Genomic DNA, 53,510 nt, shown 5'->3' on the forward strand with positions numbered 1-53,510 from the left:
GCAGCCCAGTCGACAGTTCCCTGCCATTTGCTCACATCAATCGCATCAAACATCCGCACGCTCCCCCTTTCCGCGCTCAAAACGGCACATCGGTGACGCGGTAATAGATCTCGTTCACATCGGTCACATTGATCTGCAATACCACCGTCTGCCCTTGCCGGCTATACATCGAAAAGGGGCTGAAGTTGCCATAAAACACTTCCTTGGTCAGCGCCAGCACCGCGTAGTTGAGAAAACCGCCCCAAAACTGGGAAATCTCGATGGCGGTCCGTCCCTCGGGCACCTCCACAGAGAGATACCCGTAGTTGGCTGCCGGCGGCGCATAGACAGCCGCGCCCTCCACGGTGGGCGGGGTCTTGGGCAGTGAAACGGCTTGTACCACCTGCCACGGGTCTCCGCCGGCGGTGATCTGCGCCACCAGTGCGCCGTAGCCATCCAGCGTGGTGGCGTCCGGCACCGCCACCCCCTTGTCCTGAAGGGCGGTTTTCAGATCGGCCTTAGCGGTTTGCAGCCGGTCCAGTTCCGTCTGAATACTCATCGTTCCGCCTCCTCTCAGATGGCGGCCAGCGCCGCTTCAATGTCACCGCTCAGGCTGACGGTGCCGCCGCTGGTATAGCCCGCCGGAATGACTTTGCTGGTGACGGTCAGGCCGTCCAGCGAAGCATCCATAGCGCCGTTGTTGGCCATGGTGCCGGTGAGCTTGCTTCCCGCCACATAGGCGGTCTTGCCGGCCAGCAGGTCGGCGGCGGTGGCGTCGGCATCAGTGGTGGGGATGTACTCCGCCGGGATGGCGTCCACCGTGACGGTGGTAAGTACCTTCCCTGCGGTGGGCTGCACGGTCTGGGGGGCGGTGGTGGGGGTGACGGATTTGCTTTCCGGCACGATGGACACCGTACCGCTGCCGCTGTGGCAGCCTTGGGGGATGGTGTAGCTGGGGGCGGAAGCATCCAGCACCTTGGTGACGGCGCCGTTGTTGGGCATGGTACCGGTCTTGACGGCGCCGGTGCTGTCCACAAAGACCTTACCGGCCAACAGGTCGGGTTCGGTGGCGGTGACCGAAGTCACGTCCTGATAGGCGTCGGGGATGGCCTGCACCGTCACGTCGGACAAGCCGTAGTACCCCTCGTCGGGGGTGGTCTGCTGGGGCTTTTTGGTGGGGGTGACGGTCTTGCTTTGCAAGGTGTAGCTGCCGCCGCCCGCCACGCCGGACACCGTGCCGGTGCCGTCGTGGTAGCCCTTGGGGATGGTGTAGGTCTCGCCCTCCTTGACCTGCGCGGTCACCGAACCTTGGTTCACAATGCCGTCAAAGTCGGCGGCCAGTTCGTCCAGCTTCTCGGTGCCGGCGGACAGGTTCAATTCCACTGCCTTGGCCCGCAGGGTGTTGCGGGCGGACTGGATGCGGGTGATTTCGGTTTGAATGCTCATCAAAAAACCTCCTTAGATCGTGGCCAGCAGGGCATCGATATTGCCCACCGTGGTAAACACCGCCGCCGAAGTCACCGGGCGGGTATTGTCCTGTTCCACGGCGTCGGCGGTATCCACCGAGAGGATGTTGCTCTCGGGGTCCAGTTTGAGCCCGGCGCCGATGGTGTAGCTTCCGCCGCCACCGCCGCCGGAAGGATAGGTCCAGACGTTGCCGTCCTCGGTCTTGGTCAAGACCTGCCCGGGGCTGCCCGCAGGGGGCACGGCGGCATCCACCACCGCCGTAAGCTGGGTGACATACTGTTCCCAGACGCTGGGGGTGGGGGCGGGGTCCTGCCCCTCCACCGCCCCGTGGCCCGACACCAGATAGGGCAGGTCGGTGGTGATGCGCTGCACCCCTTGGGCCGTCCCGGCAAAGACGATCTTGCCGGGAGCCGCGGGGGTCAGGGCAGCGGCGGTGGCTTGGGGCGGTACGTCCAGCAGGCCGGTGGCGGGCACCGCCATGCGGGTGGCGCCTTGGGGCGTCACAAAGGTGGCGGTGATCTGCAAGTCCTGCCAGCCTTCGCCGGGCAAGATTTGCAGTTGCTCGGTACCGTAGCTGCCTTGGGTGCCCAGCCGCAGATACCCGTCCCGGGCTACGGCTTGATAGCCATTGAGTTCTACTGTTTTCATGCCAGCTCCTTTACTCTTGAGGATGCGCATCGGCGTCCTGCCGGGGCGGCTGCATCGCCGCTGCGATCTTGAGCCAGGCGTTTTCCAGCACCAGTGCCTTGACGCCCAAGGGCAGGTTGGATGCGTTCACCGCCTGCACCACAGAGGTTTGCAGCGCCTGAATGCGTTCATCATCGGTCATGGGTGTTCCTCCTTTGTTTATTTGGCGCAGAGCACATAGCGGCCCAGACTGCTTATATACACCCACTGGGCGGTGTAGGTGGTGCCGTCCGCTTTGAGCTTTTCCAGCTCCACGATGGGGGTGGTCAGGTGGCCGCGACCGTCGGTGTCCATCCGCCAACTGCCCACCGCGGCGCCGCTCTTGTTGTTCAGCGACAGGTAGGGGGCGCCGGTGTCCACATCGGGGGTGACCTGAAACATAAACCCGCCGTTGCTGTTGTACAGGTAGAATTCCCCGCCGCCGAAGCTGCTGCTCAGGTTGGCCATAGGCACCTGATTGCCCGCAGCCGCCGGGCCGTAGATGTACAGGTGGCCGATGGCCGCGTTGGAGCCGTCGCTGAACCCGTAGAGGGTGGGCCGCCAGATGCCGTCGTTGGTCTGCCGTTCAAGATGCAACTGTCCCGAACCGATGTAGGCCCGGTCGGTGCCGGTGTCCGAGGTAAAGGTCCCGGTGATCTGCACGGTGCCGTCCTGCCGGAGCTGGAAGTTTTCGCTGTCCACCACCAGCGTGTTGGCCGCAAAGGTGATGGTGCCGCTCTCGATCGTCACGCTGGTATCGTCGGCGGCAAACCGGCTGCGGACCTCCCCCTCTTTCACAACGGTCAGGGAGAGTTCGTTTTGTTCCAGCCGCAGGGCGGTGTAGTCGGCGGCGGTGGCGTAATCCCCCAGCCGGGCGGTGCTGATCTGCACGCCGTCCTTGCTCAGGGACACCGAACTTTGCACCCCGTCGGCCACCTCGAAGGTCAGATTGCGGAACCGCACCACGCCGTGGCCGCCTGCGCCCAGCGTGGCGGTCATCTGCAGTTTGGTGACGATGTCCTCCTTGAGGGTGGTCTGCCAACTGACCTTCTTCCACTCGTCGGAGGCTTCCACCTCGGCGCCGGTGGTGATGGTGTTCACATAGTACCCGCCGCCCGACGCGGTCTTGTAGACATACCACAGCACATTGCGGCAGACTGCGCCGCCCACCGCCTGCTGGACTTGGTATTCCAGCGTGACGCGCACCTGTTTGCCCGCCAATCCTTGCAGGTTTTCCTCCGGCACATACAGCGAGGCCCATGCCTCGTCGGTGCCGCCGGTCAGGGTCAGTTCGGTGCCGTCGGGCACCGCGTCCCCGTGGGGTTCGGTCCAAGGGGTGTTCCCGATCAGGTCCCGGTACTGTTCCACCGCCGTGACGCCCAGCGTCAGGCTGTCCACCGACTGCTGCAATTCGCTGTAATTGCCCGCCAGATCGCTGGCCTTGACGGTCAGCCCGTCGATGGTGGCTTTCATCTCCAGCAGTTTACCGGTCAGGTTCAGCCGTCCGCTGTTCACCGCAGCCACACTGTCCCGCCGGGCATTGCCGGTGGATTCCAGCCGGGTCTCCCCCGCCGTGCAGACGGCGTTCATCAGGTAGGTTTGCAGCCGCCGCCCGCCGGGGGTCATGACATAGAGCAGCTCCCCCGCCGTCGCCCCGCTGCCCGCAAAGGCGCTTACCGTACAGGGGGTGTAGACCGGCCAGGCAGCCGCCGCTTCGTAGAGGGCTTGGGCCACCGGGCGCAGGGCTTCGTCGGTCAGGGCGGTGAGCAGCAGGTTGCCCTGCACCACCAGCGTGTTGGTGCCGGTCTCGTCGGCGGGGTAGATCACCCCCACGTCGGCGTCGCTCTGGCGGATCTGCACCTTGTCGATGGGGGCGGTCTCGTAGTCCTCGTAGGCCAGCCCATCCTGCCGGTAGGCTTCCACGGCGCCCAGCGCTTCGTCCTGCCCGGCGCCGGGTCCCAGACTATACTGCCCCCGCCGGTCGGTGTACCAACCAAAGGCCAGCGCGCCGTCGGCGTTGCAGTGTACAAAACACCCCGCCGCCTGCGCCGCCCATTGCAGTAGCTGCCGCCCGGTCAGGCTGTCGGCGTAGAAGGCCTGCACCGGATAGTCTCCGTTGCGGGGCAGCGACCCCGCCAGCGGCACGCCGCAGGCCGCCGCCACCCGCTGGACCAGCGTTGCCAGCGTCATGGGGAAATCCCCCTGCCAGTCCCGCAGTTGGGGCGACAGGTCCTGCTCGGTACAGATCATCCGGTCGTAGGCCGTCAGTTGGTAGAGGTTGCGTTTGCCCCGCACCGGGGTTTCAGCCACAAAGACACCCAGTTGTTCCGGTTCTCCGCCGTCCACCACCCGGAACAGGGTCACCTCCTGCCCTGCGGTGATGCCGGGGCTGTTCCCCGGTTCCACCCAGAGTTCCGCTTCCAAGGAATCGGCGCAGGCCGAACCGGGGGTCAGGTCGGTCCCGGCGTTGACGGTGTGGGTCCATTGCAGGCTGCGCAGGGCGTTTTGTCCCGGCGTGCCCGCCGAAAGTTCGGTGCCGTCGGGCAGCACAAGCTGATATTGGGTCATAGCTGCCTCCTTTTCAGCACTCAATGATGTTAAATTTCAGGTTGCGCCAGATGCCGTCCCGGGCGCTGCGCCACGCGATGCTGTAATTGCTGCAATAGCAGGTGGTAGTCACCGTCTCCCGGGAGGAACCGGCCTTGGGGTGAGTAAAGGCGAAGGTCGCCTTGCCCGCGAAGAGCCCCACCAGATAGGCGTACTCGGCATCGGTCAAGGCGGTGTAGGCAAAGGGCCAGGTGGCCACCTTTTCCCGAACCACCTCCCGGTGCATGACGCCGCAGGCATCCCGGCCGGAATCGCTGGAGTCCAGATCGGCGTAGCTGGGTTCCACCCCGGCGTCCGGCGCGTAGAGGGGCTGTCCGTCGATCTGAAACAAGGAGGTCAAGGTCATACCAGTTCACCTCCCAACCGCAGGTTGCTGCGCCGTGTCCACCGCTGGGCGGCCCGGCCCACCATCTCGTCGGTAAGTTCGATGCCGTAGACGGCCTGCACCAGTTCCCGCAGCAGGGCGGCCAGTGTTTCAAAGCCCGCCATCTGCCCGGCCTGCAGGTCGGCCATGACCCCGGCCACCGCCTGCTCGATGGTGGCCAGCGGGGCCTCGATGTTGGTGCCGCTGTGCTGGTCGCCCAACAGGGCCAAAAAGGCACGGTTGGGCGGGATGACCGCCCCCGAAGCCAGCGCCGGGACCGGCAGGTTCTGGGCGTAGATCATCTGGGGTGCGGCGCTGCGCCCCGTCAGCCACTGGCCGGCGGCGGAGAAAACCCCCGATGCCACACTGCCCACCCCCGAGAGAGCGGACAGGATGCCGGACAAGGCCGAGCCCACCGCCCCGGCCAGATTGGTGACGGTTTGCAGCAGGGCGTCGGCGGCGTTTTTGATGGTGCGGGTGATGGTATCCCAGACGGTCTGGACGGTCTGGGACATGGCGTTCCACGCGGCGTCCCAGTCTCCCCGCAGGGTCGCATTGACAAAGTCGGCCAGGCCCCGCAGCACGGCCAGCGCGGTGGTGATGGCGCCGCCGATGACGGTGACGGCCAGCGTGACCGCCGAGGAGATGCCCGCAAAGGCCTGCGTAAACACCGGGGCGAAGGTGGCGGCCAGCCAAGCGGCCAGCGGAGCCAGCACGGTGTTCCAGAGGGTGAGCACCAGATTCATCACCGCCCCCAGCGCCAGCGTGAGCTGCTGCCACAGGGGGTTGAGGGTGCCCGACCAGAGGGCACCCAACTGGTCAATGAGCTGGGTGAGCACCGGCTGCACCGTGCCGCCCCAGAGGGTTTGCAGCAGGTCGGTAAAGTTCTGGAAGGCCAGCACCACTCCATCCAAGAAGGGTTGGCCGTAGCTGGCCCAAGCGGTCTGGATGCCGGTCATCAGGTCCTGCCAAAGGGTGAGCAGCAGCGCCAGCGCGGGCTGCACCACGGTGGTCACCGCTTCGCTGACCAGCCCGCAGAGCCACGTAAAGGTATTGCCCAGCACCGTGATGGCGGTGGCCACCGCCCCGCCCACGATGGGGGCAAAGGCTTGGGAAAAGCTGTTGACCACGCCGGGCAGAAACTCGGTGGCCAGATACAGCCCCAACGGCACCAGCGTTCCCTGCCACAGTTGCAGCAGGGCAGTGCGCAGCGGTTCCCAGACGGCGGCAGCCGCCCCCTGCATGGCGGCCCAAGCAGCCTGCCACGCGGCGATGGCCGGGGCGTAGTAGCTTTGCAGGTAGGCCCAGAACTGGGCCCACAGCCCTTGCAGGGTTTGCAGCAGCTGCTGCCAAGGGGTCAGTGCCTCGGTGTCCGGCGTTTCGGCAGCGGTTTTCTTGCTGCCGCTGCCCGACGATTTGGCGGTGGTTTTCTCGGTCTCCGGCGCGGCCAGCCGGTTGATCTCGTCAAATTTGGCAAGGCTGCGGGCGCTCTTGACGCTTTGGGCGGCGGTGGATTGCAGGCTTTTGCGCAGGCTGTCCAGCACGCTGCGGGCTTCGGCGCCCGCGTCGCCCAGATTTTGCAGGGCGGCGGCCATGGACTGCAAGGCCCGTTCCACGCTGCCCCCCGACGACGCCAGCTCGGAAACCTCGTCAAAGGTAATGGTTTGTGCCAATGGTGTTCCTCCTTTCGGGGTTTAAGCGCCCAGCCGCGCCAGCAGCCGCTGTTTTTCGGCGTCGGCCTCCGGGTCGGGGGCGGGACGCAGATCCACCACGGCGCGGTGGGTGCGGTAGAAATCCAGTTCCCACGGCTCCAGCTTTTTGCCCCGGCGCAGCTTGTCCCGCAAAGCCACCACCGTAGCAAAGGTGCCTTCCCCGATGGCGTCGAACCAGCTTATAAAGCTCCACCAGTGCAGGTAGGGCAGCGCCCGCACATCCTGCCCGGCGGCCTTGCTGATGCCCGCGGCAATCAGCGGCGCATCCTGCTGCCAGTCCATCAGGCGGGGGCCGGGCGCCGGGGGTTCGGTGCGGCCCGCGGCCAGAAACTCGGTCAAGAACCGGGTGGCGGCGGACCAGTCCGACCGGGGCATGGCGGCAAAATCGGGGTAGAAGAGCCGCATGGCCACATACCACCGCTCGCCCCGGTCCAGTTCCGGCGCGGCGGTGCCGTCCAGCCAGCGCAGCAGTTCCAGAATGTCCCGGTAGTCGGTGTGGATCTCATAGACCCGGTCCTCGATGACCGCCTGCATGGGCAGGCCCCATGCCCCCGTCATACCCGGCCCCGGGCAGCCCGGGCCGCGTCGGCGGCGGCTACGGCAGCGTCGGCCTTGGCGTCCAGATGCCGCTGGGCGCCCTCCTGCAAGATGGGGGTCAGGGCTTCCAGCAGGTTTTGCACCACCCGCTGACCGTTGGTGGCCACCCCGGCCAGATTCACCCCGCCCAGCACCGCGTCGAAGTCATTTTCCGGCCCGAAAATATCGGTCAGCAGCGCCTTGATGCGGGCGTCGTAGTCAGCCAGCAGCGCAAAGCCCGCTTGGGCGGCGTCGGGGCCGTCGGCGGGCAGGGCGGCGGATTTTTCTTCCAGTTCCTTGTCCAGCGCCGCCAAGGCGGGACCGGCGGCGAAAAACCGGTGGTAGAGGTTGGGGTCGGCGGGGTTGAAGCGCAGCACGCCGTGCCCATTGACGGAAAATTCCTCCACACCGGTGTCAATGGTCAGTTGTTTCATGGGCCATCCTTTCTATAACAAGAAGCGGGGACGGCCGCAGCCGTCCCCGCACAGAGATGAATTGAAGTCCGGGCCGGCGGACATGCGCCGACGGCCCGGACACCTTCAGGGAAATGTCAGCCCGCCGGGGTGAAGGTGTTGCTGGACGGGTCGAAGGTCCCGGTGGTCTTGACGCCGGTGTAGTGTACATTGAAGGGGATCTGGTAGCCGGTGGTGTCGCCGCCGTAGCTGACGATCTCGATGTAGCACTCCTCCTTGACGGCGGGGTAGGCGCCGTCCTCGTCGCCCCAGAGCTTGACCTCCACCATGTCGGTCTTCAGGTCGTCCAGCACCAGATCGCCGTCCAAGATGGCCTGCAGTTTTTCAAACAGCGGGTCGCCGTCCTCGGCGTAGTAGGGGGTCACTTCGCCCTGCTTCTGGTAGCTGTCGATGACTACGGTGGTCTGGCCCAGAATGTTGGCCTTCTTCTCCACGTTGGCGCTCAGTTCGGGGGCGTATTCTTCCAAATCGCGGCCCAGCCGGACGTAGTGGGCCTCGGGTTCGCTGAACGCCGCGTTCAGGTAGTGGGCCATGTATTTGCGTTGGATCTTCATGGGGTCTCCTCCTTATAGATTTCGGTGTACTCCGCCAGCAGGCGGAGGGTATAGCGGGCGGTGCCGCCGCTGTCGGTCTTTTCCAGACGGCCATCCACCGCCCGCAAGGTCTCGCCCTCGGGCAGGCCGGTGCCGAAGTAGGGCAGGCTGTGGGCAGCGCTTTGGGCCGCCACCCAGCTTTGCAAAGCCAGCAGCCGCCCGGCGTTGCGCAGGGCTTGGGCATCGTCGCCGGGGGGCAGCGGCAGGCAGAGCCGCAGCAAAAATTCCCCCTGACAGCGCAGCGTCACCCCGCCCAGCAGGTCCTCCTTGCGGGCGGTGACCGTCACGCCCCGGGGCCACAGCCCGCCGGTGCCGGGGGCGGGACCGGCGTCCTCCACCCGCAGGGGGAGGTCCGCCAGCGCCGGGGCCTTGGCCAAAAAGGCCAGCAGGTCGGGCAAAAGGGTTTCCTTCATGGGGGTATCCTCCTTAATTGGTCAGGCTGTGGGCGCCGGTGCCGCTGCCGGTCCACCAAGCGCCCGCTTCCAGATGGTGCAGCGCGCCGCCCCGGTACATGGGCAGCACATACTGGATCACCGCCACCTCCGCCCGGGCACCCGGCACAAAGGCAGGCCAGTCGGCCCACGGGATGTCCGGGCCTTCCCCGGGGCAGAGGCGGTCGCCGGGTTCCAGCGTATAGTCGGCACCGTAGTGGGCGGTAGTTTCGGGCACCACCAACAGCAGGACCTCCCCCGCCGTGGTGCCGTCGGCGCCGGGGGTGCGGCGGCGGCCATGCTGCCAGAACACCCCGCGCAGCACGGTGCGCACCACCTGCCCGGCAGCGGCATCACCGTGGTAGACCGTGACGGTCTGGGCATACAGAGAGCGGTTACGCATGGGGCAGCCACCGCCCGATCTGGAGATAGTAACCGGCCTCGTGCCGGTAGTGGGCCGCCCGCAGGCTGAGAGTAGTGGCGCAAAGTTCCGGCGGGGCGGTGTAGGTCTCGCTGACGCTGCCCACCGTCATGCCAGACAGGCCCCGGGCCTCGTCCTCTTGGGCGAACTCATACATGGCATCCGCCACGGCGCACAGGGCCATTGCCTCGGCGTTGTCGGGGTCCAGCCCCGGCCGGGGCGCCACGGCGTAGACCTCCCGCATTCGGGCCAGCTCTGCCTGCGCCCGCCGGACAAACCGGGGAAAGTCCGTTTCCGGGATGTCCTCTCCCAGATAGATTTCCCGGTAAAAGGTGTAATCGGGCATGGGCAGGCCCCCTTACGCTTCCTTGAACTTGGCCAGCACCACCTTGGCTTCGTTGGAAAGCACCGCCACATAGAACTCGTCGGCGGTGATCTCGGTGGTGCGGGTCTTGGGTTTGCGCTCCGTCTCGATGTTGACGTCCCGCTTGCGGTAGATGGTCAAAGCCGGGATCTCGTCGTCCACCTCGGGGTCGGCTTCCAGCTTGACGATGGGGCAGGTGTAGACGCCGTCGCTGAGAGGCACCTTTTTGCTGGGCACCAGACGGCAGCCGGCGATCATGCCGATCTCACCGGTGAGGGTGACCCCGGGCTGGTATTTGTCGGCGCTGATGAAGTCGGCGTTCTTGCGCAGCTGGGTGACCTGCTTAGGGTGGATGAACATGACCTTGTCGGAGCAGCCCATCTCCTCCTCGAAGAGGTCCACCGCATCCACGATGCCGTTGTAGTTGATGGTGCCGGAGGAACCGTCGTAGGTCAGGCTGGCGGTGAGCAGGGCATCCATGCAGTCATTGTCGATCTTGGCGGCGATGGCCAAGGCCAACTGGGTGTTGGCTTCGCCCACGGGGTTGCCGTAGCCGGAGAGCACCGCTTCATCGGTGAGGCCGATGCCCTTCATGGCCTTTTTGATGGTGGCCTTGCGGGTGGAGGTGGTCATCTTTTCGATGGCGACCTCGCCGCCTTCGGCCACGTCGTCGGCGTCGCCGATGTAGGTGTAGGCGGGCACCGTGATGGTATCGCCGGGGACGCCGGCGAGGGTATCGTCGATCTTGGCGAAGGGGGCGACCCGCAGCTTTTTGGGGATGCGGGCCGAGACCATGTCGCCCATAACTTCGGGATCGATGAGGTCGGACAGTTTGGTATTCAGATCAGCCATAGCGTTTCCTTTCTGTGATCAGTGGGTGTCAGTGCTCGGCGGACGGTTCGGCCCGCAGGGCGGCGTACTGGGCGGGGTCCTCCCGCTTGAGGGCCAGCCGTTCCCGGTAGCCCATACGGTCAAAAGCGGCCCGGTCAGGGGTCACCGGCACGCTGCCGGTACCCGCGGCGTAGGGCGCGGGGGTGGTTGCAGGTTCCTGCATCAGGTGTTGCCTCCTTTCGGCATCATTCGTTCTCGGATGCGGCGCAGATCGGCCTCGGTCTCGTGGGGCAGGCCGTAGTACCACGCCAGCGCCAGTTCGGGGCGCAGCAGCCCGTCGGCCACCAGTTCCCGCTGTTCGGCCCAGACCCGGGACCGGTCATACAATACCCCGTCCCCCCAGTCGATGCTCAAAGCGGCGGGGGCGGTGTCGGCGGCCCGCAGGCCGTAGAGGCTCCCCAGCGCCTCGCAGAGGGTCAGAGCCTCGGCGGCGCCGGTCTGCCACATGGCTTGCAGGTCCCGGATGGTCAGGTCGTAGTCCACGGCGGTGGCGTTGACCTCGGTGGCGGTGCGGGGCTGGGCTTCCGCCTCGGTCTCGCTCAGAATCCCCCGGCGCAGCCCCAGCAGGCTTTCGCAGCCCCGCAGCAGGTCCTGTTTGCGGGCCAGATAGCTCTGTTCCCGCAGCGCCGGGCTGTACACCGTGACCCCCACGTTGGCGGGGTCGTCGGGCAACCCCACAAAGAGGTCGTCCCGCAGGGTGCGGCGGCCTTGGGCGTCGGGGCGCAGCAGGTCCTCCGACGCGAAGACCCGGGACGCCCCGTTGGTGAACTCGGTGTTGAGCTGTTCCTCGCACCGGGCCAAGGCATGGAGCAGCCCCACGGCGGGGGCGTAGATGCTCACCGCGTCGGTGCTGCCGTCCACGCAGTTGGCCAGCGGGGTGCGCAGCACCGCCAGCCCCACCCCCGGCACCCCGGGCAGGAAGAGCTGGGGCACCAAGTCGGCGCAGGCGTCCAGCGTGGACAGCGGCACGCAGCGGCCCAGCGCCTGCCCGTTGAGCTCAAAGAGCCGGGTCTCGATGGTCAGGCCCTCCGGCCCGGCCACCCGGCGTTCCAGCAGGGCGTACCGGGTCGCGCCCCGGCTGTGACATTCCATGGTGCCCACCGCCAGCAACCGGCCGTGGGCGTCCCGGGCCAAGGGCACATAGCAGTCCCGCCGGATGGGCACAAAATCCAGCGCGTCGCCGGTCAGCACCGGCTTGAGCAGGCACTCGCCGCCGATGAGGGCATACTGCACCGCCGTTTTGCTCACGGCGTTGAGGGCTGCCAGACTGCGCTGCAAGAGTTCGTCGGCCCCATCGTCCAGCCGGGCGTCGTACTCGGCAAAGACGGTGCGGCAGAGCTTGGCCACGATGAGGGCGGCCAGCCGCGGGGCGGGGTCCTCGCCGAGGCGTGGCGCGCCGTAGTACAGGTCCAGCCATTCCCGCAGGGCCCCCCGCATCTTGGCCGATGTGACATCGTGTTTGCCAAAGGCTTGTTCCAGATAGCTTTGCAAAAGAATCTCCTTTCCCGCAATGTGGTGGCTTGCTCCCCCGGCGCCGCGCCGCGGTCCGCAGCGCCCGGGGGTGTTACCCGTGCATGATCCATCCCCCCTTTGTGGTGTGGGCAAACAAAAAACCCGCGGCGGGGCGGATGCCCTGTCGCGAGTTTCGACGGTATCATGTTACTACATTAGGTTGTGAAATGCAAGGAAATTTCGAGAAAACCTTGGGAAAGATCAGGAAGCATTTTCTTGGGTTTTTTCCATCAGTTCTTCCATCGGCATTTCCAGCACGCCGGCGCGGTGGATCTGGTAGACCCGGCGCAGCACCACCCCCATGGCGTCGGCAATGTCGGCGTAACTTTGGCCCAAAATGTAGCGGCGGCGCAGCACCTCCTGCACGTCGGGGGCCTTTACCCCCGCAATGACGTGGGTCACCGCAAAGCGGCACTCCACACAATCCTCAATTTGTTCTTCCAGCTTTTTCTGCGTTTCTTCGATTCTTTCCACCGCCCGGGGCAAGCGGTCCGGGTCAGGTCCCGCCCCCGGCATACCGGTCAGGCAGGCGGTCACCCGCTCGGCAGCGCTGCGCAGCATTTCCAGCTCGCCCTCCAGCAGCCGCTCCCGGCTGACCGCCGCCCGGTATTGCCGCAGCCATTCCACTTTTTCTTTGTAGGTCATCGGTATCCTCCCTTATTGCTATGGTTCGTTTGCATTCTATCACGACTTTGTTGGTTGTTTTCATCTTAGTTCAACAACCGTTAGTTGTCAATAGATTTTGGATACAAATTCCCCCGCTCCCCTTTGGAAGCACAAAAAAAGGGACTGCAAACACTGCAAAAGGGGGAACAGGTCTGCACGGCGGTGCCTGACAGACCTATATACCGGGTTGCGGTGCCCGCATCTTGCGGCGCGGCTTTGCAGCCCTCTTGAAATCCCCCTCGACAAAATAGGACGGCAAATCGCGCACTAGCGTACACAATTTGCCGTCCTATTTCCCTGTATGTGTCTGCGCCGGTCGGCACATGTCCGCCGGCGCAGACGGTTTTCAACTTTTTTCCCGGTATAATTTTTTCAGCACAGCGGCGCCAGCAACCGCAGGAAGGCGCTGCGCATCGTGCCCAAAAAGCCGGCGCGGCACTCTTCCAACGCAATGGCATCGCTTTCCGCCTCGATGGCCGCCATATCGGCCCGAATATCCGCCAGCACCTTGCCGCCGTAGAGCAGGGCGCTGCATTCAAAGTGCAGGTAGAGGCTGCGGTAGTCCAGATTGACGGTGCCCACCGCCGCCACCCGGTCGTCGCACAGCCACGTTTTGGCGTGGAGGAACCCCGGCACGTACCGGTAGATCTTGACCCCCGCCCGCAGCAGCGACGGGAAGTAGCTCTTGGTCAGCAGATAGATGGTGGGCTTGTCGGGGATGCCGGGGGTGTAGATCCGCACATCCACGCCCCGCTTGGCAGCCAGCCGCAGGGCGGTCAGCAGGTCGTTGTCCAAAATCAGGTAAGGCGTGCAGATGTAGAGGTTTTTCTGGGCTTGGGTGATCAGTTCCAGATAGACGTTTTTGGCCACCGATTCCCGGTCCACCGGGCTGTCGGCAAAGGGCTGCACCAAGCAGTCGGTGGGCTGGGGCGGCACTCCGGGCAGGGCGGCAGCCAGATCGATGGTTTCGTTGGGATAGTGGGCCTGCCAGAAAGTCAGGAAGATATTGGCAAAGCTGCGGGCGGCGGGGCCTTCCAGCCGAACGCCGCTGTCCTTCCAGTAGCCGAACCGCACCAGTTTGTTGATGTACTCGTCGGCCAGATTGACACCGCCGGTAAACGCGATCCGCCCGTCAATGACCATGATCTTGCGGTGGTCCCGGTTGTTCATGACCAAGTTGAGCAGCGGCACAAAGCGATTGAAAGAGAATGCCCGGATGCCCTCGGCCCGCAGGGTGTCGTCGTAGCTGCGGGGCAGCAGGCTCAGACAGCCGGCGTCGTCGTAGATGACCCGCACATCCAGCCCATCGGCGGCTTTTTGGCGCAAAATTTCGTGGATCTGCCCCCACATTTCTCCCATGCCGACGATAAAGCTCTCGATGTAGATGCTATGCTGGGCGCTTTGCAGTGCAGGCAGCATATCGGCGAACATGGCCTCGCCGCTGGGGTAGTACCGCACGGCGGTGCCGTCAAAGACCGGCGCCGGGGCATAGTCCCGCACATAGCGGGCGGTTTCGGCGGCGCGGGGGTCCTGCCGGGCCAGTTTTTCCTGGGCGGTGGGGTCAGCGGTGCGCAGCGGGGCAAACCGGGCCTCGGCCCGTTCCAGACGGCGGCGCAGCCGGATGGCGGGGCGCTTGTCGCCCCACAGCAGATAGAGCAGCCCGCCCTGCACCGGCATAACGGTGAAAAGGATCATCCAACTGATCTTAAATTCCGGCACGGTGGAATCCTGCCGGATGAGGGCCAGACACATCACCACGCTGAGGCCCAGCCCCACCGCGTTGATCCAGGTGGCGTAGTCGCTCAACCGGTAGAACAGCACAAACAGCCAGATGATCTGCACCAGCAGCAGCACGCCGGTCACCACCAGCCGGCTGAACACCAGTGAAAGCACTCTGCGCAGGATATGGCGCCAAGTCAATTTTTGTTTAGGCATAGAAACCTCGATCCCGTTGAATAAAAACGAACACACCCCGTCCGCATGCTGCGGGCGGGGTGCTTGTTGTAGCTTGGGTTTTAGGCACGACGGTCGATCGCCGCCATGCAGTCATCCATCGTCATAAAGGTCACCGCGCAATCCGAGCCGATAAACCAGCGCTCCTCACCGTTGCACACGATCTTGCGGATCAATTTGCCGTGATACTCTGTCTGGATGTAGATGCCGTTGGGCATTGTATTTCCTCCCCAAAATATAGTGCAACCGCCGGTTGGCTGCCCTATATAAGGGTTGGCCGCGACATGCTTTACCCAAATTATGCCACAGATCGCGCCGGTGTGCAAGTGCCAATTCGCTGTTCTTTGGCCCGGATTGTCCCCATTTTTTGGCACAACGCACAAAATCCCCGGCAGCGGTGCACCTTTTCCCCATCGCAGCGCACGAAACCGGGCGAAAACCGCGGGAATTTGTAAAAAAATCTTGCCAGCCGCGTCGGTTTGTGTATAATATAAGGTAGTGAATTGCGTGACGGTGTGATCCCGTCTGATTTTTGTATACGGACCGGAGGAACTTGACTATGACAAAACTGGAAACGCTGCAGTTAAAGCTGACTGCGACCCGCGTACGGATGGGCGTGATCGAAGCGACCCATGGGGCGGGATGCGGCCATCCGGGCGGCAGCCTGTCTTCTGCGGATGTCCTGACATATCTGTACTTCCGTGAAATGCGCATCGACCCCGAGCAGCCGCAGGACCCCAACCGGGACCGCTTTGTGCTGAGCAAAGGTCATTGCGCCCCCGCCCTGTACGCCACGCTGGCGGAGCGTGGCTTCTTCCCGGTGGCGGACCTGCCCACCCTGCGGCATTCCAACAGCTACCTGCAGGGGCACCCCAACATGAACACCGTGCCCGGCGTGGATATGTCCACCGGCAGTCTGGGTCAGGGTGTTTCCACGGCCTGCGGCATGGCCTTGGCAGCCAAACAGTTGGAGAGCGATATCAACGTCTACACCCTGCTGGGTGACGGTGAGATCGACGAAGGCCAGTGCTGGGAAGCCTTTATGTTTGCCAACCACTACAAGCTGGACAACCTGTGCATCATGATCGACGTCAACGGCCTGCAGATCGACGGCCCCACCCGCCAGATCATGAACTCCGAGCCGCTGGACCGCAAGATGGACGCCTTCGGGTTCAACACCATCGTCTGCAACGGCAACTCCTTTGCCGAGCTGGAGCAGGCGTTCAAGATGTTCGATCTGTCCCATGGCAGCGGCAAGCCCACCTGCTTCCTGCTGCGCACCACCAAGGGCTTGGGCGTAAGTTACATGCAGAACGCCGTGGAATGGCACGGCAAGGCTCCCAACGATGAGGAGTACGAGACCGCGATGGAAGAACTGCGCGCCGCCCACGAATCACTGGAAAAGGAGATCGAGCTCAACAATGGCTGAGATGAAGAAAATTGCTACCCGCGTGAGCTACGGCAACACGCTGGTGGAACTGGCCCGTCAGGGCGCCGATAATCTGGTCGTGTTTGACGCCGACCTGGCCGCTGCCACCAAGACGGAGATCTTCCGCAACGAATATCCCGACCGTCACTTTGACTGCGGCATTGCCGAGCAGAACATGATCGGCGTAGCCGCCGGCATGAGCACCATGGGCTATGTGCCGTTTGTGTCCAGCTTTGCGATGTTTGCCGCGGGCCGTGCCTTTGAGCAGATCCGCAACACCGTGGGCTACCCCCACCTGAACGTGAAGATCGCCGCCACCCACGCCGGTTTGTCGGTGGGTGAGGATGGTGCTTCCCACCAGTGCTGTGAGGACATTGCCCTGATGCGCTCCATCCCCGGTATGGTGATCCTGAGCCCCGCCGACGATGTGGAAGCCCGGGCTGCGGTGATCGCCGCTTACAACTACAATGGTCCGGTCTACCTGCGTCTGTCCCGTTTGGCCACGCCGGTCTTCCATGACCCCGAAACCTACGAGTTCCAGATCGGCAAGGGCGAGAAGCTCACCGATGGGTACGACATTGCGGTGATCTCCACCGGCCTGATGACCAGCGAAGCCCTGCGGGCTGCGGTGCTGGCCAAGCGTCAGGGCATCAGCGTGCGGGTCATCAACATGCCCACCATCAAGCCGCTGGACGAGGAGATCATCCTCACCGCCGCGCGGGAGTGCCGCCGCATCATCACGGTGGAAGAGCACAACGTCATCGGCGGCTTGGGCGAAGCGGTCTGCGGCGTCCTGAGCGAGAAGCTGCCCTGCTATGTCCGCCGTTTGGGCGTGCAGGACCAGTTCGGTCACTCCGGCCCCGCCAACGAGGTGCTGCGTGACTACGGCCTGTCGGCCGAGGCCATCGCCGCCGCCGTGCACGAGATCGTCCGTCCCGAACATAACAACGAAGCCAACCAGTAATTTTTTCCAAAATAACCCATTCCGCCCCCGGCGCCTTGCGGCGCCGGGGGCGGTTTTTCGTTACATCTCTTTTTCCAGCTTGACGCGGCAGTAGACTGCATAGCCCTGCACCAGCAGGTAGGCCGCCACCAGCAGCAGAAGGGCCGTCATCTCCACCCCCATCAGGGCAAAGACCAGCAGCAGCGCACTGAAGACAAAGACCATCAGGTCAAAGGCCTTGGCTTTGGCCCGCTGGGCCAGTTGGATGTTCCGCTCGTCCCCGGCCTCAATTTCCTGCTGACGGGCCAGTTCCGGGTCACTCTGCAAGGCTTTGCGCTGCACCATCCGCCCGATGCCCTGCCCCAGCAGCCCGGCGCCCACGCCCAGACAGACATAGGGCAGCGCCCGCCAGAATCCGCTGTTTCCGGGGTTCTGCCGGAGCAGCAGCACCGCGATCCCCCACAACACCACACCGACGACGATCCACACAATCTCCTTCCGATCCTGTTTCATTGCGCTTCCTCCTCATAGATAAAGATGTCCTCGATCTGCATACCGAAATACCGGGCAATCTTGAAGGCCAGCAGGATGGACGGATTGTACCGCCCGTTTTCCAGCGAGCCGATGGTCTGCCGGGAGACCGCAAGTGCCGCTGCCAGTTCTTCCTGACGGATGCCGCGGCTCTTGCGGATCTCCTCCAACCGGTTTTTCATGGCCTACGCCTCCTTCTGCCTTCCGACTCTCATGGAAAGTTCACTTTCCATTTATAAGCTACCACATTCCCCGCAAAATGTCAAGCACACTTTCCATTTTTTTTTGCAAACAAAAGACCCCTGCGCGCACACGCAGGGGTCCTCATCCTGTACGTTATTCGGCCAGCGCCGCACCCAAGGCCCGGCAGGCGGCCAAGGCTTCCCCATCGGGGCTGCCGTTGCAGATCACGCCGTCGGCTACCAGTACCCCGCCGTCCTCCCGGCAGGTCTGTTCCCAACTGCGCATCCATTCCCCGTCGCCCCAGCCGTAGGAACCAAACAGCCCCAGCCGTAGGAACCAAACAGCCCCAGCCGTTTGCCGTTCAGCTTGCTTTCGCAGGCAGTAAAGACCGGTTCAAACTCGCTCTCCTCCAACTGTTCACAGCCCATCGACGGGCAGCCGAAAGCCACCCCGTCCACCTCGTCCATCTGGGCCGCATCCCACGCATCGACGGTCACCAGCCGGACCTCTGCCCCGGCGTCTCGGGCTCCCTCCGCCACGGCGGCGGCCATGGCCTCGGTGTTGCCGGTGCCGCTCCAATATACTACGGCGATCTTGCTCATCGGATACCTTCCTTTCCTGTCAGCCGGCCACAGCCAGCCGTTCCAACGTGGTTCCCTGCGCGTACCGCGCGCAGTAGATTTCGGTACAGCGGCGGTACCGCCCAAAGGTCTGCCGGGCCGCCTGCGCGTCCCCGTAGACCTTCCAGCATCCCACACACTTGAAGCCACACACCGGGCTTTGGATGAACCCCTGCACGTCCTCCGGCGGGTAGCTCAAAAACAGCCCGATCTCGTGGGGGAAGTCGGTCCGCTCCCGCAGCCGCTGCATCAGCCGTCCCAGACAGCGGGCCGGTGCTTCGCAGCAGTAGCCCCGGGGTGCCAGCAAGGCCCGGGCTTCGGGGCGCTGCAGATCCTTGGCCAGCCGGGCAGGCCGGTACAGGTAGATCAGCGCCCGGCCGTTCTGCCAGCGCAGCGGCATGACACGCAGCCCCTTGGGGGCCAGCGCATGGTTCCAGCAGCGCACGCAGTCCTGCATGACCTGTTCTTCCCCAAAGGGGCAGGTAAACAGGCTGCCGGTTTTCAGCCCCGCCAGCGTGGGGGAGCCATGACGGACCATCAGTTCCTCGCACATCGTATGGCATCCTTTCGGTGGAAAGTTTTAGTTAGTTGTCACTAACCTTTGTCGGGAGAGAACCGCCGGAGGGTGCTCCGGCGGGCGGCTTTGGTTAGCCATCTCTAACTCTCTGTCAGTATACCACGCCCCAGCCCTCGTGTCAAGGGGACCGGGGCGTGTTTTTTACAAAAAGAGCAGCAGGCTGACGGCCATGACCGCCATCCCCGCGATCAGCCCGTACAGGGAGAGGTGGTTTTCCCCGTATTCCCGGGCAGCGGGCAGCAGTTCGTCAAAGGAGATAAAGACCATGATACCGGCCACCCCAGCAAAAAGCACTCCAAAAACGGTGTCGTTCATGACGGGGCGCAGCAGCAGCCAGCCCACCAGCGCCCCCACCGGTTCCGCCAGCCCCGACAGGAAGGAGTACCCGAAGGCCCGCCCCCGGGAGCCGGTGGCCTGATAGATGGGCACCGACACGGCGATGCCCTCGGGGATGTTGTGGATGGCAATGGCCGCCACGATGGGCACTGCCAATCCGGGCTCCTGCAAAGCCGACACAAAGGTGGCCAGCCCTTCTGGGAAATTGTGGATGGCGATAGCCAGCGCGGTAAAAACGCCCATCCGCATCAGTCGGGCGGGAGCGGGGTCCTCCATGGCTTCGGCCAATTTGACCTCGTGGGGGTTTTCCCCCTCGGGGATCAGTTTGTCGATGAGAGCAATGACCAACATGCCGCCGAAGAAGGCCGCCACCGTCGCCCAGTTGCCGGTCCGGTCGCCCAGTTCTCCGGCCAGCGCGGTGCGGGCTTTGTCAAGAATTTCCACCAACGACACATAGATCATCACACCGGCAGAAAACCCCAGCGCTACCGAGAGGAATTTCCGGTTGGTATGGCGCCACAACAGGGCGATCAGGCTGCCGATGCCAGTGCTCAGTCCAGCCAGCAGCGTCATGCCGAAGGCGGGCAGAAAGGATGAATCCACAGGTACACCTCCCTAGATGCAGTTCAAGTTAGTTATAGCTAATTCAAGGTGGTATTGTACCATGCCGTCCCCTAGGCTGTCAAGGGTTCTTTTGTACATAGAAAAGCCCCTGTACCGGTTGATACAAGGGCTTTGGTTATTTCGACTGCTTTTCCTGCGGCAGGGTGCGGAAAAACTTTGCCATGGGCAGACAACCGGCGATGTCCGCGATGACCCATCCGATGGGGATGGACACCCAGATGCCGGCAGCTCCCAGCGCCGGAATGGCGGACAGAGCATAGGCCAGCACCACCCGCAGGCCCAGCGAAATGACGGTGAGCACCACCGACATGCCAGGACGCTCGATGGCCCGGTAAAAGCCGTAGAGCAGGAACAACAGGGCGATCAAGCAGTAGAAAGCGCCCTCGGTACGCAGGTACTGCACCCCCACCGCGAGGATCTCGGTTTCCTCGGGCTGCACAAAGAGGAGCATCAGCGACCGTGCCAGCACAAAGACCACGGCGGACACAGCCACACCAAAGAGCATACTGACGGCCACCGCGGTACGGGTGCCCCTTCGGATGCGGTCATACCGTCCGGCGCCGAAGTTCTGGGCGATGAAGGTGGAGAACGCGTTGCCGAAATCCTGCACCGGCATGTAGGCGAAGGAGTCGATTTTGACAGCAGCGGCAAAGGCGGCCATCACGGCAGGGCCAAAACTGTTGACCCGGCCCTGCACCATGAGAATGCCGAAGTTCATAATGGATTGTTGGGCACCGGTGATAAAGGAGAGCCGGAAGACATGTCCGGCACAGGCCTTATCCCACCGCAGGTCGGCCCGGTGGAGCCGCAGATCCCGCCGGGTGGCCAGTGCATAGACGCAGAGGCCCGCCCCTGACAGCCACTGGGCGATGACGGTAGCCCAAGCAGCACCGGCCACCCCAGCGCCCAGACCCAGCACAAAGGCCACATCCAGCACGATGTTCAGCACCGCCGACACGCCCAAAAAGACCAGCGGCCGCACCGAATCCCCCACCGCCCGCAGCAGACAGGCGTAGTAGTTGTAAAGGAAAGTCCCACCGATGCCCACAAAGATCACCAGCAGATAGGTGCGCATCAACCCCCACACCTCGGCAGGGACCTGCAGCAGCCAAAGGATAGGATCGATGAGCAGAAAGACCGCCACATTCAGCAACACCGCGGTGCCGCCGATCATCCCCAGAGAGAGGAAAATTTCCCGCCGCATTCGGTCGGCATCCCCTCGTCCAAACGAGATGGACACCGCCACGCCGCTGCCCATCGAAAGGCCCAGCAAAATGGAGGTCAAAAAGGTCATCAACGTATAGGCCGAGCCCACCGCCGCCAGCGCATCAGCGCCCACATACCGCCCCACAATCAGGGTATCGGCAATGTTGTAGAGCTGCTGCAGCAGATTGCCCACCATCATGGGCAGCGCAAAGCGCAGCAGCGTAGGCGCAATAGGGCCTTCGGTCAACGCCCGAGCACGGGTTTGCATAAACAATCGGCACCTCCCTATATTGCGGCCAGCGCCGCCTTCTTATCATAGGGCAAAACGCCGGGAAATGCAAGAAGGGTTTTCACATTGAAATCCCCCCTTGCCTGTGCTACAATAGGGAGTAGTTTTCCGCCCCTGTACGGGCGGGTCAAGGATTTGAAACTTTCCAGAACAGGGAGGCCATCATGGGTCAGCTTTCCAGCCAACTCACGCTTGTCGTGTCGGCATACCACGCCTACTCCGATTTTTTAGCTTGCAACATTGCACTCCTCCAGAAGTACTGGCCCGATTGTGAAGTCGAAAAAATCTGTGCGCTGGATGTGGAAACCGATGCCATGAAAGCACTACTGCCTTTTTTTGACAAGGTTGTGGTGGATGAAACCAGTGTAGGCGGCAAAAATATGCTCCGGGTACAAAAGGCATTGGAATTGGTCAAAACCCCCTATGTCCTGTTGATTCTGGACGACTTTCTCTTGTATGACCGCATCCACAACGAAGATTTGTCTGCCATGGTCGCCTTTGCCGAAGCACACAATGCCGGTAGTATCTCCCTAATCTACAAAAACAGCGAGCGGCAGAATTTCAATGCTCCTTCTCGAGAAGCGCCAGTACTAAAAGAATCCCCCGCGGATGATCCCTATCGGATTTCGCTGCGCAGCGTCTTCTGGAAGACCGAATACGTGAAAAAATTTGCCGACCGCTATCCTTCCCCTTCGGACTTCGAGCGACTTGGTTCCACCTATAGCCTCTCTTTGCCGGAAAGCATCTATACTGTTGTCCGCGGTCGAGAAATCTACCCCAATTTGGACATCATCCAACGAGGAAAATTCCGTTTAAACTCCACTGCCTTTTTGCGTAAAGAGGGCCTTTCCTACGACACCGACCGCTGGCCGGACCTGACATGGAAAGACAAAGCTGTCATCACACTGCGCAATCGAATCTACCTGCTTTCCCCTAAGTTGGTGACCAAATTGGTTGCCAAAGCTCCTTGGCGGAAAAAATATTGAGTTCTTTTCATCGGCTCTTATGGAAAATAAAACCACGCCGGACAAGGCTTTACCCTTGTCCGGCGCATTTTTATTTCCCGTAGGACTTCTCTCGAATCTTTTTGCCCAGCTTGGCAGCCACAAGGCAGTACGCGATGTATAAGCAGACATAGTACACATACACGATGTGCAGCAGCATACTGGGATCTTTGTCCCGCACTGCCATACGGACACCGTCTACCAGCGGCCCCACCACGGTGGCCGCGTAGAGAACGAACCAGTATTTGCGCCGGGCAAAGCGGACGTTGACGGCGTCCGCTGCCCGGGCCGAGAAACCGCTTTCTTCCTGATGGAAGAGATTGTTCTGCACCCGGAACCGCAACTTGCTCAGATAGGTACAAAATCCCGCTTTCACATGATGGCGAATATCATCGCCTTGGATACAGCCGCAGCAACCAGTAGAACAAATCACCCGATTGCTCATAGCACAAACAAACTGGATGTCATCCCATTCTTGCGGGAAAGTCTGTTTGATCCAGCTCAGATCAAACATGGTAGTCCCGCCGTCACCGATAGGTGTCGGCTCCCCCGGCTGAAACCGGAGTACCGGATCAGACTGGGCGGTTCTTCGGCCAAAGGTATAGCGCACACCGTTGTTCCGCCGGTAGATAAACTGGGTAAACGGATCGCCGCACGCACAGATATACTGGGCTGCCAACCCTCCATGGGGACCGGGGTGCTGGGTATCGCAGACCACACACTTCACTTCAGGATGCTGGGCAAACAGCCGCAGCCGTTCTTCCACCTGCGTAGGTCGGATCCATTCTTCGTCGGTATCCTGCTCGATCACATAGCGGCCTGCCGCCTGTTCCATCCCGATGACCTTGGCCGGTTCGGGCAGCCGGTGGGGGTTTTCCAGTACGACAGCACCGTACCGCCGGGCGATCTCCCGGGTAGCATCGGTGCTGCCGCCGTCGATGACCAGAATCTCAATTTGGTCCGCCACGGTCTGCATCCGAATGCTTTGCAGCACCGTTTCGATGGTGGCGGCGGCATTGTAGGACGGCATAATGATCGAAACCAAAGGTTGCTTGTTCATTTACTCCTCCACGCAGGCCTGCAATTCCTGCGCAATCCGCGCCGCCGGGGACTGGGCCGGCGTGACCGGATCCCGCCGGTAGCGGGCATACGCTTTTACAAAGTCATCTACCGCCTGCAAGTCCCCACCATAGAGCCGGGCATTTTCTCCCAATCCGTCGGTGCGTTCGGTGCGGTCCCGCATGATCAGGCAAGGCTTGCCCATGTAGGCCAATTCCTCCTGATTGCTGCCGCCGTCGGTAATGACAAACTCCGCACCTTGCAGCAGTTTCATAAAGTCAAAGTATTCCACCCGGGGCAGCAGTACAATGCGCGGATTGGCCCGCAGCGCTTCCAGCAGCCCCATCTGGGTCAAGGTCACCTCGGTGGGTTTGTGCAGGATCATGACGCAGCGCATCGTCTTGGTCTGATCCACAATGCGCTGGACCATCGCTTCCACCAGTTTTTTGTTGGCCAGATTTTCCTGCCGGTGCATCACAAAGACAAAGTAGGCGGGGCCATCGCACTGGGCCTGCACAGCCGGATTCTCGCAGGGCATCCGGCGGGAATAGGCCAGACTGTCGATGATGGTATTATAGACGGTGTCCACCACCCGGCCCTTTACACCGTGCAGATTGGCCACAGCCTCCTGTCCGGGCGCAAAATGCAGTGTTGCTTTGCGGCTGGTCAGCACACGGTCGATTTCCTCCGGAAAAGGATTGAACCAGTTGTGGCTGCGCAGCCCCGCTTCCACATGGGCCACCTGCATGCCCAGCTTGCGGCCCAGATAGGCTCCCATCATGGTAGAGACGGTATCCCCATGCACCACCATAACGCTGCCGTGCAGCGTTTCGGCGCCGAAGGTCCTCACCAACTGGGCACGAGCTTTGCGCCAAGTGGCAGCGTACCATCCCAGCAATCCGGCGGCGGTTTTGCGGATACTTTTTTCATCGCTGAGTTCTAAGTCTACCTTTCCGCCGTTGAGTGCCCGCAGCACCGCGCTCTTTTTCAGGTCATTCTGCCCTGATGCGATGATCCGATAGGGCACCTTCCGATCGCCCAGTTCCTGCATAACGGGGAACAGTTTGATCAGCTCCGCCTCGGTGCCGATGAAGAAGAACAGTCCTCTTTGTTGCATGGTGACTCCCCTTTTGGCGGCATCCGCCGCCGATTCAGTCGCTGAGTTTGATGATGAGTACATCGTCCTGCAGGTAAATGCAGTTCTGGGACGGGAATGCTTCCAGCCCATTGATAATTTCCTCGCTCTCATCGGCCCAAGAAACACCGGCCTCAGCCAGCAGTTCCGGGGCGGTATCGGCATAGGCCGGATCGGTGGGATTGAGGAACTGCATCTGAATGCCTAGCTGCTGCTCAATGTAGGTGGACAGCACCAGATTGTAGGTCAGCGAGGTATCCCAACTGTACCGTCCGATGCCAGTGACCGAATCGGTCATGGCAAAGCCGTAGCGGTAGGGCGCGTAGTTGTTTTTGATATCCCCCACAAACAGCACCCGAGTCTGGCCCGCCACATAATCGGGAGTCGCCTCAATGCGGTCCACAATCCGGTTGGTCAGCGCCAAACCGGACTCATAGAGGGCATATGCCTTCATATAGGACACATTGGCCAGATAGATACCGTTGACGATGGTGACCACCGACACCGCAGCCACCACCACGGCATATCCCACAAACACCTTAGCTCGGGCAGCGCCGGCCTGTACCCACGCCACCAGATCGGGCTGGGTGCAGAAGCGTTGAGCCAGCAGTACAAAGAGCAGCCAAGGTACCACAAAGGCGATCTGCATCAGGGTATGTGCCTGATAGAACATACCGATCAGGTTCATGGCCAGCGGCAGGCAGAGGATATCCACCACCAAGACCAACAACCGCAAGGGCTGCTGCCAGATGCGGTTTTTGATGAACAACAGCACCAGCAGCACCAGACTGCATACCGCCGCCACGGAAAAGACACCATAGACCAGCGGGTTTTCCTGAAAATAGCTCAGGTCATTAAACGGAGAGAAATACTCCACCACCACGTCAACCGCATGGAGCAAATTCTCCAGATATTGAGTGCCTGTGCCATGGATGGCATCATCCACCCGCCCCTGTGCAGTGGTGCCGAAGATTCGGATAATGACCGAAACGATCCCCGACGTTGCCACCATCGCCGCGCCAAAGGTGAGCAGGAAGCGCAGATGGTCCCAGAAGACGCGCACAGGGTTTTCCCGCTGGGTGGTCAGTATCTTCACGATGTGCAGCATCAGGAAGAGGGTTACCGACAGATTGACATAAGCACCGTAGGTTCCCGCCGAGACCAGAAGGCAGCCGAAAGCCCAGAACCAACCGTGCTTCCACTTTTCAAAAGCATACAAGGCCAAGCAGGCAAACAGCAGCGCTCCCGCATACTGGTGGGCACTGCTCAGGTACATATTGGACGAGATGGCAGTGGGACTGGTAACCAGAATCCCGCTGACCAATACAATCAAGGCCGGGTAGGTGATTTCCAGCGTTTCACAGATCAGCCATACGCTAAGGCTGTAGAAAAAGAGGGTAAAAATTCCTTCCAACCAGGGAATCTGCACACAGGCCACCATGGTCTGCCACAAAGGGGTCAACCAGCGTGTACCGGTGGCCGCATCCCCCAAACTGATGCGATACCAGTACATACTGGCATCGTCGTGATTGAAGAAGACGTTGGTGTAGCAGAAGAAGTGGGCCACCACCCCGATGACAAAGGTGGAAACCAGCGCCACCCGCAGGTTGTAGGGGATGCGCTTCCACGAAAACGAAGGGTTGAGGATTTTCTGCCCCGAAAGGGAAAAGGCTGCCATAGAGAATCCTTTCTCGGCGCTTTAAACGCGCCTGCGATGGTATAGAGAGTTTATCCGCCACGCGGATCCGGTCAGAACAACGTGATCAGCGCACAGAAGGCTGTGGGCAATCCACAGACCAGATACCGCAGCACATCAGGCCAGCGCTTATTGCGCAGCAGGCAGAATCCGCCCCAGAGGGCCAGTTCCAGCGGCACCACAAAGAAGAGGGACGCCGATACAAAGCAGCAAGACCAACAAACGAACAACAGCGCACGCCACAAGGTGCGCCGCTGGGCCGGGTTGGCGGCCTCCTCCAGACGGATCAACAACCAGAGAATCAGCGGTGTCATAATGGAGGCCGTCAAAGCTTTTCCGGTCCAGCAGTTGACCACCAGCCACCATTCGCCGCTGGTGCCGTTCATGCTTTCGGCGGCCATCAGCACAAAAATCGTGTAGTACAGGGTGCCCAACAGCGCCTTTTTGCGGCTATTCGGGAAGAAGAGCCGCAGCAGTTGGTAGGCGATCCAGTAAGCAAACGGGATCTCCAGCAGCGGCAAAATGGTCCGGAACAGAATCGCCGGATGCACTCCGGTAAGGATCGCCAGCATGGAGCTGAAGACCGGCCAACTGGCGATCACGTATTTGTCGTTGTAGAAGGGCCGCTGCAGCGCACCGGTACTGGGGGCGTAGCGGTTGACCGTATCGGTGTACCAGGAGGTAACAGCGGTACCACAGTAGGTCTCGTCGTCCCAGTTGCCGTAATAGGTGTTCAGCACGGTGTTCAGCGTTTGCAGCACCACCATCGCGATGACTGCCGCCAGCAGCAGTTTTTCCACCCGGTCCCAGCGCACCGCGGCAGTCACCGGACGGGGTATGGCGCGGCGCTTGGCCCGCAGATACCCCCACATCGCCAACGCGATGCAAGCCACAGACCACAGGCCCGTCATAAACCGCAGGCTGCCCATCGTGAGATGGAAAATTATCGCCAGCACTTCAAAGAGACAAAATTCCGCGAAGAGGCCGCCCAACAGGGCCAGCTTTGTCTCCTGCCCGCCGACAAGGAGCTTGCCCAACCCCAACGGCAGCACGGCAAAGACAAGAACCAGCACAAGGACGGTCAAAAGCGCTTGCAAGACGATCATTGGTACGCTCCTTCCGCCAGACGATAGAGGACGTACTCCTTATCGTACGAGTTGGTGTCTTTCACCGGATCCACATCGATGCGATAGATCTCCTCAAAACCGTGGGCGGTCACACTGCCGGTGTAGTCGCCATCGACGGCCAGCACCAGATAGTGGTATCCGCCTTCCGCCGCCCAGTAAGCCAACTGATCCAGATCCACAGCATCTTCGGCCTTTTCCACGGTGTCATAGATCTGTTGAGCGGGCTCAAAATCACCGTTGACCTTGGTCCACGCATAGGGCATCTCGATTTCGGGGCGGTATTGCCGCACCCAGAGGTTCAGCGGAGTGGGGAAAAATGCCTTTTTCTCCACCCCGGCGTCGTCCTCCACAATGGCGTCGGACAGTTCGATGACCACATCGGGGATCTTATACCAGTTGGTGGTGTGGTTTTGCCAGGTATTGCGCAGGCTTTGGAACTGGTTAACGGTAGCCAGCACCCCCAAGGGCAGCACGATGGCTGCCGCAATTTTCAAAGCCCGCGGGCGGAACCAATCCACAAGGAGCACACTGGCTGCGGCCATGAGCAGACTGACAGGAACCAGCCAGAAGAACCGCAGCGACCGGGTCTCCTCATACTTGGTCACCAGAAAGTGGGCCACCACCGGGTTGAGCAGCAGCACCAACAGCACGGCGGACGGCAGTACAATGTAGCGGCGCAGCCGCACCGACACCGCATCCCGGCGTTTCCACGCCAGCAGCAGTACCAGACAGCAGCACAGCACAAAATAGATCACCCGCGGCCGATCCACCCAGAAATAGGCCAGCAAGCTTCGCATTGAAACCATAGAGAACCAACTTTCCTTGCAAAATCAATCGCGGCGGAACAGGTCCCGCGTGTAGACCTTGGCCTGCACGTCGTCCAGACAACTGTCATACCGATTGGCAATGATAGCCTGACTGCGGCGTTTGAACTCCGCCAAGTCGTTGACCACCCGGCTGCCGAAGAAGGTGGTACCGTCCTCCAGCGTAGGCTCGTAGATGATGACCTCGGCGCCCTTGGCCTTAACCCGCTTCATGACCCCCTGAATGGAGGACTGGCGGAAGTTGTCGGAGTGGGATTTCATGGTCAGGCGGTAGACGCCCACCACCACCGCGTGTTCCCGGGCGGGATCGTAATCGCTGTTGGCCTCGTAGGCGCCGGCCAGTTCCAGCACCCGGTCGGCGATGAAGTCCTTGCGGGTGCGGTTAGATTCCACGATGGCCTCGATGAGATTTTCCGGCACATCGGCGTAGTTGGCCAGCAGTTGTTTGGTGTCTTTGGGCAGGCAGTAGCCGCCGTAGCCAAAGCTGGGGTTGTTGTAGTGGTCGCCGATGCGGGGATCCAGACAGACACCCTGAATGATGTCCTTGGTGCTCAGGCCCTTGGTCTCGGCGTAGGTGTCCAGCTCGTTGAAATAGCTGACCCGCAGTGCCAGATAGGTGTTGGCGAAGAGCTTGACAGCCTCGGCCTCGGTAAAGCCCATGAAGAGGGTGGGAATGTTCTCCTTGATGGCCCCCTCCTGCAGCAGACCGGCAAAGGTGTGAGCCTTTTCCACCAGAGCGGGGTCCTGCAGGTCGGTGCCCACAATGATCCGGCTGGGATAGAGGTTGTCGTAGAGGGCCTTGCTCTCCCGCAGAAATTCCGGGCTGAACAGGATGTTCTTGCTGCCGGTCTTTTCGCGGATCTCGGCGGTATAGCCCACCGGGATGGTGGACTTGATGACCATGGTGGCTTGGGGGTTGACCTTCAGCACCAGATCGATGACCGCCTCCACGGCGGAGGTATCGAAGAAGTTCTTCTTGCTGTCATAGTTGGTGGGCGCGGCGATAACCACGAACTCCGCTTCCCGGTAGGCAGCTTCTCCATCCAACGTCGCGGTAAGATCCAGCGGCTTTTCCGCCAGATATTTTTCAATGTATTCGTCTTGGATCGGGGACTCCCGGCGGTTGATTTTTTCCACCTTTTCGGGCAGAATGTCCACCGCCGTCACGTGGTGGTGCTGTGCCAGCAGGGTGGCGATGGACAAACCCACATAGCCGGTTCCGGCAACGGCGATCTTCATTGTGTATCCTCCTCCATATAAAACGCTTTGTACCACTCGGCGAACCGGCGCAGCCCGGTGCGCAGCGGCGTACTGGGCTTAAAGCCGAAATCCCGCTCCAGCGGGGCGGTGTCGGCGTAGGTCACCGGCACATCGCCGGGCTGCATAGGCACCAGTTCCTTGTGGGCCTCAAAGTCATAGTCGGGGGGCAATACCCCGGCGCGGACCAGTTCTTCCTGCAAAATGGTAACGAAATCCAGCAGGTTTTCGGGCTGGTTGTTGCCGATGTTGTACAGCTTGTAGGGCGGCACCGGCAGGCCGTCGGCGCCGGTACGCTTCTCAGGCGGGCGGGCCATGACCCGGACCACGCCCTCCACGATGTCGTCGATGTAGGTGAAGTCCCGCTGGCAATGGCCATAGTTGAAGATCTGGATGGTCTTGCCGGCGCGGAGCTTGTCGGTAAAGCCGAAGTAGGCCATATCCGGGCGGCCCGCCGGGCCGTACACCGTAAAGAACCGCAGCCCCGTGCAGGGGATGTTGTACAGCTTGGCGTAGGCGTGGGCCATCAGCTCATCGGACTTTTTGGTGGCGGCATACAGGCTCACCGGGTTGTCCACCTTGTCGTCGGTGGAGTAGGGCACTTTGGTGTTGGCGCCATATACGCTGGAAGAACTGGCATAGACCAGATGCTCCACCGGATAGTGGCGGCAGGCTTCCAGAATGTTGTAAAAGCCGATGAGGTTGGCCTCCACGTAGGAGTCGGGGTTGATGATGGAATACCGCACCCCGGCTTGGGCGGCCAAGTTGACCACCACCTGCGGGCGGTACTGGGCAAACAGCCCTTCCACCAGCGCTTTATCGGCCAGATTCCCCTTCACAAAGACGAAGTTGGGGAACTGGGCCAGCTCGGCCAGCCGAGCTTCCTTGATGCGCACATCGTAGTAGTCGTTGACCAGATCCAGCCCCACGACCCGCACCTGCGGGTCATCCTGCAGCAGCCGCTTGGCCAGATTGGCGCCGATGAATCCCGCCGCGCCGGTAATCAAGATTTCTTTCATAACAGATCGTTCCTTTTCTGTAAAGCAGTCGGGGCGTTCAGGCCTCATCTCGGGTTGCTGGCGGATACCAGTCATCTGCCAGACAAGGCGCCGGACTGCAAGGGCCGTCGGGATACACGGGCGGCGGATCCCCCGCCAGCAGTGCCTTCGCCAGCGCCACAAAGCGCCGGGCCGCCAATTCGGCGTTCCACGTATCGGTGATGGTGTGGTAAGCCGCCGCCCCCATCCGGGCAGTCATGGCCGGATCCTCCAACAGCGTTTTCACCGCGCCATACAAAGCGTCGGTGTTTTTGCTCTGGTACAGCAGCCCGTTGACACCATCTTGAATCAAATAAGGGGTGGCTCCCGCGCCGTGGCTGGCCGCCACGGCGCAGCCACTGTTCATTGCTTCGTTCAGGACCGCGCCCCATCCCTCCTGTTTGTCAGAGGTAAACAAAAAGATCGCAGCCTTTTCCATGCGGGCGCGCACCTCAGCAGCGGGCAATGCTCCCAGCAGCCGGACACAGTCCTGCAGACCTGCCTCTGTCACCTGCCGGTGCAGGGCGTCCTCCTCGGGGCCGTTGCCCACCACGTCCAGCCGAAAGGGAATCCCTGCCTCGCGGAGGCGGCGGGCCACTTCCACCGCCTGATCAGGGTGTTTCCAGTCCAGCAGGCGGCCCGCCCACAGCAGGGTGGCCGGTTCCTTGGCCGCCAACAGGGCCTCGGTGCTGGGCCAGTGTACCGCTTGGGGAAAATACCCCCAGCGGAAGACTTTGCCGGTATAGTCGGCATAGTGGGCAATGTCAGCGGCGGTGTAGGCGCTGCTGCACAAAAAGTAGAGCGGCTTGCCTTGAAACCGTACAAAATGTTTCCAAGCCCGGTACCGGTCTTTCAGGTACCGCTTCAGGCCGCCGTCCTCCCGCTTGAAGAACCGTTCGCTGTACTGGAAGGTCAGCTTGCCCTGACGCAGCCGCCGGGCCAGAATGGCGGTGGGCGCAGAGCCCACGATCACCACATCGCTTTCCTCCAGACAGGTTTCTGCCCGGCGGGCGGTATCCGGCCCATCGTAAGGGCAAAGGACAAAGGGATACCGATGATCCAGATCCTCATACCCCAAAGCCAGCCGACTGGCGGGGATGCCTTCCCGGCTGATGAAGGTGTAGTCCACGCCGGGGGTGCCCGCCAATTCTTGGGAAAAAGGCAGTTGGTGATGGTTCATGAAGTTGGAAACAAAGGTAACTTTCACGATATTGCCTCTTGCGTCGGGGTCATCCCCGGGCCGTTTGCAGCACCTGCCGGTAGATCTCCACCAACTGTTCCCCGGCATCCTCCCGGACATACATCCGGCGGATGGTCTGCCGAGCCGCGGCGGAGAAGGCGGCAGCCTTGTCGGGCTCCGCAAAGAGCTGCATCACGTACTGGGCCAGCAGCTCGTATTCCTCGTAACGGTAGAGATAGCCGTTCTCGCCGTGGTGCAGGTATTCCGGCACGCAGCCCACGCTGGCGGAAACAGCGGGCGTGCCCACCAGCATGGCTTCCCGCAGGGTGGTGGAAAGGTTTTCAATGGCCGACGGCATTACAAAAACATGGGCGCGGCGCATTTCTTCGGCCATCTGGGCGGAGGTAAGCACCCCGGGAAATTCCAGACAGTCCCTTACGCCCAGCTCCTCTGCCAGACGGGCCAGATACCGGAAATAGGGCGGCGTCCGCCAGTGGTCCAGCCGGTCAAAGCTGATCGCGCCGGGGATACGCAGCTTTACATCGGGGTAGCGGGGGCGGATGCGGGCCAGCGCCCGCACCGCCATATGGATGCCCTTGTAGGGGGTACGCCCGGCGTTGCAGAAAATCGTATGGGGCACACAGCCTTCCGGCGTCCACGGGGCGCCCTGAAAAGCTTCGTTCATGGGCAGCATATGGTAGGCCACCGCCGTTTCGGGGGCCATCGCCCGGAAAAACCCGGCGCACCATTCGTTGTCGGTGATGATGCACCCCACACGCCGGGCCAGTTCCTGCTCAAAAGGCACCTGCGCCGCCATCCGGGCAGCGTCCCGACGGTATTTCAGGGTGATGGGCTGAAAGGGCAGCGGCTGGGCGGCGCGGAGTTCCCCCAGCGGCAGGCCGCCGTTGGGATATTTGGCGATGGCCGTGATGACCCCTTGGGTGTACAGTACCGCGGGTACGCCGGGGGCAGCGTCCAGCAGGTCCAGCCCGTCGGTAAACTCGCTGCCCCAGATCTGGATCAGGTCAGGGTGAAAGCCCTCCACCACCTGCCGCCATAGCGCCACATTCTGCCCGGGCGCCCGGGCGCCCCGGTGGGCATGCCCGCCCGGGATGCAGTAGTAGGTCACGCCGTCCTTTTCCGCTTTGCGCAGGGTGTCCCCCGGCGCCAGCGTGGCCACCGCCAGCCGGGGCGGCTGGGCGGTGGCGGCCAAAGCCCGGGCGGTGGCATCCACCCAGCTACCGCTCTGGGCCCGGGCGGTGCCCAGCGCTTCACAGGCCGCGCCAAAGGGCGCATTGGTCATCCATAGTACGTTCATCTAGGTCTTTGCCCTCTCGTTGCGGTCAAGGATACAATTCCTCGCCGGTTCACAATTCCCATGTACGGATCGCATCCTGCCAGTTTCGGTAATCAAAGATCGTTTGGGGGTGTTTTTGTCCAGTTCTTCCGGTGTGCTCTGCCGCATATTGCAGGACCGTCTGGGTCACATCCCGTTCCACGATCATTAACCCCGGCACGCGATCTCGATATTCTCGCAAATCGCTGATGTCGCTGGCAATCACATCGGTTCCCACCGTGACCGCTTCCACGAACTTTGTGGGGAATCCAGCGTTGTTGGTGCGGGTATTGTCCCGGATAATAAAGGAGCAGTCGGCGCTCTTCAGGTAGGCCAGACTTTCCACGTGAGGCAGCCGTCCCAAAAAGGCAACACAGTCCGGGATAGATGCCCCATTGTACTGGGGATTCAGGCGCAGAAACTCCTCCCGCGTGGCACCGATGACCCACAGCCGACAAGGGCACTGCCGAGCCGCCGCGGTAACAGCGGCCACGATCTCATCCAACTTATCTTTGCGACCGGGGCTGCCGGCATAGACGAAGGCCACTTCCGGTCCCCGGGGCTTGGGTTCACAGCGCCATTTGGCATCGGTGGTGTCCACCAACGGCGGCAGATAGACCACATGGGGGCACGCCCCATAGTATCGCTGCAAATACCGGCTGATGACGATCAGTCCATCCAACCGCTTTTGCAGTACCCGCATTCGCAGGCAAATATCCGGACCTTTGACAAGTTTGAACAGCGGAGAAACAGCCCGGACATTGTACCATTCCGTGCAGTCCGCCAGAATCCGGCGGCCCTGCCGGTGACACTCCCGGCGCAATCGAGCCATAGCCGCCGCCGGGTGGTTGTAGCAAAGGACGGCGTCCACTCCGCCCTCCGCCTCGATGACTTGTCGCACCGGGCGAATGTCTGCCAGATACTCCGGCCACTGCGCCAAGGTTTTGGGATACGGTACCGCATAACAGACAAACCCATCCACCTCAGTACGGGTCTCCAGAACAGGGCGGGTGTCGGTATGGCTGATGCCAAGAAAGACAACGCGGCAGCCCTGATCTCGCAGCAGCTTGCCCACAGCCAACACCCGGTGGGCGGCGGCGTTTTTGTCGGGCAGTTCAAATCCGCCCACATACAGGACGGTCTTTTGCTGTTGTTTCATACCGCTTTCCCCTTCACCGCGTCGGTGATCTCCTGCAGATAGGCCTCCACCACGATCTGCCGGTCAAATTCCCGCTCCACCTTGCGGCGGGCAGCCAGCCCCATCTCCCGGCGCTTTTCCCAAGGCAGGGCCAAGAATTTCTCCAGCTGGGCGATCAGATCGGCGCTGTCCTTCTGGCGGCAGACAAAACCGTTGACGCCATCCTCCACGATCTCCCGGCAGCCGCTGCGGTCGGTGGTGATGATGGGCCGTCCGCAGGCGGCGCTTTCCAGCAGTACGTTGCTCATCCCCTCGGGGTAGTAGGTGGGATGGACGGTGCAGGCGCTGATCTGCTGAAAAGGCAGCACGCTGTTCTGCTGGCCATGGTACCGGATGGCGCCGGTACTCTCCATCCGTTTCAGTGTCTGAAGATAGGTCTCGTCGTCGCAGCCCCCCAAGATGTGGAAGACCGTTTCGGGGTGGCGAGCATGGACAGCCTGTGCCGCCTCGAGGTACTGGTCAATTCCCTTTTCCTTCATCACCCGGGAAATGAACAGAAAATCCACCGTTTCTCCCTGGGGATAGGGCAGCAGCGCAAAGCGCGCGGTGTTGACACCGGACCCCGGCAGCAGATGGTGGTGGCCCGGCGCCATACGACGCGCGTTGAAAAAGTCTTCGTTTTCCTGATTCTGAAAAAAGACGCAGGCGGCCTTTTTGACCCCCAGTTTGTACAGCGTCACGGTAAGCAGCTGCATGGGACCGGGATTTTCCACCGGTGTTCCCAGACCACAGACGTTGACAAGATAGGGAATGCCTCGCTTAGCGCAGGCCATTCCGCCATAGACGTTGGGCTTGATGTTGTAGGTCAGCACTACGTCGGGGTTTTCGGCATCCAGCAAGCGGCCGTAGGCCCGCAATAGGCTTACGTCCTGTAAGGGGTTCTTGCCGTGCCGGGCCACCCCCAGCGGCAGCATCCGGCAGCCCAGTTCGGTCAAATCTTCCCAGTGCTGTTTGCGCTCACAGACCACCGTGACCTGCCAGCCCTGAGCCAGCATGGCTTCGATGACCTCCCGCCGCAGGTTGTACACATAGGTGGAATCGTTGGCCAGCAGTAGAATTTTCATTGGTTGGCGGCCTCCGTTTCCTCGGGTTCGTTCTGGGCCGTGGTCTGGCCCTCTGCCACGCCCTCGGTGCTCTCCGGCACAAAGAGGATCTTGATGGTGGCAAACATGATGCGCAGATCTTCCATCAGGCTGGGATTGGCGATATACATCAGGTCCATCTGCAATTTGTCATAGGGGGTGGTGTTGTATTTGCCGTAGACCTGCGCGTAACCGGTCAGGCCGGCCTTGGCTTGCAGCCGCAGGGCAAATTCCGGCAGGTCCTTCTCGTACTGGGCGGCGATCTCAGGCCGCTCGGGGCGGGGCCCTACCAGCGACATGTCCCCTTTGAGAATATCCAGCAGTTGGGGCAACTCGTCGATGCGCACCTTGCGGATCAACCGCCCCACCGGGGTGATGCGGTCATCCTTGTCACCGGTGGACAGACGGGCCACGCCGTCCTTTTCGGCATCCACCCGCATGCTGCGGAACTTGTGCACCATAAAGGTTTTGCCGTCCTTGGTCAGGCGGCATTGTTTATAGAACACCGGGCCGCCGTCGTAGGCCTTGATGGCGATGGCAAACCCCAGCATCACCGGCGAAAGCACCAGCAGCGCCACGCCGGAGATCACAATGTCCAGCAGCCGTTTGAGGAAGAGATATTCCGGCGCCGGTTCATATCGGGTGACCTGCAGCATGGGCAGATGGAAGAGGTGCAGCGGCACAGCGCTGCTGATGAGCACATCCCCGATACGGGGCAGCATATACACCTGAATATCCTGCGCCACGCAGCGTTTCAAAATCAGGTTGCGCTCATGGCTGTGGATACCACACAAAAACACCGCCTCGATGCCATCCAGCAGCTTCATGTCGTCTGCCAGACAGTCTTCCACCCGGGCGGTAGTCACCACATGGAATTTTTTCTCCAGCCCGTATTCCCGAATAAGCTGTTCCATCCCACCGCGGCGGTCATAGATGACGGCCGTACGCCGGGGCGGGAAGGTTTTGAAATACCATTTGTGACCAAAGTAAGACCAACCGACGGCGGCCAAAATCTGCAAAACAGCGCAGACCAACAGCGGCCACACCGGCGGAATATCCTTGTTGAGCAGCCAGATGACCACATACATGATGGCATCCGACAAAAGCAGGGACAGCGTCTGGGAGTACACCATTTCCGAAATGCGGTACAGCGACACTTTAAAAGCATCATAGACCCGGCCATACACCAGATACAGCACCGCAAAGATGGCGATGACCACCCAGTTGCCTCGGTTATAATAAGGCGAGCGGATGTTATCCGCATAGGCCCAATACCAGCACACGCCAAAAAGGGCCGTCATGACCGCCACATTGATGAGTTTTACCCCCCGCAGCGCGGTGCGATATTTCACTCCATCCATAGACATCCTCAATTCCCGGCAGCGCCGCGCCCCTTTGCCAATCGGGTTTCAGCGCACCGTTTCTCTGGCGGACCGGCATGGGCGGCCCCGCTTCGATAAATACAAATATTCAGTTTATTGTACCACAGCAGGGCCTGTATTTCAACCAATGTAAAATTGTACCGCGGGGCAGCGATTTATCTCGCTTTCTTTTTATCGACCAATTTTTTCATCCTTTGACAAACTCTGGCAAACGTGGGTGTCCGAGCAAATACTAACAACAAAATAGCATTACACAGACAAAAGGTCACTAGTCCCTTGATCAATAACGCCAAAATCCCAGTTCCCGGCACACCTTGCACAATCTTTCCGCAGATCAAAGTGCAGCCTGCTAGCAAGAGCAGAGAAAGAAGGTAGCGCATAACATATCGCCAAAAAGGTTTTTCCAGAATCTTATGGTAGACGATATACCCCTCCACCGTTTCGCTGATCAGCAGCCTAGTGATGACGGTGGCGATATAAACACCAAACAGCCCCATTTTCAGTGCCAAGACCACTGAGAGTGCCACATTTGCGATGCCGGACCAGAAATACGGATATTTCATTTCATCAAACAATCCACAGGTCACCCGAAAGGTATACACCGGAAAATTCATACCACTCACGTAAGCAATCAGCACAAGAGCCACTACAATAGGCAAATCCGTTTGGTAGGATGTTCCAACCCAGATTTCCACAAAAGGATTAAGCAGCACGATCAGACAGGTACAGCACAAACAGAAGATCCAATAGACAATCAGGTACAGTTCCTCAAAAATCGCGCGTCGTTTTTCCACACTGGCATTTACATTAAAGTTTCCCATACTGCCAGTAATGCCGGACAGCGTCCCCCACAAAATGCTGGAAAAGGAATTGATAACCAACGTATAATTGGATACCACACCCACTGATGTCAGCCCAAGGATTTTGGCGATCACAATATTATCCGAACCATTGCTGACAATTCCCGCCACCTTAGAAATAGCCAAAGCCTTGACATCTTTAACGATTTTATGTTGTTCCTCTTGTGGCAGGGGTGCCTGTACCGACCGGTCATTAAGCCACGGATAGGCTTTTTTTACATACAGACTAATAAACACATTGGTCAGCAAGGTACAAATAACCTGAACCAGCAAAAAGCCATAGTAAGAATGTGCAAAGAACAAGATTGCCATCTGCAGCAGAAGTTGCGCCACCTTGGTTCCTTGCTGGATATACAAAACAATATACTTTTTCTGTTCCACCAAAAGGATGGACTGTTTATAAGCCAACAGATAGGAGCAGACGTTGTTAAAAAGGAACAGCCAAAAAATCAGTTGAAAATTTTCTGGGATGTTGGGTTTCTCCGCCACCAAATAATCTAAAAAGAATGAGGCTATCACACCCACCACCGTTACAAACAGCGCGATCCCCCGATAGGCCGTTTTATACAGGCGCATCAGCTGGCAAAGCTTTTCCCGGTTTCCCTCCTTGGCGGGTTGATACATCGCATAGGAAAGCGCCTCCCCAATGCCCAGTTCCGCAAAAGAAAGCACCGTCAAGATGTTACTGAACAAGCCATTGATGCCCAGATATTCGCTGCTCAGTACCATCACAAAAACGCTGCGGGAGACAAAGCTCAACAGCAACGCAGCTCCTTGGCAGGCAAACCCCGCCGCCACATTTTTGGCACTATTTTTCGTTCTCGAATCGCTCATGGTGTTTCCTTATACGCTTCTTTTTTCTTTATAGTGTGCTATGCTGTTGTATATCGGTCTTAGCCAGAAATACAGAAAAAGCCTTACCTTTCTTTGCAAAGGTATACTCTTTACGTTCCAAAAGTTCTTTTTGTTCTCATCCAATATATTTTGTGCGCACGCAAGGCGCTCGTCATCAATTTTCTCCGGATGGAACAGGGCACTGTCATACATCAGCAAAGCTGCTCCTAAGCATTTTGCCAAACACATATCTACCGCCTCGGGCATGTGTTCGCATGCATATACATAATGGCAATACCTTCCCCAAAAGATATCTCCATTTTTCTTAGGATTAACGCCTAGCGAGCTCCCCTTTGGATTCATTCGGTAATGATACAAGGGTTCCTCCAAAAAACCCACACTTCCTGTGGTATAGGTAAAAGGCAGCCATGAAACTGCCAGATCCTCATACTTCATACCTGCAGGAAAGCGAACCTTTTCCCAGCATTTTCTTTTATAAATCGCTTTCCATGGTTGACCACCAATTTCGTCTTCCAACACCCTGCGCAAAATTTCTCGTGCCGGTTTTACCGTACGATCTGGATATTCTCGAAATCGAATTTCTTGATCCTCGCCCTCTCGAACAACCCTTGCGGCACAGTACACACAATCCAGATCCTTCTCCGCCGCAAAAGCAAGCATCGTCATATACGTGTCTGGATCAATCCAGTCATCGCTATCTACAAAGGCAATCCATGCCCCTGTGCAACGGTCCAGCGCCGCATTTCGTGCCACACCTTGCCCCTGATTTTCCTGATGAATCACATGGATGCGGGGATCCTGCGCCGCATACCGGTCGCACATTTCCGGACACCGGTCCGGCGAACCATCATCAATCAGCCATATTTCCAGATTCGTATAGGTCTGGCTGCGGACAGACTGTATACATTGATCAAGATAGGCTTCCACCTTATAGACCGGAATAATAACCGACACAAGCGGATCCTGCGGGCACGGATTATGGTTATCCAAATTCATTTTATTCATCTTCGTAGGCCCGTCCTTTCTTGCAGTTTTCCTTGTCAAAAATTATACCATCCCCCCGGTGCAAAAACAACTCACACTTCGCCCGCAGCGCACAACGGAAAAAGCCCCGCACCGCCAAGGATGCAGGGCTTGGGCTTGTATCATGATGGTTGTTCTTCCTCCGGGCTGGGGACGGCCTGCGGCGGATGGAGCAGGTTGTGGGCGGTGTTGGCAAGGAACGCCGCAAAGAGCGCCGCTCCCATCACATAGAGCATCTGGTCCACCTCGCGGCACCAAAGACCAATGACCACAAAGATGACAAGGTAGGCTGCCGTCATGGTGAAGGTGAAGAACCGCACCCGGCCCAGCGGCATCAGGTAGTTGATGAGGATGGTCAGCAGGGCCACCGGCACCACATAGACGGCGATGGGCAGCAACAGTTCGGTAGCCTGCCGGTATTGCTCGCCAAAGAGGATATTGATGAGCGGTTTGCCCACCGTGACGATGCCTGCCGAGCAGACGAACACGGTGCAGCCGCCCAGCAGCAGGGATTTTTTGAAGAGGGGGGTCGTATCGCCGCCCTTGCTGCTGCGTTCCGCCACCAGCGGCAGCAGCACCACCACCACCGAGTTGGAGAGGTAGAGGGCGATCTTGCCGATCACACTGCCCGAGGAATAGATCCCGGCGTCGGCCGGGTCGGCAGCGAAGGCCTTGATAAGCAGCACATCGCCGTTGGCCATAAGCAGCAGGAAGGCCTGAAAGAAGAAGGACCGCAAAAAATAATTGCGGATCACATGGTAATCCAGCCGGACGCCGGCCTCGGCGGGAGCGCGCAGCACATCCCGCAGCGCAAAGGCGCCGTAAAGGGTCGCGCCCACAGCAGCCAGCGTCAAGGCGCCCAGTGCGCCGCCGATGCGCCACCCCGCAAGGGCAAACGCAATGCCCAGCAGTAGGCGCAGCGTGGTGGAGGTAATGTTAACGGCACTGTACGCGGCAAAGCGCTGCATTCCTTGAAGCACGCCGCTGAGCGCGGTGGTAATGCAGCCGATGGCAGAGATCAGCACCACCACCTGAATATACCGGGTATTGTCCACCTGCAGCACAGCGGCCGCCAGCGGGCTGGCCAGCGCCCCCACCGCCAGCACTAACAGCGCGAAGAGCGCCGCGAAGCGGATGAGTTGACGGGTAAAAGCTGCCAGCGCAGCATCCTGCTGTTGGGCCCGGTACCGGGCCGACAGGTTGGCGGCCAGCGCGGTGATCATTCCGGAAGGGATGCTGATGAGGGTGGACAGGGACAGCATGGTGTTGATGGTCCCATAGTCCGCCGGGCTCATCAGGTTGCCCATGGCGATCTGGTACGCGTAGGTCAGCACATTGGTGATCATCGAAAGGGCGAACACGAATAAGCTGCTGCGCGCCAGTTTGTCCATCTGGAATTTCTTCATACAAACCTCAGCGGCGGCCGCGGTCGGGGCGGCCGCCGGATTATTTATACCGACAGAGTTTCTTTCTGCCCTTGGGGCAGTTTGTCGTAGTAGTGCAGGATCTTCAAACGGTAAAAGACCGCCGCGGTATCCCAGAGCATTCGGAAGATGTCGTTCCAGTTGATGCGTCCGTTGGCGATGCGCTGGAAAACCAGATCGATGGGGGCCGACGCGATCTTTCCGCCTCGGCTGTGGATCAAAGCCAGCACCTCAATATCGAAAGCATAGCGCTTGACCAGCACCATTCGCATTACCGGGCGGATGGTCTCGGCTTTGAAGAGCTTCAAACCGGTCTGGGTGTCCCGGGTATTCAGCCGGAAAAGCACCCGCAGCAGTATGTAGTAGCCCCAACTGTAAATGCGGCGCACCAGCGGGTAATCCACATGGGAATCGGGGTGCATCTTGCTGCCGATGACTGCGTCGGCGTTTTCTCGCTGAAGGATCTCGATGAACCGGTCCAGTTGCGCGGGGGCCAGATCCAGATCGGAATCGCAGAAGGCGATGTATGCCCCCCGGGCCTTGGCGGTCCCCACCCGTAGGGCGTTGCCCTTGCCCTCGTTCTGGGGGCAGTTTACCGGCACGATGCGTTCTTCCTCGGCGGCAGCCCGGCAGATCTCCTGCCAGGTATTGTCCCGGCTGCCGTCGTTGACCACGATGAGTTCCACCTGCTCCGCCAGCGGTTCCACCTGTGCCAAGGCCGTATACAGATTGTTATAGATGCGCTCCCCCTCGTTGTAGGCGGGCATAATCAAGGACAAAGTCCCCTGCAAACGTGCCATGGTCGATCCTTCGCTTTCGGCTTGGTCCCCGTCACCGGCAAACCCGCAAGGTGGGTTCCGGCGCGGATGGTTTCGGTGTTTCCGGTCCGGGTGGGCAGGGCGTTTTCCCCCGCTGCCACGCAGACTTTTACAGTTCAGTATACCACACCGCCCTTTCTTTGTAAACCCGGACGGAAACATCTGGCTGCCGTCCCAACGCCCGCAAAAAGGCGGCTGTTCCCGAAGGAACAGCCGCCGCTTTGGAGGGATGTTTATGAGGAATGTTATGGGGAATGCTTACAGGTCGGCGCCGTTGCTGGCGATAACTTTTTTGTACCAGTAGAAAGACTTTTTGCGGGTACGCTTGTAGGTGCCCTTGCCGTAGTCGTCACAGTCCACATAGACCATGCCGTAGCGTTTGGACATCTGGTTGGAGGAGTTGGACACCAGATCGATGCAGCCCCAGCAGGTATAGCCCATCAGGTCCACGCCGTCCAGTTCCACCGCGTCGTGCATGGCCTTGATATGCTCGGCCATATAGTGGATGCGGTAGTCGTCCTGAATGCTGCCGTCGGGCTGGACCTCGTCGTAGGTACCCAGACCGTTTTCCACGATGAAGAGGGGCAGCCGGTAGCGGTCATAGAGGTCCACCATCGAGATGCGCAGACCGGTGGGGTCGATCTGCCAGCCCCAGGGGCTTGCTTTGAGGTAGGGGTTCTTGATGGCAGCGCAGGTGTTGCCGGGGGCCACATCCAGACCGGTGGTGTCCACCGCCGAGCAGGAGGAGGAATAGTAGGAGAAGGAGATGAAATCCACCGGATAGCTCTTCAGGATCTCATCGTCGCCCCGCTCCTTCTGGATATGGATGCCTTTGCGGGCATACAGCGCCTTGAGGTAGGCGGGATATTCGCCGAAGACCTGCACATCCGAGAAGGCCAGCGTCGCCCGCATATCCTGCTGGGCTTTGAGGACATCCTCGGGCTTGCAGGTATAGGGGTAGTAGGTCAGCTTGGTGAGCATGCAGCCCACCTTGGCGCCGGGGATGATCTCGTGGCAGAGCTTGGTGGCCAAGGCGCTGGCCACGAACTGGTGGTGCATGGCCTGATAGATGGCCTGCTCAAAGGCTTCGGGGGTGGGGAAATGGTCGGGGATCAGGCCGCCGGTCATGAAGGGATGGCGGATGACACTGTCGACCTCATTGAAGGTGAGCCAGTATTTGACCTTATCCTTGTAACGGGTCAGGATGGTCTTGACATACCGCAGGAAAAACTCCACCGATTTCCGGTTGTACCAGCCGTCGTATTCGGTGACGAAGGCCAGCGGCGGCTCGTAGTGGGACATGGTGACCAGCGGTTCGATGCCGTACTTTTTCAGTTCGTCAAAGACGGCGTCGTAGAAGCGCAAGCCCTCCTCGTTGGGTTCCAGCTCATCGCCCCGGGGGAAGATGCGGGACCAGGCGATGGACATCCGGTAGACCTTGAAGCCCATCTCGGCCATCAGGGCGATATCTTCCTTATAATGGTGGTAGAAATCGGCGCCGTGGCGTTTGGGGTAGTAGGTGGTATCGGTGGTGCGGGCAGCCTCCTCGATGTCTTGGGAGGTGATCTCCCACTGTTTTTGCATATCCTGCACATCCACATCGGGCTTAAAGCGGGCCACATCCGCAACGGACAAGCCCTTGCCGCCCTCGTTCCAGCCGCCTTCGAACTGGTTGGCAGCGGTGGCGCCGCCCCAGAGGAAATCTTTCTTAAACGGTTGCATGACAAACCTTCCTTTCGTGGCCGATGGCCGAGATCAAACTTCTTCGGTCAGGGACTGCTCCTCGGTATGGGGTTTTTCCAGCACCATCGCGATGACAAAGGCCGAGACAATGCTGATGGCCATGGCGATAAGGACGTTGGGCACGTTGGACTGGAAGTAGAGGGGCAGGCTGACGATGCTGGAGCTGGCAAAGCTGAGCAGATGGAAGTGGGTCATCGAGATGTAGCCGCCGCCCAGCGCGCCGCCGATGCAGGCTGCCGCGAAGGCTTTCTTGTAGCGGATGAGCACGCCGTAGAGGGCGGGTTCGGTGATGCCCATGATGGCCGAGAAGCTGGCCGACACAACGAGGGTCTTTTCTTCCTTCTTGCGGGTCTTAAAGTACATAGCGGCAGTAGCGCCGAACTGAGCCATGGTGGACATGAACATGGTGGGCAGCAGCATATCATAGCCAAGCTCCGCCAAGTTCTGGAAGACCACGGGGGTAAAGGCCTGATGCATACCGGTCATAACGGTGATGGGCCGGATGAGGGACATAACGAAACCGGCGGCAAAGGCGTTGATGGAGAACAGCCAGGTCATGAAGCTGGTGAGCAGAGAACCGGCGTAGCTGCCCAAGGGGCCCAGCACGACGAGTTCCAGCGGGATCATGATGAGCAGGACCACAGTGGGGGTGAAGATGACCTTCATCACGTCGGGCATGTAGCGGTCCACCACGCGGTAGACATAGCTGAGCACCCAGACGCCCAGCACGATGGGAATGACCGAGTAGGTGTAGTTGACCACACGCACCGGCAGGCCGAAGAAGCTGATGCTGGTGACTTCACCGGCGGTAGCCAGATTCAGCAGGGTGGGATGGACCAGCGCCGCGGCCAGTGCCACCGCCAAGCAGGAGTTGGTCTTGAAGATCTTGGCGCTGGAAACCGCCAAGAAGAAGGGCAGGAAGTAGAAGATACAGTCTGCCATCATGTTAAAGAGCTGGAAGGTATAGCTGTCTTCCGCCACCAGACCCAGCGCCTTGAGCAAGGCGATGATGGCCTTGAGCATACCGGCGCCGGCGATGCCGGGGATGACCGGCAGGAAGATGCCACTGAGCACGTCCAGCAGGCGGGCAGCAAGGCCCTTCTTCTGGGCGGCGCCCTCCTCAGGGGCGCCCTCGGTGGGTCCGATGATCTCCTGCACTTCGCGGTATACCGAGCCTATCTGCGGGCCGATGACGACCTGCAGTTGGTCGTTGACCCACTGGGTCTTGATGCAGCCCGGCAGTTTCTGGAGCTGCTCCAGCTCCACCAGACCCTTATCTTTCAGGTTGATGCGCAGCCGAGTCATGCAGTTGGTGCAGGCGCGAATGTTGTCCTTGCCGCCCACGAGTTCCACGATCTGACTGGCCATCACTTGGTATTTGCTTGTTTTGGTTGCCATGATTCGTTCCTCCTAAAAATCGATGCAGGGTTTGTATTTTCCAGTCGGTGCAGCGCGCTTCCGCACCGACGGTTTGCATGAAAAAACCCCAGAAGCGCTCCCGCCGGGCCTGCCCCCAAAAGGGCAGGCCATCTTGGTCTGGGAAGCACTCTGGGGTAAAGCCCGCCAAAAAGCCGCTGGGGCCTTTTATTGGTCACAATCCTCACGAGCACAAAGCCGGTTGATATGCAGCATCAGATAGAGCATTTCCTCATCGGTCAGTTTCTGATGCAAGGTTTTTTCCATATCGGCGCCGATCTTGCAGGCGCATCGGTAAATGTCGGGAAATTCCTGACACAGGGATTCAAAAATATCCTGATTTTGGGACACGATCATCTGATCGTTCTGGGTGCGCTTCATCATGTAGTGCATGTGGGTGACGAAGCGGTAGTAGTTGAAGCCATCCTTGTCGATGGAAACATGGAGTTCTTCCTCCACGGTGCGGGTGGTCTCGTCGATGATGGCGCCGTAGTCCACGGTGTCGCCCTGAACCTCCTGCGCCTGATAGTTGACGAAATGCAGGGCGATGGCGGCGCCTTCCTCCCGGGGGAGTTCCACGCCCAGCCGCTGCCGGATGATCTGCAGCGCCTTTTGCCCGATCTTGGACTCCTCGGGGTAAAGCTGACGCACCTCGTAGAAAAGGGGCAGCTTGAAGTGGATGTGTTCCTTTTGGCGCTGGATGCAGAAGTCGATGTGATCCGCCAAGGTAAAGACCACATTTTCCCGGAACTGGTGTCCCGACGTTTCGTTGGCCAGATCCACGATGGCGGCGGCGGTTTCCAGCACTTCCTCGGGAATGCGGTTAAGCAGCCCGATCTGTTCCTCGCTCACATCGTAGAAGGTGCGGTCGATCTTGCTCAGCGGCACATCGTAGGGCGGCTTCATAAACCCGATGCCCTTGCCGAAGGCGACGACCTCGTTGTTGTGGCTGTCCAGACACAGGGAGATATTGTTGTTGATGTTTTTGACCACCCGCATCTTTTTCCCCCACAACAAAAAAATCCAGAGAATTCCCCCACTACCAGATGGTAAGGGAAAGCCTCCGGAGAGTAACAAACCTTACGTAATCAACGGCCTTAGTATACCGGATTCATTCCGTCCCTGTCAATTCACACTCCGCACAAAAAAACAGTCCGGTTTTTGGGCAGGTTGCGCCCTGTTTGGGCGGCCGGCCGGGCCATAAGGGCAAAGGATTTGCTTGTTTTCCGATGCGGTGCATGGTATGATGAAAGAGTAAATTTTTGCTTTGTTCCGTGCCGACGGGCCGCGGGGGTCCAGCCGGATAGGTTGAGGCAAACCTTTGGGCTGCTCCATCGCGTCGGCATGACCCACATTCTTTTGGGAAAGGAGAGGGTCCCTGTATGTCCGCCGCCTTGGGCGCCACCGTCAACCTGCCCGCCGTCTTGATCGCCAACGGGCTGGGGGTCTGGCTCACCGCCATCCTGCTGCGGGACACCCGCCCCCACCTGCGCCGCATCCGGCGAGAGATCCGCACCTTCCGCACCATGTGCCGCCTTTGCCTGACGCTCTGCCTGCTGGAAACACTGGGTTTCTGTCTGGACGGGCCGCGGTTTGCGGCGCTGCGTTCCTTCTGCCTGCTGCTCAACGCCGTGGTGTTTGGGCTGAACGCGGTGTTCGCCTATCTCTGGCTTTACTACATTGGCCACAAATTGTTTGAGCCCCACCCCCACCTGCGGTATGTGGACACGGTGGCCGCCATCCCCGCCGGTCTGGTGGTGGTGCTTTGTGCGGCCAACCTGTTTACCGAAGTCTTTTTCGGCATCACCGCCGACAACGTCTACTATCGCGGCGTCGCCTCGCCGCTGGTCTACGCCGTCACCTATCTGTACCTTTTGGCTGGGGGCGGGCTAGCCCTTTACCATCGGCTGCGGGTGGACCGCAGCCGGTCCATCCCGGTATTCACCTTTCTTTTGCCGGTCTTTATTGGCACCATAATACAGTATCTGTGGTATGGCTTGGCCGCCATCTGGGTATCGGTGGCGGTGGGTCTGACCGCGCTGCATACCACCTTGCAGCGGGAAGAATCCTCTTTGGACGCGCTGACCGGCGCCCACAACCGCAACTATTTGATTTATTACAGAAATTATGCTATCACCTTATTCCAGCAAGGGCGGCGGCTCAGCGGCCTGATGCTGGACGTCAACGGCTTTAAGCAGATCAACGACACCTACGGTCACCGGGCCGGGGACCGGGTGCTGTACGCCGTGGCCCGCATCCTAAAGCAGGCTGCCAGCCCCCGGGCCATCGTGACCCGGTATGGCGGCGATGAGTTCGTCATCTTGGTGGAGGATGCCGCCCTTGCCGACCTGCAGGCGGTCCAGCACCGCATTCAAGCGGCTTTGGACGCCTACAACGCCGCCGGGGAAGGCCCCTGCCCGGTGACGGTTTCCATGGGTGCCGCCGAGCTGGGCCCCAACGGGCTCAGTGAACTGTTTGACAAAATGGACCGCGCCATGTATCAGGACAAGCAGGCCTTCTACCGCCGTCAGGGCATAGACCGGCGGCACCACGACCTGCCCCCCTCCCGGTCCGGAAAAGAGCAAACCGACAGATGAAAAAGAAGAAGAAAAAATCCAATCTGCTTGCACAGCGTTCCGAGCTGACCCGCACCCTGCTGAACATTCTGTTGTTGGCGGTGGTGGCGGGGCTGCTGGTGCTCAGCATTGTGCTGGTGCGCATCAAGCTGCTGCAAAACACCCACCAGTTGGGCATGGCGTTGGCCCAAAGCTACGCCGTGGAGGAAACGCTGACCCGGGACACCTTGCAGGACACCGCCCTGATCGCCGGGCAGTATATCGACGAGATCTCCTCCGGGGGCGGCACGCCGGAGCAGATCCAGCACTGGATGCAGAGCTACTTCAACAAGTTGACGGCCATCATCGGCACCGCGCTGGTGGACCCCTATGTGGTCATCGACGGGCAGCTCATCGGCGCCACTCCCTGGGAGGGGGATGCCGACTACGACTATGGCGCCACCCAATGGTACCAACTGGCCCTGCAAGAGCACGGCATGCCGGTATTCAGCGATGTCTACACCGACGCCGTCACCGGGCAGTTGGTCATCACCCTGTCCATGGAGCTGGCCCAGCCCGGGGATGTGCTGGCCATGGACATCTATATCCAGAACAACGAGCTGCACAACACCCTGCAAACCCTGCCGGAGGGGTACTCCTATTACCTGTGTGACGACAACGGGGCGCTGCTCTACGCCGTAAGCTCCTGGTCCACCGACGGGCAGTCGCTGCAAAATGTTGCCAGCTATCTGGTCCGCTGCATTCAGGACGGCTCGCTGGAATCCTACGACGCCTTTTTCCGGGACCCGTCCAACACGCTGCGGGGGGCCTACTACGCGGTGATGGACAACGGCTGGATGGTCATTGTGACCATTCCCATCCAGTCGGTGCTCATGGGGGACGAGAACATCGCCCTCTATGTCATGGCCGGGGTGGCGCTGCTGCTCTTTACGCTGCTGGCGGCGCTGACCGTGCGGGACGCCATGCGTTGGCGGCGGATCAAGCGGGCCGACGACACCGCCCATATGCTGGGCGATTCCTTCTATGCCATCTTCCGGATAAATTTCCGCCGGGGCAGCTACGAGGCCATCAAGTGCGCCCCCGATCTGGTGGAGCGGCTCCCCCCGCGGGAGGATTATCCCGCGCTGCTGCAGCTTCTGTGTGAGCACGTCAAGCCCGAGACCCGGCAGACCTTTGCGGAAAGTTTCTCGCTGGAGAGCATCCGCAGCCGGGTGGACGCCAAGCTGGCGGACTACGGCGGCGACTTCCAGCGCCAATTCGGGGAGGTCTACCACTGGGTCAATGTACGCACCCTCTACGCCCCCACGCTGGTCCCCGACGAGGTGATCCTCTGCTTCCGGGATGTGGACGCCGAGAAGAACCAGCAGCTCCAGCACATGCAGGTATTGCAGGATGCGCTGGACATCGCCCGGCGCAGCACCCGGGCCCAGTCCCAGTTTTTCAGCAATATGTCCCACGATATGCGCACCCCGCTGAATGCCATTTTGGGTTATTGCCCGCTGGTGCGCAAGAGCATTGCCGACGGCAACCGGGACAAGGCCGCCGACGAGTTGGGCAAGATCGAGTTTGCGGGGCGGCAGCTCCTGACCCTCATCAACGACATTTTGGAGTTTTCCCGTCTGGAGGCCGGCAAGGTCAGCATGGACCGCAAGGAGTTTGATCTGGCCCAGTTGGTCCAAAGTATCGCGGACCTCTTCCGGGTCCACGCGCAGGAGGCCGACAAGACCTTGGAGGTCACCCTCGACCTGCGGGATTCGCTGGTGGTGGGGGATGCCAACCTGCTGACCCAGATCTTGAACAATCTGCTTTCCAACGCCTTCAAGTACAGCGACGCCGGCGCATCGGTCCACCTGACGGTCACCCAGTTGGATTTCCAGCAGCACAGCCAATACCGCTTTGTCATCGAGGATACCGGCATCGGCATGTCGCAGGATTTCCTGTCCCACCTGTTCGAGCCCTATTCCCGCGAAACCAGCTTCACCGCCCACTCCACGGTGGGCACCGGGCTGGGCATGACCATCGTGCAGGGGTTGGTGCGGCAGATGAGCGGCGATATTCAGGTGGAAAGCACCCTGGGCCAAGGCACCCGGTTCACCATTACGCTGCCCCTGCAACGGAGCGACCAAAAGGCGCCGCCCGCCCCGGTGATCGCCCCCGACGAGCCCTTCTCGTGGCAGGGGGTGCGGGTCTTGGTGGCGGAGGACAACGCCATGAACCGGGAACTGCTCACCGAACTTTTGCAGATGTCCGGAGCGCAGGTGCTGCAAGCCATCAACGGGGCGGACGCGGTGCATACCTTCCTGCACGAGCCGCCCGGTTCCATCGATGTGATCCTGATGGATATGCGGATGCCGGTGATGGACGGCTGTCAGGCCACCCGGATCCTGCGGGGGCTGCTGCGTGACGACGCCCGTCAGGTGCCCATTGTGGCGGTAACGGCCAACGCCTTTGCCGAAGATATGGAGCGGACCGTACAAGCGGGCATGAACGACCATGTGGCAAAGCCCATCGACTTTGCCCAGTTGACGCAGGTTGTACAAAGACTGCTGGCGGGGCGCAGCGCCCCCAGCGGCGGAAAGGGAAATGGTAGTGATGAAAGATCCTGAATCCCTGCTCATCGTGGATGATGAGGAGATCAACCGCGCAATTCTGGCCAACCTGTTTCAGGCAGAGTACCAGATCTTAGAAGCCGCCAACGGCCGGGAAGCCTTGGCGGTACTGCACCAGCATCAGGACACGGTCAGCGCCGTGCTGCTGGATGTGATCATGCCCGAGATGAACGGCATCGAGGTACTGCGCCGCCTGCATGACGACGGTCTGACCCAGCGGTTCCCGGTCTTTTTGATCACGGCGGACAGTGCCGACGCCACCATGCGGGAAGCCTACCGGCTGGGGGTCATGGACATCATCTTCAAACCGGTGGTGCCCTACATCGTCCAGCGGCGGGTGAACTCCATCGTGGAGCTTTACCGGGCCCGTCGGCAGTTGGGCGCCACGGTGGAGCAGCAGCGGGACCAACTGCTGGTACAGACCCAGCAGTTGGCGGCCATGGGCATGGGCATGGTGGAAGCGCTGGCCACCGCCATCGAATTTCGCAGCGATGAGTCGGGCCAGCATGTCCGGCGCATCCGGGACATCACCTGTCACCTGCTGCGCCACACCGCGCTGGGGGCCGGTTTCACGGACAGCGAGATCCAACTCATCGGCGTGGGAGCCATCACCCACGATGTGGGCAAGATCTCCATTCCCGACGCCATCCTGCACAAGCCGGGCCGGTTGACGCCGGAGGAGTTTTCCATCATCCAGTCCCACACCGTCAACGGGGCCAAGCTGCTCTCTCACATTCCCCAGATGCGCCAGCACGAAGCCTACCGCTACGCCTACGACATCGCCCTGCATCACCACGAACGGTGGGACGGCCGGGGCTATCCCGACGGGTTGGTGGGCAACGCCACCCCCATCTGGACCCAGATCGTAGCGCTGGCCGATGTCTACGACGCGCTGGTCAGCCCCCGCTGTTACAAGGCCCCCCTGCCTGCCGACCAGGCGGTACAGCTCATTCTGGAGGGAGCCTGCGGCGCCTTCAATCCGGCGCTGCTGGACGCCTTCACCCAGTGTGAGCCCGACCTGCGGCTCTTGTATCAATCCGTTTGTTCTGTCACCCCATGACCCAAGGAGGATCCCCATGGACGCCCTACAAAAACAACGCTTGCTGGACGCCGACATCGCGGTAGAGGACGCGCTGGCTCGCTTTATGAACAACGAAGCTCTGCTGCTGCGGTTTCTGGCCCGGTTCGGGCAGGACCCCAGCTTTGCGGCGCTGGAACAGGCGCTGGCCGATGGCCGCACCGAGGACGCCTTTACCGCCGCCCACACCCTCAAGGGGGTGACGGGCAATCTGTCCATGCAGGCACTGTACCGCCAGACCTGCGCCATGGTGGAGGATCTGCGCGCCGGCGCTTTGGAGGATGCCCGCCCTGCAAGCCCAGTACCGCCTGACCCTCACCGCGCTGGAAGGCCTTTGACGCCCCCGCGCCGTTTTTTCACCCGGTTTTGCCCCCGCCGTCCCACGCAATCTCTTGTGATCCTCCCCAAAATCTTGTAGGATCAAAGCCGCAAATCGCCGCCAAAAAGGCGGCCGCCCGATGCTGTATCAGGAATGCCCCGTTCCGGGCATGGCAGCGGCCGGCGGCATCGGGTCTGTCATCTCCAACGGCCTGCAAGGCAATGACTACGGCACCGCCGGGGTCGCCACCCTGCTGGGGTTTGCCGTCGCCTACACCATCGGGCGGATCTTCGTCCGCATCCCAACGCAGTTTACCGCCTAACGGTCCTTCGCCGGGCCAAAAAGAAAGCAGCACCTTTCGGTGCTGCTTTCTTTGGTATCGTCCGCTCAGTTATCCCCCCGGTGATACCGGATCTTCATATGCTCAGAGGCATTTTTAAGGATCTGGGCAAGGGCTTTGTCCGACTCTTCCTTCACCATGTCGGCAATCTTGCGGTTGGCTTCCTGCAAAATCTCAACGGGCGCCCCCTGCCGGATCTTCTCGTCGTACTCATAGAGGAACTGCTGTCCGCGGTTCATCACGGCGTTCAGATACCGCTCGTCAAAGATCAGGGCATCCCCAAAATGGGCGTCGGTCAGCGCGGCAATGAGCCGGCTGTGCCAGTACATGCTGTCGGTGGAGACCGTTTCCGTCGTGCCGCTGAGATACTTGGGGAACTGGGCCACATTGGCATAAACCGGGAAGCAGGCCGTGAAGCCGCTGCCGCCCATGGACAGCCACTCCACCCCCTGAATGGCCTCGGGCAGATCGCCGCGGACCTGCAGAATGCCGCAGACATCGCTGTTGGGCACGCCGATGGTGCGGTACTTGCCCTTGCAGGCAGCGGTCTTGTCGTAGGGGTTGTAGGGCGTTCCCTGATAGTAGGACCCCAACAGATACCGCACGTCCTCCACCGTCACCTTGCGCTCCGGCACAAAGGACCACGGGATGTCGTTGCTCTCCGGGGTAAAGTCGGCGTTCTCTCCGTCCCAGCGGTAGGTCCGGGGCAGGAAATACCGGGCCATGAACCAAGCCCGGGGGGTGTTGTAGATATGGTCCGCATCGGAATGGGAACCGAAGGCCAGCCGCGGGTTAAAATCCGCGCCCGTATCCAGCGCCAGATGGTAGGTTTCCACGAACTCCCGCAGGTCCTTGGAGCAAAGGTTCTCCTGCTGCGCCCCGTAGGCATCCCCAAAATCAAAATGGTCCAGACCAAACTGGTTGGGCATGACCACCACCCGGTCGTCGGGCACCCGCCGGGCGATCCAGTGGTGGCCGCCGATGGTTTCCAGCCACCAGACTTCGTCGGCGTCCGCAAAGGCCATGCCGTTTGGCTCGTAAGTACCGTACTGCTCCAGCAGCGCGCCGGTGCGCAGCACCCCTTCCCGGGCTGAACGGATGTAGGGCAGCACCAGCGTCACCAAGTCCTCCTCCCCGATGCCGCCGGGGACCTCTTTGGTGTTGCGGCCCTTCTTTTCCTGATACCGCACATAGGGGTCCGCGCCGATGACCCGGGCGTTGCTGGTAATGGTCTCGGTGGCGGTCATGGCCACGTTGGCCTCGTTGATGCCGCAGGCGGGCCAGACGCCGTTGGTCTTGGTCACGTTGGGGCAGTCGGTATAGCGCATGGCCTGTTCCGGCAATGCAACGGTCAGATGGGAAATGACCGTTTTGTAGGCAGCCGCCTTCTCTCTGGCCGGGTGGACCAAAAGGCGCTTGGCTTCAAAGGCGCCGTCATCATTGCGGGCAATGATCGTCGAGCCGTCATGGCTGGCTTTCTTGCCCACCAAAATCGTGGTACAGGGCATAGGGTTCTCCTTTGTATATACATCCTTTTCAAATCGTGTGCCGTGCTTTTCACCGCACAGCATACTTCCTGCAAGCGGGAACCGGCAGCCAGACAGGGTGCCGGTTTCTGCTTCCGCAAAAAACAGAAGGCAAGGATGTTTCCATCCTTGCCCTTGTCTGGCGGAGCATCAGAGATTTGAACTCTGGCGGCGCTGTTAACGCCCTATCGCA

At 60.5% G+C, this 53,510-nt stretch carries 52 protein-coding genes and 1 pseudogene; 8 read left to right on the forward strand and 45 right to left on the reverse strand.

The window, feature by feature from the left end:
• Nucleotides 1–76: 76 nt before the first annotated feature.
• The 19 genes from Q0526_RS11170 to Q0526_RS11260 form a co-directional block, all read right to left on the reverse strand.
• On the reverse strand, nt 77–538 hold the full coding sequence (locus Q0526_RS11170; protein ID WP_298733579.1) for a hypothetical protein: 462 nt from the start codon (nt 536–538) through the stop codon (nt 77–79).
• Between the two features lie 14 nt (nt 539–552).
• Nucleotides 553–1,425: a hypothetical protein gene (locus Q0526_RS11175; RefSeq protein ID WP_298733581.1), complete on the reverse strand. Its 873-nt coding sequence runs from the start codon at nt 1,423–1,425 to the stop codon at nt 553–555.
• A gap of 12 nt (nt 1,426–1,437) precedes the next feature.
• Entirely contained in the window at nt 1,438–2,094 is a 657-nt protein-coding gene (locus Q0526_RS11180; protein ID WP_298733583.1) for a hypothetical protein, read from the reverse strand.
• Between the two features lie 10 nt (nt 2,095–2,104).
• The gene (locus Q0526_RS11185) at nt 2,105–2,275 is read right to left on the reverse strand and encodes a hypothetical protein (RefSeq protein WP_298733585.1); all 171 of its coding nucleotides are present in this window, start codon (nt 2,273–2,275) and stop codon (nt 2,105–2,107) included.
• Between the two features lie 17 nt (nt 2,276–2,292).
• Nucleotides 2,293–4,680 (reverse strand): hypothetical protein, encoded by a 2,388-nt coding sequence (locus Q0526_RS11190; protein ID WP_298733587.1) that lies wholly within the window; start codon nt 4,678–4,680, stop codon nt 2,293–2,295.
• Nucleotides 4,681–4,693: 13 nt separating this feature from the next.
• The gene (locus Q0526_RS11195) at nt 4,694–5,065 is read right to left on the reverse strand and encodes a hypothetical protein (RefSeq protein WP_298733589.1); all 372 of its coding nucleotides are present in this window, start codon (nt 5,063–5,065) and stop codon (nt 4,694–4,696) included.
• Nucleotides 5,062–6,756 carry a hypothetical protein gene (locus Q0526_RS11200; RefSeq protein ID WP_298733592.1) on the reverse strand — a complete coding sequence of 565 codons (1,695 nt, stop codon included), beginning with the start codon at nt 6,754–6,756 and terminating at the stop codon, nt 5,062–5,064. The genes Q0526_RS11195 and Q0526_RS11200 overlap by 4 nt, the downstream gene beginning before the upstream one ends.
• A gap of 21 nt (nt 6,757–6,777) precedes the next feature.
• On the reverse strand, nt 6,778–7,353 hold the full coding sequence (locus Q0526_RS11205; RefSeq protein WP_298733594.1) for a Gp15 family bacteriophage protein: 576 nt from the start codon (nt 7,351–7,353) through the stop codon (nt 6,778–6,780).
• Nucleotides 7,350–7,805 carry a hypothetical protein gene (locus Q0526_RS11210; protein WP_298733596.1) on the reverse strand — a complete coding sequence of 152 codons (456 nt, stop codon included), beginning with the start codon at nt 7,803–7,805 and terminating at the stop codon, nt 7,350–7,352. Before Q0526_RS11210 ends, Q0526_RS11205 begins: the two co-directional genes overlap by 4 nt.
• Before the next feature lie 116 nt (nt 7,806–7,921).
• Nucleotides 7,922–8,398, reverse strand: coding sequence for a hypothetical protein (locus tag Q0526_RS11215; protein ID WP_298733598.1), 477 nt, complete (start codon nt 8,396–8,398; stop codon nt 7,922–7,924).
• Complete coding sequence (locus Q0526_RS11220; RefSeq protein WP_298733600.1) at nt 8,395–8,850, reverse strand: hypothetical protein; 456 nt, start codon at nt 8,848–8,850, stop codon at nt 8,395–8,397. The genes Q0526_RS11215 and Q0526_RS11220 overlap by 4 nt, the downstream gene beginning before the upstream one ends.
• A gap of 13 nt (nt 8,851–8,863) precedes the next feature.
• On the reverse strand, nt 8,864–9,271 hold the full coding sequence (locus tag Q0526_RS11225) for a hypothetical protein (protein ID WP_298733602.1): 408 nt from the start codon (nt 9,269–9,271) through the stop codon (nt 8,864–8,866).
• Nucleotides 9,264–9,635 (reverse strand): hypothetical protein, encoded by a 372-nt coding sequence (locus Q0526_RS11230; RefSeq protein ID WP_298733604.1) that lies wholly within the window; start codon nt 9,633–9,635, stop codon nt 9,264–9,266. Before Q0526_RS11230 ends, Q0526_RS11225 begins: the two co-directional genes overlap by 8 nt.
• A gap of 12 nt (nt 9,636–9,647) precedes the next feature.
• Complete coding sequence (locus Q0526_RS11235) at nt 9,648–10,505, reverse strand: N4-gp56 family major capsid protein (RefSeq protein WP_298733607.1); 858 nt, start codon at nt 10,503–10,505, stop codon at nt 9,648–9,650.
• A 28-nt stretch (nt 10,506–10,533) separates the two neighbouring features.
• Nucleotides 10,534–10,707 (reverse strand): hypothetical protein, encoded by a 174-nt coding sequence (locus Q0526_RS11240; RefSeq protein WP_298733609.1) that lies wholly within the window; start codon nt 10,705–10,707, stop codon nt 10,534–10,536.
• Entirely contained in the window at nt 10,707–12,035 is a 1,329-nt protein-coding gene (locus tag Q0526_RS11245; RefSeq protein ID WP_298733611.1) for a hypothetical protein, read from the reverse strand. The genes Q0526_RS11240 and Q0526_RS11245 overlap by 1 nt, the downstream gene beginning before the upstream one ends.
• Before the next feature lie 222 nt (nt 12,036–12,257).
• Entirely contained in the window at nt 12,258–12,701 is a 444-nt protein-coding gene (locus Q0526_RS11250) for a hypothetical protein (protein WP_298733613.1), read from the reverse strand.
• A 393-nt stretch (nt 12,702–13,094) separates the two neighbouring features.
• Nucleotides 13,095–14,657 carry a cardiolipin synthase gene (gene cls, locus Q0526_RS11255; protein WP_298733617.1) on the reverse strand — a complete coding sequence of 521 codons (1,563 nt, stop codon included), beginning with the start codon at nt 14,655–14,657 and terminating at the stop codon, nt 13,095–13,097.
• Between the two features lie 80 nt (nt 14,658–14,737).
• Entirely contained in the window at nt 14,738–14,893 is a 156-nt protein-coding gene (locus Q0526_RS11260; protein WP_298733619.1) for a hypothetical protein, read from the reverse strand.
• Between the two features lie 341 nt (nt 14,894–15,234).
• Here Q0526_RS11260 and Q0526_RS11265 point away from each other — a divergent pair, with 341 nt between their 5' ends.
• Nucleotides 15,235–16,104, forward strand: coding sequence for a transketolase (locus tag Q0526_RS11265; RefSeq protein WP_298733621.1), 870 nt, complete (start codon nt 15,235–15,237; stop codon nt 16,102–16,104).
• Complete coding sequence (locus Q0526_RS11270) at nt 16,097–17,068, forward strand: transketolase family protein (RefSeq protein ID WP_298733623.1); 972 nt, start codon at nt 16,097–16,099, stop codon at nt 17,066–17,068. Before Q0526_RS11265 ends, Q0526_RS11270 begins: the two co-directional genes overlap by 8 nt.
• A gap of 60 nt (nt 17,069–17,128) precedes the next feature.
• On the opposite strand, the gene Q0526_RS11275 is transcribed toward Q0526_RS11270, so the two are convergent.
• From Q0526_RS11275 to Q0526_RS11300, 6 genes and pseudogenes are all read right to left on the reverse strand, one after another.
• Nucleotides 17,129–17,560, reverse strand: coding sequence for a DUF6442 family protein (locus tag Q0526_RS11275; protein WP_298733626.1), 432 nt, complete (start codon nt 17,558–17,560; stop codon nt 17,129–17,131).
• Nucleotides 17,557–17,760 carry a helix-turn-helix transcriptional regulator gene (locus tag Q0526_RS11280; protein WP_298733628.1) on the reverse strand — a complete coding sequence of 68 codons (204 nt, stop codon included), beginning with the start codon at nt 17,758–17,760 and terminating at the stop codon, nt 17,557–17,559. Before Q0526_RS11280 ends, Q0526_RS11275 begins: the two co-directional genes overlap by 4 nt.
• Before the next feature lie 154 nt (nt 17,761–17,914).
• Nucleotides 17,915–18,363: pseudogene (locus Q0526_RS11285) on the reverse strand (flavodoxin).
• A gap of 19 nt (nt 18,364–18,382) precedes the next feature.
• On the reverse strand, nt 18,383–18,934 hold the full coding sequence (locus tag Q0526_RS11290; protein WP_298733630.1) for a DUF3793 family protein: 552 nt from the start codon (nt 18,932–18,934) through the stop codon (nt 18,383–18,385).
• Between the two features lie 165 nt (nt 18,935–19,099).
• Nucleotides 19,100–19,897, reverse strand: a complete 798-nt coding sequence (gene zupT, locus Q0526_RS11295; RefSeq protein ID WP_298733632.1) for a zinc transporter ZupT — start codon at nt 19,895–19,897, stop codon at nt 19,100–19,102.
• A gap of 136 nt (nt 19,898–20,033) precedes the next feature.
• Complete coding sequence (locus tag Q0526_RS11300; protein ID WP_298733634.1) at nt 20,034–21,392, reverse strand: MATE family efflux transporter; 1,359 nt, start codon at nt 21,390–21,392, stop codon at nt 20,034–20,036.
• Nucleotides 21,393–21,577: 185 nt separating this feature from the next.
• Between Q0526_RS11300 and Q0526_RS11305 the strand changes: the two genes are divergently transcribed.
• Nucleotides 21,578–22,399 carry a hypothetical protein gene (locus Q0526_RS11305; protein WP_298733636.1) on the forward strand — a complete coding sequence of 274 codons (822 nt, stop codon included), beginning with the start codon at nt 21,578–21,580 and terminating at the stop codon, nt 22,397–22,399.
• Between the two features lie 70 nt (nt 22,400–22,469).
• Here the strand turns inward: Q0526_RS11305 and Q0526_RS11310 are convergent, their stop codons facing one another.
• The 19 genes from Q0526_RS11310 to Q0526_RS11400 form a co-directional block, all read right to left on the reverse strand.
• The gene (locus tag Q0526_RS11310; RefSeq protein WP_298733638.1) at nt 22,470–23,477 is read right to left on the reverse strand and encodes a glycosyltransferase; all 1,008 of its coding nucleotides are present in this window, start codon (nt 23,475–23,477) and stop codon (nt 22,470–22,472) included.
• Nucleotides 23,478–24,593: a UDP-N-acetylglucosamine 2-epimerase gene (locus Q0526_RS11315; RefSeq protein WP_298733639.1), complete on the reverse strand. Its 1,116-nt coding sequence runs from the start codon at nt 24,591–24,593 to the stop codon at nt 23,478–23,480.
• A 34-nt stretch (nt 24,594–24,627) separates the two neighbouring features.
• Nucleotides 24,628–26,289 (reverse strand): glucosyltransferase domain-containing protein, encoded by a 1,662-nt coding sequence (locus tag Q0526_RS11320; RefSeq protein ID WP_298733641.1) that lies wholly within the window; start codon nt 26,287–26,289, stop codon nt 24,628–24,630.
• A gap of 71 nt (nt 26,290–26,360) precedes the next feature.
• Nucleotides 26,361–27,413 carry a DUF6077 domain-containing protein gene (locus Q0526_RS11325; protein ID WP_298733644.1) on the reverse strand — a complete coding sequence of 351 codons (1,053 nt, stop codon included), beginning with the start codon at nt 27,411–27,413 and terminating at the stop codon, nt 26,361–26,363.
• On the reverse strand, nt 27,410–28,240 hold the full coding sequence (locus Q0526_RS11330; RefSeq protein WP_298733646.1) for a hypothetical protein: 831 nt from the start codon (nt 28,238–28,240) through the stop codon (nt 27,410–27,412). The genes Q0526_RS11325 and Q0526_RS11330 overlap by 4 nt, the downstream gene beginning before the upstream one ends.
• Nucleotides 28,241–28,264: 24 nt before the next feature.
• Complete coding sequence (locus Q0526_RS11335; RefSeq protein WP_298733648.1) at nt 28,265–29,497, reverse strand: nucleotide sugar dehydrogenase; 1,233 nt, start codon at nt 29,495–29,497, stop codon at nt 28,265–28,267.
• Entirely contained in the window at nt 29,494–30,534 is a 1,041-nt protein-coding gene (locus tag Q0526_RS11340) for an NAD-dependent epimerase/dehydratase family protein (protein WP_298733650.1), read from the reverse strand. Before Q0526_RS11340 ends, Q0526_RS11335 begins: the two co-directional genes overlap by 4 nt.
• A 37-nt stretch (nt 30,535–30,571) precedes the next feature.
• Nucleotides 30,572–31,759, reverse strand: coding sequence for a glycosyltransferase (locus tag Q0526_RS11345; RefSeq protein ID WP_298733652.1), 1,188 nt, complete (start codon nt 31,757–31,759; stop codon nt 30,572–30,574).
• A 22-nt stretch (nt 31,760–31,781) separates the two neighbouring features.
• Complete coding sequence (locus Q0526_RS11350) at nt 31,782–33,050, reverse strand: glycosyltransferase (protein ID WP_298733654.1); 1,269 nt, start codon at nt 33,048–33,050, stop codon at nt 31,782–31,784.
• A gap of 49 nt (nt 33,051–33,099) precedes the next feature.
• Nucleotides 33,100–34,227: a glycosyltransferase gene (locus Q0526_RS11355; protein ID WP_298733656.1), complete on the reverse strand. Its 1,128-nt coding sequence runs from the start codon at nt 34,225–34,227 to the stop codon at nt 33,100–33,102.
• Nucleotides 34,224–35,330 carry a glycosyltransferase family 4 protein gene (locus Q0526_RS11360; RefSeq protein WP_298733658.1) on the reverse strand — a complete coding sequence of 369 codons (1,107 nt, stop codon included), beginning with the start codon at nt 35,328–35,330 and terminating at the stop codon, nt 34,224–34,226. The genes Q0526_RS11355 and Q0526_RS11360 overlap by 4 nt, the downstream gene beginning before the upstream one ends.
• Nucleotides 35,327–36,709: an exopolysaccharide biosynthesis polyprenyl glycosylphosphotransferase gene (locus Q0526_RS11365; protein WP_298733660.1), complete on the reverse strand. Its 1,383-nt coding sequence runs from the start codon at nt 36,707–36,709 to the stop codon at nt 35,327–35,329. The genes Q0526_RS11360 and Q0526_RS11365 overlap by 4 nt, the downstream gene beginning before the upstream one ends.
• Nucleotides 36,710–36,885: 176 nt before the next feature.
• Nucleotides 36,886–38,349, reverse strand: coding sequence for a hypothetical protein (locus tag Q0526_RS11370; protein WP_298733662.1), 1,464 nt, complete (start codon nt 38,347–38,349; stop codon nt 36,886–36,888).
• A gap of 84 nt (nt 38,350–38,433) precedes the next feature.
• Nucleotides 38,434–39,450 (reverse strand): glycosyltransferase family 2 protein, encoded by a 1,017-nt coding sequence (locus tag Q0526_RS11375; RefSeq protein WP_298733664.1) that lies wholly within the window; start codon nt 39,448–39,450, stop codon nt 38,434–38,436.
• Between the two features lie 140 nt (nt 39,451–39,590).
• Complete coding sequence (locus Q0526_RS11380; protein ID WP_298733666.1) at nt 39,591–40,874, reverse strand: oligosaccharide flippase family protein; 1,284 nt, start codon at nt 40,872–40,874, stop codon at nt 39,591–39,593.
• Between the two features lie 44 nt (nt 40,875–40,918).
• A complete protein-coding gene (locus Q0526_RS11385; protein ID WP_298733668.1) occupies nt 40,919–41,692 on the reverse strand; it encodes a glycosyltransferase family 2 protein in 774 nt (257 codons plus the stop codon).
• Nucleotides 41,693–41,968: 276 nt separating this feature from the next.
• Nucleotides 41,969–43,432 (reverse strand): 6-phospho-beta-glucosidase, encoded by a 1,464-nt coding sequence (locus tag Q0526_RS11390; protein ID WP_298733669.1) that lies wholly within the window; start codon nt 43,430–43,432, stop codon nt 41,969–41,971.
• Between the two features lie 33 nt (nt 43,433–43,465).
• The gene (locus Q0526_RS11395; protein WP_298733671.1) at nt 43,466–44,851 is read right to left on the reverse strand and encodes a PTS transporter subunit EIIC; all 1,386 of its coding nucleotides are present in this window, start codon (nt 44,849–44,851) and stop codon (nt 43,466–43,468) included.
• 186 nt (nt 44,852–45,037) lie between these two features.
• Entirely contained in the window at nt 45,038–45,868 is an 831-nt protein-coding gene (locus Q0526_RS11400) for a PRD domain-containing protein (RefSeq protein WP_298733673.1), read from the reverse strand.
• 383 nt (nt 45,869–46,251) lie between these two features.
• Here Q0526_RS11400 and Q0526_RS11405 point away from each other — a divergent pair, with 383 nt between their 5' ends.
• Genes Q0526_RS11405 through Q0526_RS11425 form a run of 5 tightly spaced genes read left to right on the forward strand, consistent with a single transcriptional unit; the run spans nt 46,252 to nt 51,773 of the window.
• Nucleotides 46,252–47,466, forward strand: coding sequence for a GGDEF domain-containing protein (locus Q0526_RS11405; protein ID WP_298733675.1), 1,215 nt, complete (start codon nt 46,252–46,254; stop codon nt 47,464–47,466).
• Complete coding sequence (locus tag Q0526_RS11410; protein ID WP_298733677.1) at nt 47,463–50,051, forward strand: hybrid sensor histidine kinase/response regulator; 2,589 nt, start codon at nt 47,463–47,465, stop codon at nt 50,049–50,051. The genes Q0526_RS11405 and Q0526_RS11410 overlap by 4 nt, the downstream gene beginning before the upstream one ends.
• Entirely contained in the window at nt 50,029–51,114 is a 1,086-nt protein-coding gene (locus tag Q0526_RS11415; RefSeq protein WP_298733679.1) for an HD domain-containing phosphohydrolase, read from the forward strand. The genes Q0526_RS11410 and Q0526_RS11415 overlap by 23 nt, the downstream gene beginning before the upstream one ends.
• A gap of 16 nt (nt 51,115–51,130) precedes the next feature.
• Nucleotides 51,131–51,550: an Hpt domain-containing protein gene (locus tag Q0526_RS11420; protein WP_298733681.1), complete on the forward strand. Its 420-nt coding sequence runs from the start codon at nt 51,131–51,133 to the stop codon at nt 51,548–51,550.
• Nucleotides 51,551–51,590: 40 nt separating this feature from the next.
• Nucleotides 51,591–51,773 carry a hypothetical protein gene (locus Q0526_RS11425; RefSeq protein WP_298733683.1) on the forward strand — a complete coding sequence of 61 codons (183 nt, stop codon included), beginning with the start codon at nt 51,591–51,593 and terminating at the stop codon, nt 51,771–51,773.
• A 65-nt stretch (nt 51,774–51,838) separates the two neighbouring features.
• On the opposite strand, the gene Q0526_RS11430 is transcribed toward Q0526_RS11425, so the two are convergent.
• Nucleotides 51,839–53,299, reverse strand: coding sequence for a C69 family dipeptidase (locus tag Q0526_RS11430; protein ID WP_298733685.1), 1,461 nt, complete (start codon nt 53,297–53,299; stop codon nt 51,839–51,841).
• Between the last annotated feature and the right edge of the window lie 211 nt (nt 53,300–53,510).

Source organism: uncultured Subdoligranulum sp. (assembly GCF_937890665.1).

What these genes read in the sequence shown, in the direction of transcription:
- Q0526_RS11170 (WP_298733579.1), bottom strand. Translation starts at nt 538, where the DNA reads ATGAGTATTCAGACGGAACTGGACCGGCTGCAAACCGCTAAGGCCGAT.
- Q0526_RS11175 (WP_298733581.1), bottom strand. Translation starts at nt 1,425, where the DNA reads ATGAGCATTCAAACCGAAATCACCCGCATCCAGTCCGCCCGCAACACC.
- Q0526_RS11180 (WP_298733583.1), bottom strand. Translation starts at nt 2,094, where the DNA reads ATGAAAACAGTAGAACTCAATGGCTATCAAGCCGTAGCCCGGGACGGG.
- Q0526_RS11185 (WP_298733585.1), bottom strand. Translation starts at nt 2,275, where the DNA reads ATGACCGATGATGAACGCATTCAGGCGCTGCAAACCTCTGTGGTGCAG.
- Q0526_RS11190 (WP_298733587.1), bottom strand. Translation starts at nt 4,680, where the DNA reads ATGACCCAATATCAGCTTGTGCTGCCCGACGGCACCGAACTTTCGGCG.
- Q0526_RS11195 (WP_298733589.1), bottom strand. Translation starts at nt 5,065, where the DNA reads ATGACCTTGACCTCCTTGTTTCAGATCGACGGACAGCCCCTCTACGCG.
- Q0526_RS11205 (WP_298733594.1), bottom strand. Translation starts at nt 7,353, where the DNA reads ATGACGGGGGCATGGGGCCTGCCCATGCAGGCGGTCATCGAGGACCGG.
- Q0526_RS11210 (WP_298733596.1), bottom strand. Translation starts at nt 7,805, where the DNA reads ATGAAACAACTGACCATTGACACCGGTGTGGAGGAATTTTCCGTCAAT.
- Q0526_RS11215 (WP_298733598.1), bottom strand. Translation starts at nt 8,398, where the DNA reads ATGAAGATCCAACGCAAATACATGGCCCACTACCTGAACGCGGCGTTC.
- Q0526_RS11220 (WP_298733600.1), bottom strand. Translation starts at nt 8,850, where the DNA reads ATGAAGGAAACCCTTTTGCCCGACCTGCTGGCCTTTTTGGCCAAGGCC.
- Q0526_RS11225 (WP_298733602.1), bottom strand. Translation starts at nt 9,271, where the DNA reads ATGCGTAACCGCTCTCTGTATGCCCAGACCGTCACGGTCTACCACGGT.
- Q0526_RS11230 (WP_298733604.1), bottom strand. Translation starts at nt 9,635, where the DNA reads ATGCCCGATTACACCTTTTACCGGGAAATCTATCTGGGAGAGGACATC.
- Q0526_RS11235 (WP_298733607.1), bottom strand. Translation starts at nt 10,505, where the DNA reads ATGGCTGATCTGAATACCAAACTGTCCGACCTCATCGATCCCGAAGTT.
- Q0526_RS11240 (WP_298733609.1), bottom strand. Translation starts at nt 10,707, where the DNA reads ATGCAGGAACCTGCAACCACCCCCGCGCCCTACGCCGCGGGTACCGGC.
- Q0526_RS11250 (WP_298733613.1), bottom strand. Translation starts at nt 12,701, where the DNA reads ATGACCTACAAAGAAAAAGTGGAATGGCTGCGGCAATACCGGGCGGCG.
- cls (WP_298733617.1), bottom strand. Translation starts at nt 14,657, where the DNA reads ATGCCTAAACAAAAATTGACTTGGCGCCATATCCTGCGCAGAGTGCTT.
- Q0526_RS11260 (WP_298733619.1), bottom strand. Translation starts at nt 14,893, where the DNA reads ATGCCCAACGGCATCTACATCCAGACAGAGTATCACGGCAAATTGATC.
- Q0526_RS11265 (WP_298733621.1), top strand. Translation starts at nt 15,235, where the DNA reads ATGACAAAACTGGAAACGCTGCAGTTAAAGCTGACTGCGACCCGCGTA.
- Q0526_RS11270 (WP_298733623.1), top strand. Translation starts at nt 16,097, where the DNA reads ATGGCTGAGATGAAGAAAATTGCTACCCGCGTGAGCTACGGCAACACG.
- Q0526_RS11275 (WP_298733626.1), bottom strand. Translation starts at nt 17,560, where the DNA reads ATGAAACAGGATCGGAAGGAGATTGTGTGGATCGTCGTCGGTGTGGTG.
- Q0526_RS11280 (WP_298733628.1), bottom strand. Translation starts at nt 17,760, where the DNA reads ATGAAAAACCGGTTGGAGGAGATCCGCAAGAGCCGCGGCATCCGTCAG.
- Q0526_RS11290 (WP_298733630.1), bottom strand. Translation starts at nt 18,934, where the DNA reads ATGTGCGAGGAACTGATGGTCCGTCATGGCTCCCCCACGCTGGCGGGG.
- Q0526_RS11300 (WP_298733634.1), bottom strand. Translation starts at nt 21,392, where the DNA reads ATGCAAACCCGTGCTCGGGCGTTGACCGAAGGCCCTATTGCGCCTACG.
- Q0526_RS11305 (WP_298733636.1), top strand. Translation starts at nt 21,578, where the DNA reads ATGGGTCAGCTTTCCAGCCAACTCACGCTTGTCGTGTCGGCATACCAC.
- Q0526_RS11310 (WP_298733638.1), bottom strand. Translation starts at nt 23,477, where the DNA reads ATGAACAAGCAACCTTTGGTTTCGATCATTATGCCGTCCTACAATGCC.
- Q0526_RS11315 (WP_298733639.1), bottom strand. Translation starts at nt 24,593, where the DNA reads ATGCAACAAAGAGGACTGTTCTTCTTCATCGGCACCGAGGCGGAGCTG.
- Q0526_RS11320 (WP_298733641.1), bottom strand. Translation starts at nt 26,289, where the DNA reads ATGGCAGCCTTTTCCCTTTCGGGGCAGAAAATCCTCAACCCTTCGTTT.
- Q0526_RS11325 (WP_298733644.1), bottom strand. Translation starts at nt 27,413, where the DNA reads ATGATCGTCTTGCAAGCGCTTTTGACCGTCCTTGTGCTGGTTCTTGTC.
- Q0526_RS11330 (WP_298733646.1), bottom strand. Translation starts at nt 28,240, where the DNA reads ATGGTTTCAATGCGAAGCTTGCTGGCCTATTTCTGGGTGGATCGGCCG.
- Q0526_RS11335 (WP_298733648.1), bottom strand. Translation starts at nt 29,497, where the DNA reads ATGAAGATCGCCGTTGCCGGAACCGGCTATGTGGGTTTGTCCATCGCC.
- Q0526_RS11340 (WP_298733650.1), bottom strand. Translation starts at nt 30,534, where the DNA reads ATGAAAGAAATCTTGATTACCGGCGCGGCGGGATTCATCGGCGCCAAT.
- Q0526_RS11350 (WP_298733654.1), bottom strand. Translation starts at nt 33,050, where the DNA reads ATGAACGTACTATGGATGACCAATGCGCCCTTTGGCGCGGCCTGTGAA.
- Q0526_RS11355 (WP_298733656.1), bottom strand. Translation starts at nt 34,227, where the DNA reads ATGAAACAACAGCAAAAGACCGTCCTGTATGTGGGCGGATTTGAACTG.
- Q0526_RS11360 (WP_298733658.1), bottom strand. Translation starts at nt 35,330, where the DNA reads ATGAAAATTCTACTGCTGGCCAACGATTCCACCTATGTGTACAACCTG.
- Q0526_RS11365 (WP_298733660.1), bottom strand. Translation starts at nt 36,709, where the DNA reads ATGGATGGAGTGAAATATCGCACCGCGCTGCGGGGGGTAAAACTCATC.
- Q0526_RS11375 (WP_298733664.1), bottom strand. Translation starts at nt 39,450, where the DNA reads ATGAATAAAATGAATTTGGATAACCATAATCCGTGCCCGCAGGATCCG.
- Q0526_RS11380 (WP_298733666.1), bottom strand. Translation starts at nt 40,874, where the DNA reads ATGAAGAAATTCCAGATGGACAAACTGGCGCGCAGCAGCTTATTCGTG.
- Q0526_RS11385 (WP_298733668.1), bottom strand. Translation starts at nt 41,692, where the DNA reads ATGGCACGTTTGCAGGGGACTTTGTCCTTGATTATGCCCGCCTACAAC.
- Q0526_RS11390 (WP_298733669.1), bottom strand. Translation starts at nt 43,432, where the DNA reads ATGCAACCGTTTAAGAAAGATTTCCTCTGGGGCGGCGCCACCGCTGCC.
- Q0526_RS11395 (WP_298733671.1), bottom strand. Translation starts at nt 44,851, where the DNA reads ATGGCAACCAAAACAAGCAAATACCAAGTGATGGCCAGTCAGATCGTG.
- Q0526_RS11400 (WP_298733673.1), bottom strand. Translation starts at nt 45,868, where the DNA reads ATGCGGGTGGTCAAAAACATCAACAACAATATCTCCCTGTGTCTGGAC.
- Q0526_RS11405 (WP_298733675.1), top strand. Translation starts at nt 46,252, where the DNA reads ATGTCCGCCGCCTTGGGCGCCACCGTCAACCTGCCCGCCGTCTTGATC.
- Q0526_RS11410 (WP_298733677.1), top strand. Translation starts at nt 47,463, where the DNA reads ATGAAAAAGAAGAAGAAAAAATCCAATCTGCTTGCACAGCGTTCCGAG.
- Q0526_RS11415 (WP_298733679.1), top strand. Translation starts at nt 50,029, where the DNA reads ATGGTAGTGATGAAAGATCCTGAATCCCTGCTCATCGTGGATGATGAG.
- Q0526_RS11420 (WP_298733681.1), top strand. Translation starts at nt 51,131, where the DNA reads ATGGACGCCCTACAAAAACAACGCTTGCTGGACGCCGACATCGCGGTA.
- Q0526_RS11425 (WP_298733683.1), top strand. Translation starts at nt 51,591, where the DNA reads ATGCTGTATCAGGAATGCCCCGTTCCGGGCATGGCAGCGGCCGGCGGC.
- Q0526_RS11430 (WP_298733685.1), bottom strand. Translation starts at nt 53,299, where the DNA reads ATGCCCTGTACCACGATTTTGGTGGGCAAGAAAGCCAGCCATGACGGC.